Source organism: Streptomyces chiangmaiensis, from assembly GCF_036281785.1.
GTDB lineage: Bacteria > Actinomycetota > Actinomycetes > Streptomycetales > Streptomycetaceae > Streptomyces > Streptomyces chiangmaiensis.
This window is the reverse complement of sequence record NZ_JAYWVC010000012.1, coordinates 1-57671: the sequence shown is the minus strand read 5'-3', so window position 1 is coordinate 57671 and position 57671 is coordinate 1. Positions and strand designations below refer to the sequence as shown.

Annotated in this window: 41 protein-coding genes and 3 pseudogenes (1 of these 44 running past the window's edge); 22 read left to right on the top strand and 22 right to left on the bottom strand. The window is 69.4% G+C overall.

What is annotated here, in order from left to right; all coding sequences use genetic code 11:
• The 3 genes and pseudogenes from VXC91_RS06310 to VXC91_RS06305 form a co-directional block, all read left to right on the top strand.
• Positions 1-250, top strand: partial view of a hypothetical protein gene (locus VXC91_RS06310; RefSeq protein ID WP_329505736.1) — the final stretch only. The gene continues 848 nt to the left of window position 1, outside the view; 250 of the gene's 1098 nt are visible here — the last part of the coding sequence; its start codon lies beyond the left edge, outside the window; it ends in the stop codon at positions 248-250.
• A gap of 101 nt (positions 251-351) precedes the next feature.
• Positions 352-708: pseudogene (locus tag VXC91_RS46930) on the top strand (PAS domain-containing protein); the annotation flags it as partial.
• 414 nt (positions 709-1122) lie between these two features.
• Positions 1123-2370: a PP2C family protein-serine/threonine phosphatase gene (locus VXC91_RS06305; RefSeq protein WP_329505734.1), complete on the top strand. Its 1248-nt coding sequence runs from the start codon at positions 1123-1125 to the stop codon at positions 2368-2370.
• Positions 2371-2873: 503 nt separating this feature from the next.
• Here the strand turns inward: VXC91_RS06305 and VXC91_RS06300 are convergent.
• Complete coding sequence (locus VXC91_RS06300; RefSeq protein ID WP_329505783.1) at positions 2874-4733, bottom strand: SpoIIE family protein phosphatase; 1860 nt, start codon at positions 4731-4733, stop codon at positions 2874-2876.
• Between the two features lie 281 nt (positions 4734-5014).
• Here VXC91_RS06300 and VXC91_RS06295 point away from each other — a divergent pair, with 281 nt between their 5' ends.
• Both VXC91_RS06295 and VXC91_RS06290 read left to right on the top strand, forming a co-directional pair.
• A complete protein-coding gene (locus VXC91_RS06295; RefSeq protein WP_329505732.1) occupies positions 5015-9181 on the top strand; it encodes a HAMP domain-containing protein in 4167 nt (1388 codons plus the stop codon).
• A complete protein-coding gene (locus VXC91_RS06290) occupies positions 9178-9765 on the top strand; it encodes a response regulator (RefSeq protein WP_329505730.1) in 588 nt (195 codons plus the stop codon). The genes VXC91_RS06295 and VXC91_RS06290 overlap by 4 nt, the downstream gene beginning before the upstream one ends.
• A 150-nt stretch (positions 9766-9915) precedes the next feature.
• Here the strand turns inward: VXC91_RS06290 and VXC91_RS06285 are convergent, their stop codons facing one another.
• From VXC91_RS06285 to VXC91_RS06265, 5 genes are all read right to left on the bottom strand, one after another.
• Positions 9916-11178 carry a cation:proton antiporter gene (locus tag VXC91_RS06285; protein ID WP_329505729.1) on the bottom strand — a complete coding sequence of 421 codons (1263 nt, stop codon included), beginning with the start codon at positions 11176-11178 and terminating at the stop codon, positions 9916-9918.
• Positions 11179-11184: 6 nt separating this feature from the next.
• Positions 11185-11655, bottom strand: coding sequence for a cation:proton antiporter regulatory subunit (locus VXC91_RS06280; RefSeq protein ID WP_329505727.1), 471 nt, complete (start codon positions 11653-11655; stop codon positions 11185-11187).
• Positions 11656-11842: 187 nt separating this feature from the next.
• The gene (locus tag VXC91_RS06275; RefSeq protein WP_329505725.1) at positions 11843-12733 is read right to left on the bottom strand and encodes a recombinase family protein; all 891 of its coding nucleotides are present in this window, start codon (positions 12731-12733) and stop codon (positions 11843-11845) included.
• 434 nt (positions 12734-13167) lie between these two features.
• The gene (locus VXC91_RS06270; protein WP_329505722.1) at positions 13168-14040 is read right to left on the bottom strand and encodes a class I SAM-dependent methyltransferase; all 873 of its coding nucleotides are present in this window, start codon (positions 14038-14040) and stop codon (positions 13168-13170) included.
• Positions 14041-14168: 128 nt separating this feature from the next.
• The gene (locus tag VXC91_RS06265) at positions 14169-14762 is read right to left on the bottom strand and encodes a helix-turn-helix domain-containing protein (RefSeq protein WP_329505720.1); all 594 of its coding nucleotides are present in this window, start codon (positions 14760-14762) and stop codon (positions 14169-14171) included.
• A 97-nt stretch (positions 14763-14859) separates the two neighbouring features.
• Here VXC91_RS06265 and VXC91_RS06260 point away from each other — a divergent pair, with 97 nt between their 5' ends.
• From VXC91_RS06260 to VXC91_RS06245, 4 genes and pseudogenes are all read left to right on the top strand, one after another.
• Complete coding sequence (locus VXC91_RS06260) at positions 14860-15873, top strand: NAD(P)/FAD-dependent oxidoreductase (RefSeq protein ID WP_329505718.1); 1014 nt, start codon at positions 14860-14862, stop codon at positions 15871-15873.
• A 134-nt stretch (positions 15874-16007) separates the two neighbouring features.
• Positions 16008-17599 (top strand): annotated as a pseudogene (locus VXC91_RS06255) (MFS transporter).
• 268 nt (positions 17600-17867) lie between these two features.
• Positions 17868-20837, top strand: a pseudogene (locus tag VXC91_RS06250) (Tn3 family transposase); the annotation flags it as partial.
• A gap of 613 nt (positions 20838-21450) precedes the next feature.
• A complete protein-coding gene (locus VXC91_RS06245) occupies positions 21451-22569 on the top strand; it encodes a LacI family DNA-binding transcriptional regulator (protein WP_329505715.1) in 1119 nt (372 codons plus the stop codon).
• 27 nt (positions 22570-22596) lie between these two features.
• Here VXC91_RS06245 and VXC91_RS06240 read toward each other — a convergent pair whose 3' ends face one another.
• From VXC91_RS06240 to VXC91_RS06215, 6 genes are all read right to left on the bottom strand, one after another.
• Positions 22597-24852, bottom strand: coding sequence for a glycosyl hydrolase family 65 protein (locus VXC91_RS06240; RefSeq protein ID WP_329505713.1), 2256 nt, complete (start codon positions 24850-24852; stop codon positions 22597-22599).
• On the bottom strand, positions 24853-25725 hold the full coding sequence (locus VXC91_RS06235; RefSeq protein ID WP_329505711.1) for a carbohydrate ABC transporter permease: 873 nt from the start codon (positions 25723-25725) through the stop codon (positions 24853-24855).
• Entirely contained in the window at positions 25722-26675 is a 954-nt protein-coding gene (locus tag VXC91_RS06230; RefSeq protein ID WP_329505709.1) for a carbohydrate ABC transporter permease, read from the bottom strand. Before VXC91_RS06230 ends, VXC91_RS06235 begins: the two co-directional genes overlap by 4 nt.
• 13 nt (positions 26676-26688) lie before the next feature.
• Positions 26689-28044 (bottom strand): ABC transporter substrate-binding protein, encoded by a 1356-nt coding sequence (locus tag VXC91_RS06225; protein WP_329505707.1) that lies wholly within the window; start codon positions 28042-28044, stop codon positions 26689-26691.
• A gap of 448 nt (positions 28045-28492) precedes the next feature.
• Positions 28493-29668, bottom strand: a complete 1176-nt coding sequence (locus tag VXC91_RS06220; RefSeq protein WP_329505705.1) for a cytochrome P450 — start codon at positions 29666-29668, stop codon at positions 28493-28495.
• 384 nt (positions 29669-30052) lie between these two features.
• Positions 30053-31051: a TIGR01777 family oxidoreductase gene (locus VXC91_RS06215; protein WP_329505703.1), complete on the bottom strand. Its 999-nt coding sequence runs from the start codon at positions 31049-31051 to the stop codon at positions 30053-30055.
• Between the two features lie 570 nt (positions 31052-31621).
• On the opposite strand from VXC91_RS06215, the gene VXC91_RS06210 reads away from it, so the two are divergent.
• A complete protein-coding gene (locus VXC91_RS06210) occupies positions 31622-32323 on the top strand; it encodes a hypothetical protein (RefSeq protein ID WP_329505701.1) in 702 nt (233 codons plus the stop codon).
• Positions 32324-32516: 193 nt separating this feature from the next.
• On the opposite strand, the gene VXC91_RS06205 is transcribed toward VXC91_RS06210, so the two are convergent.
• The gene (locus VXC91_RS06205; RefSeq protein WP_329505699.1) at positions 32517-32843 is read right to left on the bottom strand and encodes a hypothetical protein; all 327 of its coding nucleotides are present in this window, start codon (positions 32841-32843) and stop codon (positions 32517-32519) included.
• A gap of 356 nt (positions 32844-33199) precedes the next feature.
• Complete coding sequence (locus VXC91_RS06200; RefSeq protein ID WP_329505697.1) at positions 33200-33670, bottom strand: hypothetical protein; 471 nt, start codon at positions 33668-33670, stop codon at positions 33200-33202.
• 83 nt (positions 33671-33753) lie between these two features.
• On the opposite strand from VXC91_RS06200, the gene VXC91_RS06195 reads away from it, so the two are divergent.
• The 3 genes from VXC91_RS06195 to gap all read left to right on the top strand — a co-directional run bounded on the left by VXC91_RS06195 (position 33754) and on the right by gap (position 36665).
• Positions 33754-34521 carry a GNAT family N-acetyltransferase gene (locus tag VXC91_RS06195; RefSeq protein WP_329505695.1) on the top strand — a complete coding sequence of 256 codons (768 nt, stop codon included), beginning with the start codon at positions 33754-33756 and terminating at the stop codon, positions 34519-34521.
• A 75-nt stretch (positions 34522-34596) separates the two neighbouring features.
• Entirely contained in the window at positions 34597-35553 is a 957-nt protein-coding gene (locus VXC91_RS06190) for a GlxA family transcriptional regulator (protein ID WP_329505693.1), read from the top strand.
• Between the two features lie 104 nt (positions 35554-35657).
• On the top strand, positions 35658-36665 hold the full coding sequence (gap, locus tag VXC91_RS06185; RefSeq protein WP_329505691.1) for a type I glyceraldehyde-3-phosphate dehydrogenase: 1008 nt from the start codon (positions 35658-35660) through the stop codon (positions 36663-36665).
• Positions 36666-37249: 584 nt separating this feature from the next.
• Here the strand turns inward: gap and VXC91_RS06180 are convergent.
• Both VXC91_RS06180 and VXC91_RS06175 read right to left on the bottom strand, forming a co-directional pair.
• Complete coding sequence (locus VXC91_RS06180) at positions 37250-37507, bottom strand: hypothetical protein (protein WP_329505689.1); 258 nt, start codon at positions 37505-37507, stop codon at positions 37250-37252.
• A gap of 376 nt (positions 37508-37883) precedes the next feature.
• Complete coding sequence (locus tag VXC91_RS06175) at positions 37884-38297, bottom strand: CoA-binding protein (RefSeq protein WP_329505782.1); 414 nt, start codon at positions 38295-38297, stop codon at positions 37884-37886.
• Positions 38298-38843: 546 nt separating this feature from the next.
• On the opposite strand from VXC91_RS06175, the gene VXC91_RS06170 reads away from it, so the two are divergent.
• From VXC91_RS06170 to VXC91_RS06145, 6 genes are all read left to right on the top strand, one after another.
• Complete coding sequence (locus VXC91_RS06170; RefSeq protein ID WP_329505686.1) at positions 38844-39299, top strand: peptidoglycan-binding domain-containing protein; 456 nt, start codon at positions 38844-38846, stop codon at positions 39297-39299.
• 703 nt (positions 39300-40002) lie between these two features.
• Positions 40003-41067 carry an ABC transporter substrate-binding protein gene (locus VXC91_RS06165; RefSeq protein WP_329505684.1) on the top strand — a complete coding sequence of 355 codons (1065 nt, stop codon included), beginning with the start codon at positions 40003-40005 and terminating at the stop codon, positions 41065-41067.
• 23 nt (positions 41068-41090) lie between these two features.
• On the top strand, positions 41091-42095 hold the full coding sequence (locus tag VXC91_RS06160) for a FecCD family ABC transporter permease (RefSeq protein ID WP_329505682.1): 1005 nt from the start codon (positions 41091-41093) through the stop codon (positions 42093-42095).
• Positions 42092-43174: a FecCD family ABC transporter permease gene (locus tag VXC91_RS06155; protein ID WP_329505680.1), complete on the top strand. Its 1083-nt coding sequence runs from the start codon at positions 42092-42094 to the stop codon at positions 43172-43174. Before VXC91_RS06160 ends, VXC91_RS06155 begins: the two co-directional genes overlap by 4 nt.
• The gene (locus tag VXC91_RS06150) at positions 43171-44001 is read left to right on the top strand and encodes an ABC transporter ATP-binding protein (protein WP_329505679.1); all 831 of its coding nucleotides are present in this window, start codon (positions 43171-43173) and stop codon (positions 43999-44001) included. The genes VXC91_RS06155 and VXC91_RS06150 overlap by 4 nt, the downstream gene beginning before the upstream one ends.
• Positions 44002-44126: 125 nt before the next feature.
• Positions 44127-45350 carry a MalY/PatB family protein gene (locus VXC91_RS06145; protein ID WP_329505678.1) on the top strand — a complete coding sequence of 408 codons (1224 nt, stop codon included), beginning with the start codon at positions 44127-44129 and terminating at the stop codon, positions 45348-45350.
• 233 nt (positions 45351-45583) lie between these two features.
• On the opposite strand, the gene VXC91_RS06140 is transcribed toward VXC91_RS06145, so the two are convergent.
• From VXC91_RS06140 to VXC91_RS06125, 4 genes are all read right to left on the bottom strand, one after another.
• Positions 45584-48442, bottom strand: a complete 2859-nt coding sequence (locus VXC91_RS06140) for an FAD-binding and (Fe-S)-binding domain-containing protein (RefSeq protein ID WP_329505677.1) — start codon at positions 48440-48442, stop codon at positions 45584-45586.
• 20 nt (positions 48443-48462) lie between these two features.
• Entirely contained in the window at positions 48463-49650 is a 1188-nt protein-coding gene (locus VXC91_RS06135; protein ID WP_329505675.1) for an anhydro-N-acetylmuramic acid kinase, read from the bottom strand.
• A gap of 140 nt (positions 49651-49790) precedes the next feature.
• Positions 49791-51359 carry a sodium:solute symporter gene (locus VXC91_RS06130; protein WP_329505674.1) on the bottom strand — a complete coding sequence of 523 codons (1569 nt, stop codon included), beginning with the start codon at positions 51357-51359 and terminating at the stop codon, positions 49791-49793.
• Positions 51360-51367: 8 nt separating this feature from the next.
• Complete coding sequence (locus VXC91_RS06125; RefSeq protein WP_329505673.1) at positions 51368-52372, bottom strand: N-acetylglucosamine kinase; 1005 nt, start codon at positions 52370-52372, stop codon at positions 51368-51370.
• 215 nt (positions 52373-52587) lie between these two features.
• On the opposite strand from VXC91_RS06125, the gene VXC91_RS06120 reads away from it, so the two are divergent.
• Both VXC91_RS06120 and murQ read left to right on the top strand, forming a co-directional pair.
• Positions 52588-53535, top strand: coding sequence for a MurR/RpiR family transcriptional regulator (locus VXC91_RS06120; protein WP_329505672.1), 948 nt, complete (start codon positions 52588-52590; stop codon positions 53533-53535).
• 46 nt (positions 53536-53581) lie between these two features.
• Positions 53582-54478, top strand: a complete 897-nt coding sequence (gene murQ, locus VXC91_RS06115) for an N-acetylmuramic acid 6-phosphate etherase (protein ID WP_329505671.1) — start codon at positions 53582-53584, stop codon at positions 54476-54478.
• A 154-nt stretch (positions 54479-54632) separates the two neighbouring features.
• Here murQ and VXC91_RS06110 read toward each other — a convergent pair whose 3' ends face one another.
• Positions 54633-55316, bottom strand: a complete 684-nt coding sequence (locus VXC91_RS06110; RefSeq protein ID WP_329505670.1) for a TetR/AcrR family transcriptional regulator — start codon at positions 55314-55316, stop codon at positions 54633-54635.
• A 101-nt stretch (positions 55317-55417) separates the two neighbouring features.
• On the opposite strand from VXC91_RS06110, the gene VXC91_RS06105 reads away from it, so the two are divergent.
• Entirely contained in the window at positions 55418-57004 is a 1587-nt protein-coding gene (locus VXC91_RS06105) for an acyl-CoA mutase large subunit family protein (RefSeq protein ID WP_329505669.1), read from the top strand.
• A gap of 249 nt (positions 57005-57253) precedes the next feature.
• On the opposite strand, the gene VXC91_RS06100 is transcribed toward VXC91_RS06105, so the two are convergent.
• On the bottom strand, positions 57254-57671 hold a 418-nt coding region (locus VXC91_RS06100), incomplete at its 5' end, for a GDSL-type esterase/lipase family protein (protein ID WP_329505668.1).

The window sequence follows — 57671 nt, the reverse complement described above, 5'->3', positions numbered from 1 at the left end:
GGACCGCCACCACCGCGGCAGGGGATCGCGCCGGCCTCCGAGCGGCACACGGGTGGTCCGCCTCGACGCCGTGCTGGCGGGACGCGCCCGCGCCCGGGACGACGACCGGCAGGTGACGTTCTCGGAACGCGGCAACATCCAGGGAGCTCAGTTCCACGCCCTCGCGGCGATCGTCTACGAGCGGGCCCGAGAGCGTGGCCTGGGCCACGAGATCCCTCGCGAGTGGCTGCTGCAGGACATTCGCGACTGACGGCGGCCGCCCGGAGCCCCTGAGTGTGGCGTCCGGCGGAGCGGCGGCCAGCCGGGTGCCTCGATGGGACAACACGAGAGGCCCTGGGGACCCGGAATACGATGAATAGGGACATAAGCATCGCTCGCCGAATTGTCAGGGAGCGGCAGATGGACACCTCGCACGAACTTCTTCGAAGCGCTGCCCCATCGGCTCTTCTGACCTTGGATGGTGCCATCCACCACCTCAACGCTGCGATGGCCAGAACATTGGGCAGGTCGGCGGAGCAGTGCGTGGGTCGAACCATTGGTGAGCTGTTGCCTGCGAGCCAGCGGATGGCAGCTGAGAGTCTCGCGGCCCATGCCGCCACGACGAGGACGATCACGATGCGGGCACTGAAGTTCCCCGGCCCAGGCCGATCATCCGTGGTGTGCCTGATCGAGGCGCGGACGATCAGGGATCCGGCAGATGGCGAGCTGCTCGTGTGGGTGCACTCGTTGCACGCTGGGAACGACCTGAGCGGTCTGCTGATTCCGTTCCGATTGGCGGCCGAGGCCGCCAATCTCGGTCTGTGCATGTGCTCCCCTCATGACCGCCAGGTGGAGTGGATAGGCGGCGCCCCGGCCCTGGCGATGCTGTTCCCGGAAGCCTCGGTGTCCTTGTCCAGCGTGGTGCGGCGAGCCCACCCTGATGACCGGGAGGCCCTGCGGAGGCTCGTGCGTACGTCTGCCGCCCAGTCCCGCTGGACCAGGTTGCGGTACCACACCGAGCACAACGGCTGGCACCATCTGGTCTGCCAGGTCCATCGGGTCCAACTGGGATATGACGGCCCTGAGCGCACGTTCGCAGTGGTCCGAGACGACACCCAGCGGGAAGCACGCCGACGGAGAGCGTTGGTCGCGCTGAGCGCCGAGCGGCAGCGCGCCGACGAGGTCGCCGACTTCTCCTCCGCCCTGATCACCGCAGGCACGGAGCAGGAACTGCAACAGGTCGTCCTCACGCGGCTCGCCGCGACCTTCGGTGGCACCGGCGCTGCACTGGCGCTCGTCGACGACGGCCGCCTGCGTGTCCTCTCCGATGCCGGCATCCCGCTGCCGGTGGCCAAAGCCCTGCGAGACCTGTCGCTGGACGCCCCGCACCCGCTGGCCCATGCCATCCGCACCGGTAAGCCGCAATCCATTCCCAACCAGGAGGAATACATCAGCTGTTGGCCGCATGGGGTCACATTGCCGTGGATCGACCGGCTCGGGTCCAACTTTGCCGTCTCGGTCAGCCCCCTCAGCCCGCTCGGTGAAAAGCCGCTCGGGGCCTGGTGGGTGACCTACCACAGCGAGCACCACTCGTCCCCGCACGAGCGTGCCCTCACGACGACTCTGACCGACCTGACAGGCCAGGCACTGAGACGCATCAGATTGCAAAAGGCACGAGTCGAGCTGGCCATGGCACTCCAGCAGAGCATGCTTCCGACGTTGCCCGAGCACCTGCCTGGCCTGGAGATCGCCGCCCGCTACCGGCCGAGCCAGGACGGGCTGGACATCGGCGGGGACTGGTACGACGCCTTCGTCATGCCCGACGGCGCGGTCGCCCTGGAGATCGGTGACGCCCAAGGGCACGACGTGGACGCTGCCGCTTTCATGGGGCAAGTGCGCTCGTCCATGCGCGCGATCGCCGCCCGTGAACCGGATCCGGGAACTGTCCTGACGCGCACCAATGAGCTGCTCTTCACGATGGGCACCGCACGCTTCGCCAGCTGCACCATGCTGCATCTCGATACCCTCGACGGACGGGTCACCGGCACAAGCGCCGGCCACGTGCCGCTGCTGTGCGCGCACAAGGACGGCAGCCACGATGTCCACGAGTTGCCGGGCGGGCCCGTCCTGGGAGTCATGCCCGACACCGATTACGCCGAATCGACCTTCACGCTGGACAAGGACAGCGCGCTGGTCATGATGACCGACGGCGTGGTGGAAGGCCCGGGTTTGGCATTGGATGCCGGACTGGAGCTGGCCGGAACACTGGCCGGCGAAGCCCTCCATGCGGGGCTGAACGCGGAGGCGACCGCTGACCGAATCCTCGATGCAGCGGTCACGGTGGGCCATATCGATGATGTGGTTGTACTGGTCGTCCGACGCACGGAATGACGCCCGCTTCAACATCCGGCTTCGCAAGTTCTGGCTCTGCCGCACCTCTTGGAGACCGCCGACGCCGGAGTTGACGCATGGTAGCGAAACGACCTGGCAGAACGCCCCCTTAGAGGGCTATGGCCACGCCCTCAGCGCGGTGGGCGGAGCGTCGACCGGAACGCAACGCGAGCAGTGCTCAAGACCTGATAGCGGGGCACGACGGCGGATGACTCCTACTCAAGATCCCGGAGCTTGACTCCTTTCCACAGGCAGAAGGTTCCGCCGGCGTGCCCCTGCCGGAGTTCGTCGTGCGTCTCCTCGATGGCTTTCCGATGCTCAAGACAGGCCGCCGCACCGACAGGCCGCGTCGCTTGGCACGGCGAGCACGGCCTGGACAGGGCGTCTGCCATCCGCGCGCTTGCGGTCATAGAACTTCCGCGAGTTGGCGTCGCAGGGGATGCCCACCCCGCGACTGCCGACGGCGGGCTCTTCACAATCCGTGCCGCCGGACCCCGGCGTCATCAACCCGTCTGGCCACTGCGCATCACCGCGGTCGCCGCCCCCGCGTCCCCCGTACTCCCCAGCACCGGTATGGCCTCGAGTACCAGAACGGCGAGATCGTCGCCCAGCGGTTCGGTGCTGAAGTCGTGAGCCGCCTTCCGTACCCGTTCAGCCACAGCCTTCGCACCCAGGCCCGCGCATCCCCTCAGGAGCTCGGCCAGACCGTCATCGTCGTCCAACTGCCGTGTGCCTCTGCGGCGTTCGGTCACACCGTCGGTCACACACAGCAGCGTCTCGCCCGGGGCGAACGTGAAGGTGCTGGCATGAAACTCCGCGTCGTCATCGACGCCGAGCAGCATCTGCGGGTGCGTGGCCGCGGTGACCGAGCCGTCCGTCGACAGACGCAGCGGCGGCGGGTGCCCGGCGCTGGCAATCGTGCATCGTGCACCGCCGGCGGCCAAGTCGGGCTCCAACTCCCCGTACAGCAGGCTCAAGAACCGCGAGCCCTCCCGCTCGCCGCGGCATGTCGTGGCTTCGGCCGCCTCCTCCGCCATGGCGTGGTTCAGGCGGTTGAGCAGGGACTCGATACCGTGCCCCTCACGTGCCAACAGCCGTACGAGGTGCCGGGCCAGTCCCGAGACCGACATCGCCTCCAGATCGTGGCCGCACACGTCACCGAGCAGGAAGCACCACCGCTGGTCTCCCAACGGAAACAGGTCGTAGAAGTCCCCGCCGACGGTCTGGCCCTCACCCCAGGGCTCGTAGACGATCGCCGTGTCCACTCCCGGAATTGTGGCCAGGGAGGTGGGAAGCTGCCCGCGCTGGAGCGTCCGGCTGATGCTCGCCTGCCGGGTGTAGTGCCGGGCCGTGACCACTGCCTGAGCGACGCGTCGGGCCACGTCCTCCACGAGCCGCACGACGGCGTCCGTCAACTGGCCCGGCCCAGCCCGGCCGATCAGCAGCGCACCTTGACACCGACCTCCGACCACCAGCGGAAATGCCAACGCCGAACCCGCCGCGTGCTCGGCGCCCAGGCACTCGGGCCAGGGCCATGGGACGCCGTTCGTGCTCGGCCCGGAAGGCGGTCGTTCCTTCTCCAGCCCCAGACGGAGCGTGCGGATCCGGCGCTCGTCCACATGCCAGACATGGGAGATCCGCAGCTCGTCGTTGTCCGTGGTCAGCCACACCCCGCACCAGTCGGCGAGCCGGGGAACCAGGAGCTGTCCGGCGAGCGCTGCGACCATGTCCTCGTCCAACTGGCCGGCGAGGAGCTCTCCGGCCTCGGCAAGGAACGACTGTCCTTCGCGCTCGGCCCACTCGGTGCCGCGGACCCGGTGTTCGCGAGACACGGCGGCCTGGAGGGCCTCGGGGAACGACGGCCCCTGCCGGACGGCCTCGGTGAGGGAGTCGGCACCTCCCTGCTCCGCGGTGGCCAGCGGGGTCGCCACCGCGCACTCCATACGGAACCAGTCGGCTTTCCCGGTGCACCGGTAGGTCACACCCCAGGAATCGGCAAGTGATCGCATGAGCTGCCGGCCGTAACCGCGCACGGGACTTTGTATGCCGTTTCCGTCGCCAGGAGGGCTGGAAGGGCCGCGCTCCAGCACCTCGACCACGAGACCCACGCTCCCGGTCCGGCCCTCTGCGGAATCGTCCAGGGTCCCGCTGCCGGCTTCGAGGCGGCAGGCCACCTCGACCTCGTATCCGGTGTGCGTCACTGCGCTGGTGACCAGCTCACCGGCAAGGAGCACGGCATCGTCCACGAGCCGGTCGTCGACCGCCGGCGCCCCGGGGAACGGCAGAGCGGTCCGCTCGGCGAGTACGGCGCGTACAAACTTGCGCGCTGCCGAGGCCGCGAGCTCATTGGCGGGGATACGCATCCGTGCCACGGCCGGACGTGGATCAGGGGACGACCTCACTGGCGACTCCAGCCCAAGCTCACTGTCGAGTCATATAGGACGAATGTAGTCTAAACGGGAGGTAATCGTCTGCCCGGAAATGGGTTGCCATGGAACCTGCCACCCAGCCTGATCTCGCTCATCTTGGGCCCGAGCTCCGGGAGCAGGACCCGGTAACCAGCCCTGAGGCCGGAGGCCCGCCCTCCCCCGCTCAGGACGGCGCGTGGGTCCGCGTAGCCGAATTGCGACCACTGCTCGCGGCCATGAGTTCCTTTTGTGACGGCGATTTCACCGTACGCACCGGAAATCTCCCCGAGGGGGTCCTCGCCGAAATGGCGGGGGTGTTCAACCAGATCGTCACGCGCAACGCGCACCTGGCCTCGGAGCTCGAGCGAGTGCGTCGGGAGGTGGTCCGACAAGGGCGGCTGGACGAGCGGCTTGCGGCCAGTCCCGGGCACGGGGGATGGACCACGAGCGTGGAAGCGGCCAACACGCTGCTCGAAGCTCTGGCCGTCCCGGTCGTCAATGCCACCCGCGTACTCAATGCCGTGGCGGACGGCGATCTGACGCAGCGCGCCGAGCTGCACGACGGCAAGCGCCAGCTCCGCGGTGATCTACGGCGTCTGGGGCGTGGGGTGAACCGCATGGTGGAGCAGCTGTCGCTGTTCACCGGCGAGCTGACCCGCGTCGCCCGTGAGGGCATCGAGGGCCGTCTCGGCGGGCGTGCCACGGTGCAGGGGCTGGCCGGCGACTGGCGCTATGTGACCGAGGCCGTCAACACCATGGGCTCCCGGCTCACCGCGCAGGTGCGCGATATCGCGATGGTGACCACGGCGGTCGCACGCGGCGATCTGACCCGGCAGGTCACGGTCGAGGCAGGCGGCGAGCTGCTGGAGTTGAAGCTCACCGTGAACACCATGGTCGACCAGCTGCGCGGGTTCGCGGACGAGGTGACGCGGGTGTCCCGCGAGGTCGGCACGGAAGGCCAGCTGGGCGGTCGGGCGCAGGTACCGGGCGTCTCCGGGGTGTGGAAGGACCTCACCGACAACGTCAACTTCATGGCATCGAATCTGACGGCACAGGTCCGCAACATCGCCCAGGTCACCACGGCCGTGGCCAACGGCGATTTGAGCCAGAAGATCACGGTGGACGCCCGGGGCGAGATCCTGCAGCTCAAGAGCACCGTGAACACGATGGTCGACCAGCTCTCGGCCTTCGCCGACGAAGTCACCCGGGTCGCGCGCGAGGTCGGCACCGAGGGGCGGCTCGGCGGCCGGGCGCAGGTCCGCGGGGTCTCCGGGGTGTGGAAGGACCTGACGGAGAACGTCAACTTCATGGCGGACAACCTGACCTCGCAGGTCCGCAACATCGCACAGGTCGCCACGGCAGTCGCCGAGGGCGACCTCGGCAAGACGATCACGGTGGAGGCGAAGGGCGAGATCCTGGAGCTGAAGTCGACGATCAACACCATGGTCGACCAGCTCTCGGCCTTCGCCGACGAGGTCACCCGGGTCGCGCGCGAGGTCGGCACCGAGGGCAACCTGGGTGGGCAGGCGCAGGTCCGCGGGGTCTCGGGCGTATGGAAGGAGCTGACGGACAACGTCAACTTCATGGCGTCGAACCTGACCTCGCAGGTGCGCAACATCGCCCAGGTGACCACGTCGGTCGCCAACGGCGACCTGTCGAAGAAGATCACGGTAGATGCGCGCGGCGAGATCCTGCAGCTGAAGGACACCGTGAACACGATGGTCGAGCAGTTGCGCGCGTTCGCGGACGAGGTCACCCGGGTCGCGCGCGAGGTCGGCACCGAGGGCAACCTGGGCGGTCGGGCACAGGTTCGCGGGGTGTCCGGGGTGTGGAAGGACCTCACGGACAACGTCAACTTCATGGCGGACAACCTGACCTCGCAGGTCCGCAACATCGCCCAGGTCGCGACAGCAGTGGCCCAGGGCGACCTGTCGAAGAAGATCGACGTGGACGCCCGCGGTGAGATCCTGGAGCTGAAAACCACCATCAACACGATGGTCGACACCCTCTCCTCCTTCTCCTCCGAGGTCACCCGCGTCGCCCGGGAAGTCGGCAGCGAAGGCCGGCTGGGCGGTCAAGCACGTGTCGAGGGCGTCTACGGGACGTGGAAGCGGCTGACCACCAACGTCAACGAGCTGGCGCTGAACCTCACCACCCAGGTCCGCGCGATCGCCGAAGTGGCCTCGGCAGTGACCCAGGGCGACATGTCCCGCTCCATCACGGTCGAGGCACAGGGGGAGGTCGCCGAGCTGAAGAACAACATCAACCTCATGGTCTCCAACCTCCGCGAGACGACCCGGGCCAAGGACTGGCTGGAGTCCAACCTCACCCGCATGGCGGCGCTCATGCAGGGCCACCGTGACCTGGTGGAGGTCGCCGACCTGATCCTGCGCGAGCTGACGCCGCTGGTGAACGCGCAGTTCGGTGCGTTCTTCCTCGCCGAGGCGGGGGCGCCGTCCAGCGAGGGCCTCCAGTTCATCGCCGGGTACGGCACCGACCAGGCCGGCGGCGACAGCCCCCTTCCCGGCACCGGCACCCCGGGACGCGGACTGATCGCACAGGCCGCACAGGAGAAGCAGCGCATCCTCATCACGGACGTGCCGCCCGACTACATCACCATCAACTCCGGGCTGGGCACGGCTCGTCCGGCCAGTATCGTCATCCTCCCCATCCTTTTCGAGGACCAGGTGCTCGGAGTGATCGAGCTGGCCTCGCTCAGCAAGTTCAGCGATGTGCACCTGGCCTTCATCGACCAGTTCGCCAACACGATCGGCGTGTCGATCAACACGATCATCGCCAACTCCCGTACGGAGTCGCTGCTGTCGGAGTCCCAGCGGCTCACCTCCGAGTTGCGCGAGCGGTCGGACGAGCTCCAGCGCTCCAACGCGGCGCTGGAGGAAAAGGCCGCCCTGCTTGCAACGGCCTCGCAGTACAAGTCCGAGTTCCTCGCCAACATGTCGCACGAGCTGCGCACGCCGCTCAACTCGCTGCTGATCCTGGCCCGGCTGCTCTCCGACAATCCCGATGGACACCTCAACGACCAGGAGGTGCAGTTCGCCACCACCATCCACCGCTCGGGGTCGGACCTGCTCCAGCTGATCAGCGACATTCTCGACCTGTCGAAGATCGAGGCCGGGCGCATGGACGTGCGCCCGAAGACGCTGCCGTTGATCAAGTTGCTCGACTACGTCCATGCGACCTTCCGGCCGCTCACCATCGACCGCGGCCTTGGCTTCGAGATCGCGGTCGGCGAGGACGTGCCGACCGAGTTGTACTCCGACGAGCAGCGCATCCAGCAGGTGCTGCGCAACCTGCTGTCCAACGCGGTGAAGTTCACCCACTCCGGCAGTGTGGAGCTGTGCGTCACCCGGGTGCCGACCGAGCAATTCGACGAGGAGACGCTCAAGAACACGGAATGTGTCATCGCATTCTCCGTGAAGGACACCGGGATCGGTATCGCCCCCGAGAAGCTCCCGATCATCTTCGAGGCGTTCCAGCAGTCCGAAGGCACAACCAACCGCAAGTACGGCGGCACCGGCCTCGGCCTGTCCATCAGCCGGGAGATCGCCGGGATGCTCGGCGGCAAGATCGTCGCCGAGAGCGAAGCAGGTGTGGGCTCCCGGTTCACCTTGTACGTTCCCTCGCACTACCCCGACACCATTGCCACGCAGGGCCTGACGGAACTGCGTGCCGTCGGTGTCACGCCCGCGCTTCCTGCGGAGGGCCGGGTATCGGCGGCCACCACCGACCATGAGTCATCCGAGCAGGCGCTCGACCATGTGGAGAGCCTCAGTGCCGGCGGACTGGCTCCGGACCACCTCACCGACGAACTGACGGGCAGGGCGGCCATGGGAGCCCCCGACGGCCGTGAGGACACCTGGCCGAAGACGACACGGCTCAAGGAATGGCTCAGCGGACGCCCGGGCCGGGTCCTGGCGGGCCGTCACATCCTCATCATCGACGACGACATACGCAATGTCTTCGCCCTCACACATGTACTGGGCCGTGTCGGCATCACCGTGAAGTACGCGGAGAACGGCCGGGAAGGCCTCGAGGTCCTGGAACGGTCCCCTGACGTGTCCCTGGTCCTCATGGACATCATGATGCCTGAAATGGATGGCTACGCCACGATACGCACCATCCGGAACACACCTCGCCTCGCCCACCTGCCGATCATTGCGCTCACCGCCAAGGCGATGCCCGGAGACCGTGAGAAGGCGATCGACAGCGGCGCCAACGACTACGTGCCCAAGCCCGTGAACGTCGACCGCCTCCTGTCGATCGTCTGCGACCTGTTCGACCCGCAGGGAGACGCCCCACAGTCGGCGCAAAACCCCCGCGCTTCCGGTGATCAGGCAGGCGCGGACAGCAGTGCCGACGACCCACCGAGGGACGCGCCATGAGCACCACTCCGGCCGAACAGTGCAGCATCCTCATCGTCGACGACATGGAGGAGAACCTCGTCGCCTTCGAGGCCGTACTCGGCCCGCTGCACCAGCGCCTCGTCCGCGCGCAATCGGGCGAGCAAGCACTCAAGGCGATGCTGCGCCAGGAGTTCGCGGTCGTCCTCCTGGACGTCCGGATGCCCGGCATGGACGGCTTCGAGACGGCCGCCAACATCAAGCGTCTCGACCAGACGAAGGACGTGCCCATCATCTTGGTGACCGGGACCGAGGCAGGCGCTGACTACGCCTACCGGGGATACGCGATCGGCGCCGCAGACTTCATCACCAAGCCCATCGACCCATGGGTGCTGCGCACCAAGATCAGCGTCTTTCTCGATCTGCACCGCAAGAACCGCCAGTTGGCCCTGCGTGCGGTGGCGGCGGACACCGAGCGACTCACGGAGATCACCGAGCGACTCACCCGGATCGAAGTGCTGCTCCGCGACCGGCGCGAACCCGACGCCGACGGGCTCGCCGACCGCATCGCGGAACTGGAGCGCAGCGTGGGGACCCTCCTCCCGGGTCCCGTCGAAGCCGAGTGATGCCGGGCGCGCCCGCGTTCAGCCCGGTTAGGCAACATTGCACCGGGCGGCTCCTAACCGGCGCAGAGCGGGTCCTGGCGGTGTCTCCGGCCAGGGGAGCGAGCGGCGGGACCGTGTCCCGCTCCGTCGGCGCCGCCCACCCGTTTTCACTCACAACCTGTCGGCCGTACCCTGACCACCCACCGCTTCCCGCGCCTCCACAAGTGCTGCTGCCTCGGCTTCGGCGGGTCTCTTGCCCGTCGGCGCCGACTTGCCCAGCCGGACGGCCAGGCGCAGGGCCACAGGCTCGGTGTAGCGGGCGGCGAGCGGGCCGAGGACCACGAGGATGAGCACGTACGCCGTGGCCAGTGGGCCGAGCGAGGGCTCTATGCCGGCGGTGACCGCAAGTCCCGCGATGACGATGGAGAATTCGCCCCGTGCCACCAGGGTGCCGCCCGCACGCCAGCGACCCTTGGCGGATATACCGGCCCGCTTCGCGGCCCAGTACCCGGTGGCGATCTTCGTCAGCGCGGTGATGACGGCCAGGACGAGCGCCGGCACCAGCACCGGTGGAATGCTGGACGGATCGGTGTGCAGACCGAAGAAGACGAAGAACACTGCGGCGAACAGATCCCTCAGCGGCGCAAGCAGGTTGTGCGCGCCCTCGGCGACCTCGCCGGACAGGGCGATGCCGACGAGAAAGGCGCCGACGGCGGCGGAGACCTGGAGCTGCTGGGCCAGCCCCGCGACCAGGAGGGTCAGACCCAGAACCACCAGCAGCAGCTTCTCGGGGTCCTCACTGGAGACGAACCGGGAGATGTGCCGCCCGTAACGCACCGCCAGCAACAGGACCGATCCGGCAACGCCGAGTGCGATGGCCAGCGTGACGCCGCCCGCCGCGAGTCCGGTCCCGGCCAGCAGCGCGGTGATGATCGGCAGGTAGACCGCCATGGACAGGTCTTCCAGCACCAGGATGCTGAGAATCACCGGGGTCTCTCGATTGCCGAGCCGCCCGAGATCGCCGAGAACCTTGGCGATCACACCGGATGAGGAGATCCAGGTGACGCCCGCCAGGACGACCGCCGCCACCGGGCCCCAGCCCAGGAGGAGTGCCATCGCGGCTCCGGGCACCGCGTTCAACGCGGCGTCGACCAGCCCCGCCGGGTACTGGGTTTTCAGATTGGACACCAGGTCGCTGGCCGTGTACTCCAGGCCCAACATCAACAGCAGCAGGATCACACCGATCTCGGCGCCGGTCGCCACGAAATCCTCACTGGTGTTCAGTGGCAGCAGCCCACCCTCGCCGAAGGCCAGCCCGGCCAGCAGGTACAGCGGGATCGGCGAGAACTGGAAGCGGCCGGCGAAGCGGCCGAGCAGCCCGAGACCGAGCGTGATCGCGCCGAACTCGATCAGGAAGACCGCAGAGGACTGCACTGCGGATCAGTCCCGTCCGAGTATCACGGCGGCCGCATCCACACCCTCGCGCGTACCGATCACGATCAGGGTGTCACCGCCCGCCAGCCGGAAGTCCGGCCCGGGCGAGGGGATCGCCTCGGCCCGGCGCAGTACGGCCACGATCGACACGCCGGTCTCCGTGCGCATCCTCGTGTCGCCCAGTACCCGCCCGTTCCAGTGCGACGTCGCTGCCAGCTCGATCCGCTCGGCCACCAGCCCGAGTTCGGTCGGTGACAGCAGGCTCGGGCTGTGATGCTTGGGCATCATCGCGTCGATGAGCGCCTCCGCCTCCCCCAGGGTCAGCCGCACCGACAACGCGCACGCATCCGGATCGTCCTCCCGGTATGCGCTCAGCGTCCGCGAACCGTCCCGATGGGCCACCACCGACAAGCGATGCTGCTCCCGCGTGGTCAGGTCGTAGCGCACGCCGATCCCCGGCAACGGCGTACTACTCATGCGCGCAGTGCCCACGGCTGCCCTTCTGTCCGGCTGACTGACTTGACTGTCTCTTTGGAAACCGTTGGTGCCACCTTAACGAACGCCCGGAATCGGCCGAGGGGGGGTCCGAGTAGGAACGGAGCAGAAAACCGGCGTAGCCGTCAAATCTTTTGACGGGGCGTGAGGTGAGCTTCGGCTTCTGCACTCACGAGGCCGCCTCCGTCTCCTGCTCGGCCTCGGCGAACGCGCGGTACAGCGAGGCGACCGACGGGTTCGTGCCCGCGTTTTTGCCGGTCTTGATGGTGAGCTTCTTGGCGATCTCGGGGACGGGGACGCCCTTGTCCTTGAGCGCGAGGGCGAAGGTGAGCATGTCGTCGTCGATGACCTTGGGGCGGCCGCCGTGGTTGCCCTTCTTCGCGGCGGTGAGCTGGCCTTCGAGGGTCTTCTCGCGGATGTAGTTGCGCTCGATCTGCCCGGCGACGGCGAGGACGGCGAAGAACATGGCGCCCATGCCGTTGGGGTCGTAGATGCCGGTGAGCGGGCCGGTGAGGAGTTCGAGCTGGATGCCGCCGGCCTGGAGCTCGGCGGACAGCGTCATCAGCTCGGCCGCGTTGCGGGCGAGCCGCTTGAGCTCGTGCACGGTGAAGATGACCGGGGTGTCCGGGGCGGCCTCCTTGAACTGGTGGGCCAGCGCGAGCGCGGCCTCCAGCTCGGGCCGCACCTTGACGCGGGTGCTGATCTGTTCCTTGTAGACCTTGTGGCAGTCGGCCGCGTGGAGGGCTTCGAGCTGGCTCGCCAGCTCCTGCCGGGCTGTTGACGTGCGGGCGTACCCGATTCTGATGGGCTTCTGGGTGCGCTGCGCGGGCACGGCGGCGGGCGCCGACCCCTGCTTCCAGGGGTGGCCGGGGCCGCGGTCGGCGGGGATGAGGACTTCGAGCTCCTCGCGCAGTGCGGCGATGAGGACGAAGCGGGGGGTGTGGTATTTCGTCGCGGTCTTCCCGCCGCGCGTTCGGCAGGCGCTCCCGGCAGGAACCTCGCACTTGGGGCAGTCGTTGCGTTCTACCGTGTTTGCGGCTTGATCGGGCGTCAGATCCACGCGATCAGTGTGTCAAAAGTCTCTCGCAGAACGTGCGATTTCTGAGAGGACTTCTGCGAACGGCGACCTGCGGAAACGGATCGCGTCCGAGGGCTCTCGCAGAACTCGCACAGATGGTCATTTGTGAGAATGACCCTGCGTCACACGGACGCGCCGGGCTGGTTCCTCACTGCCTTGTCCTTGATCCCTCGTTCGGCGCCATGGTGCCGAACGCGAAAGACAAGCAGTGCCTCGCTCTCGCGAAGGTGATTGTGCCGCTGCTGGAGCGTGGTTGCCGGCGGCACGGCATGCCTCCGTCTGCTCTCGGGGCCGGTACGCCCGACCCGGCGTCTACGCAGTCGCCCGACGCGTTGCTGAGCGCGCCCCCGCCGGACGTGACACCCCCTCGTTTGCGACTGATGACAGCGTTCTTAACCGTCGCCCCGTGTTCGGGGTCAGGTGTGGCGGGCGGCCCAGACGGTGCGCTCGGTGCGTACCGTCAGGTCGTCGCGGCGCAGGATGCTGTGCGGGCTGCTGGTGTCGAGGAGCTGGTCGAGCGCGGTGAGGTCCTCGGGGGAGATCCTTTCGGCGATGACGCTGCGGATGCGCTGCAGGATGCCGAGGGCGTAGAGCCCGATCGCTTCGCTGCGGGAGGCTTCGATGTTCACGGCGATGGTGCGTTCGTCCTCGACTGTGAAGCCGGCGGCGGTCAGCATCGGGCCCCAGTCGGCGCCGCGGTGGGGCATGTGTTCGGCTTGGAGGCGGTCGGCCGCGGCGTGGACGCGCTCTTCCAGGCCTGGCCGGTCCTTGGGGGCGTTTTCGGGCAGGAAGCGGGGGTGGCCGGCCAGTTCGACGACGGCGAACAGGCCGCCGGGCGCGAGCGCGTCGTGGACGGTGCGCAGTGCGCGGTCGGGGTGGGCCATATGGTGCATCGAGGCCGACGCCCATACCAGGTCCGGTGAGCCGAGGTCGGGCCAGACGGCTTCATCGAGGTCGGCCTGCACGGTGCACACGCGCTCCTGGACGCCGCGGGCGCACGCCTTTGTGTGCAGGCGCTGAAGGTGTTCGGCGGACGCGTCGACGGCGGTGACGTGCGCGTCGGGGAAGCGGTCGAGGAGGGCGAAGGTGCCCGCGCCCGTGCCACAGCCCAGATCTACGATCTGGCGCGGGCCGGTCTTCAGTGGCAGCCATGCGGTGATGGAGGCTATGTGCTCGGCGAGGACCTCGGCGTCCAGGTCGAGGATCTCCGCCTGGCCGTCGGTTCCGCGCACCTGGTGGCGGCCGTGCGAAGCGCCGTGGCGGGGGGCGTGCGTGTGTGCTTGGTTCATGCTCTTCACACTAAGACGATTATGCGCCTGCGGCACAAAATCTTCCCGTTTACGCAAGGCTATGGTCGGGGGTGCTGCCCGACGCGCAAGAGGTCACCGCTGCGGAGGCCGTCGCGCGACCCGCGCCGTCATTCGGGAGCGCCCTGAGCGTCGCCGCCGTCGCCGTCGCGCTGGTGGCCGCGGCGGGCGTCGCGGTCGAAGATGCCCAGGATCTCGCAGGGCCCGCCCTCGGCGCCGATCGCGTGCGGCATCATCGTGGGGAATTCGGCGGCCTGGTTGGTCTCGAGGCGGAAGCGGCGGTGGCCGAGCATGAGGATCGCGGTGCCGGACAGGACGACGAGCCATTCGCGCCCCGGGTGGGCACGCATGCGCGCCGGGTTCTCGGGTGGTGGTTCGGTCATGCGCTTGCGCATCACGCTCATCCCCGGGTCGGCCTTGACGGTCCAGCGCATCTGGCCGTGGGTGCCGTCGATCGTCGGGCTGGTGACTACGTCGTCGGTGGCGGTCTCCACGAGTTGATCCAGCGTGGTGTCCAAGGCGCGGGCGAGAGTGACCAGCTGATCCAGTGCGAGGCGGCGCTGGCCGTTCTCGATGCGGCTCAGTGAGGACTGGCTGAGGTGGGCGCGGGTGGCCAGTTCCTCCAGCGACCAGCCCTGCGCCACCCGCAGAGCGCGGATGCGTTTGCGTACGAGGCTGTCCAGCTCTCCACCTTCTTGCGTCATGAGCAACATCTTATGCTCTCGATGCAATGCGGGGTTAGCGTCGTGTGCAGATGGTCCGCAACGTCTGGGACCACGCACGAGGAAAGGGTAGGAGGACGTGGCTGTGACGACTTCTCCGTACGCGAACGACGCACTGCCCGGTGGGACCGTCGACGCGGTGGTGATCGGCGGGGGCGCCGCGGGGCTGAACGGTGCGCTGATGCTCGCCCGCTCCCGCCGCTCGGTCGTCGTGATCGACAGCGGCTTCCCGCGCAACGCGCCGGCAGAGGCCATGCACGGCTTAATCGTCCTGGACGGCACCCCGCCCCCCGAGATCCTTCGGCGGGGCCGGGAGCAGGTGCGCCAGTACGGCGGCCGCATCGTCTTCGGCGAGGTGGTCTCGACCGAGCCCGCCGCCCCGTCGGCTGACGGAGATCTGCGTTTCACCATTACCCTGGCCGACGCCCGGAGCGTGACCGCGCGCCGGGTCCTGGTGGCCACCGGCCTGCGGGACGTGCTGCCCGAGGTCCCCGGCCTCGCCGAGCACTGGGGACACGGTGTGGTGCACTGCCCGTACTGCCACGGCTGGGAGGTGCGCGATGAGCCCATCGGCATCCTCGCCACCGGCCCCGCCTCCATCCACCACGCACTCCTCTTCCGCCAGCTGACCGAGGACCTGACCTACTTCACCCACGGCACTCACCTGAACGAGGACACCCGCGCCCGCTTCGCCGCCCGCAGCATCCGCATCGTCGACACCCCGGTGCAGGAAGTCATCACCAACGAGGACGGCACCCTCGCCGGGCTGCGCCTGACCGACGGCAAGGTCGTGGCCCGCCGCGTCCTCGCGGTCGCCACGCAGATGCAGGCCCGCACCGAGGGCCTGGACGGTCTGAAGCTGCCGATGGAGGACCTGCCCGACAACATGGGCCGCCGCTTCGCCTCCGGAATGGCCGGCACCACCGAGGTGCCGGGCGTGTGGGTGGCCGGCAACGCCACCGACCTCACCGCCCAGGTCGGTGCCTCCGCCGCGGCCGGCGCCCTGGCCGGCTCCCACATCAACGGCCTGCTGGCCACCGCGGACACCGACGCGGCCCTCGCCGCAGCCCAGGGCGAGGCACCCGCCCCCTGACGTCCCCACGCGGCACCGGCCCACCGCTCGACCGCACCCGGCGATACGCGCGGTGGCCGAGCCCCGCCCCCCTTTACTCGGCGACCGGTCCCTGCTCCGGCGCTGACTCAGCATGCCCCTTTTGAGAGGAACCCATGAGTACGAACCAGCCCGTACAGGCCGCTGAAGCCAGCGGCGGGGATGTACCTGATGCGCGTCAGCTGCGCACGATCCTGATTGCCGTCTCCATCGCGCTGATGGCGGTCATCGCCTCGGTGACCGGGCTGAACGTCGCGCAGACACACATGGCCGTCGAGTTCGGCGCCTCCCAGAGCACGGTCCTGTGGATCATCAACATCTACACCCTTGCCCTGGCCGCGCTGCTGCTGCCGCTCGGCGCCGTCGGCGACCGCCTGGGCCGCAAGCCCATGCTCATCACGGGGCTGGGTGTCTTCGGCACCGCGAGCGTTGTCGCGGGCCTGGCCCCGACGGCGGAGGTGATGCTCGCCGCGCGCGTGGCCAGCGGTATCGGCGCCGCGACGATCATGCCGATCACGCTTGCCGTCATCACCTCCGCCTTCCCCGAAGAGCGGCGCGGCAAGGCGATCGGCGTGTGGACCGGTGTCGCCGGAGGCGGCGGCATCCTGGGCATGTTCCTCTCCGCGCTCCTCGTTGATGTCGCCGACTGGCGCTGGCTGTTCGTCCTGCCGGTGGTCCTGGTCCTCGTGGCCCTGGCCATGACGGTGAAGTCGGTTCCCAACTCCCGCGAGACCTCGGCCCACCGATTCGACACCGTCGGCGCGCTGGTCTCCACCGTCGCCGTGGTCGGCCTCATCTTCGTCCTGCAGGAAGGCCCCGAACGCGGCTGGACCGCCCTCGCGACGCTGATCAGCCTCGCCGTCGGCCTCATCGCCACTGTCGGTTTCGTGGCCTGGGAGCTGCACCGCCGCGACGCCTCGCTGCTGGACGTCCGCCTGTTCCGTGAGCGCGGTCTGGCCGGCGGCTCGGTCACGCTTCTGGTGGTCTTCGGTGTCCAGGCGGGCATCGGCGTGGTCCTCTTCCCGTTCTTCCAGGCCGTACTTGGCTGGTCGGGCCTGCTGTCCACGGTGGCGATGATGCCCATGGCCGTCATGATGATGATGGCCTCCGGCCTGGCCCCAAGCTTGCCGCGCGTATCGGCGCTCGCTCGACCATGGTGGTGGGCATTGCGATGGCCGGCGTCGGCCTGGCGCTCATGGCCCTCTTCGTCTCCGTCGGCGGCGGCTACCTGTCCATCCTGCCCGGCCTGCTCGCCATAGGCGTCGGCATGGGCCTGTCGATGACCCCGTCCACCGAAGCCATCACCGCCTCCCTGCCGCGCGAGAAGCAGGGCGTCGCCTCCGCCCTCAACGACGTCACCCGCGAGTTCGGCACCGCACTCGGCGTCGCCCTGCTCGGCGCGCTCGTGTCCGCCGGCTACCGCGGCGCCATCGACGACAGGCTGCACGGCATCCCCCAGGGGGCCGCGGACACCGCCCGGGAAGGCGTCGCCAACGCCGTTGAAGCGGCGGGCAGCACCGGCCCGCACGCACAAGACCTGCTCCACGCAGCCCAGCAGTCCTTCGTCGACGGCTGGCAGCAGGCCATGTGGGCAGGCGCCGCCGTCATGGGCGTCCTGTTCGTCTACATCGCCTTCCGCGGCCCCAAGAACACCCCCTCCGCGGTCGCGGACGAGACAGAAGCCGCTGAGGCCGTCGCCGCCTGCTGACCGCACAAGAGCCGGGCGCACAGCAAGCAGACCGCTCCGCGTACACCGCGTTCGCCAGCCGCACGATCAGCCGACCGGGTCACGGCCCGGCTGATCGTGCGCCGGGTTCGTGACCTCGTCTATCACATGGGGTGATGCTCTGGTCTGGAATCAGAGATCGTCTCACGCACCGTCAGGTCACCTGGCACCGTCACGCGCGAATCACGCCGACAGGTCAAGGAGCGGGCGGTGCCCACCAACTTTCTGAGCGACGAACAGGCGCTTCGGTCACTTCACCGAGGACCCGGACGAGGGACAGCTCGCCGGGTCCTTCCTGCTGGATCAGACCGCACGGCGCCGGGCAATGGCCGCCCGCAGCGGGCGCAACCGGATCGGCTGGGCCGTTCAGCTCGGCACCATCCGATACCTGGGCAGCTTCCTGGACAATCCTGAGGAGGTGCCCGCAGTGGTGGTCGGCTATGTCGCCGAGCAACTCGGTCTGGACCCTGGCGAGCTCGCCGGGTACGGCACCGGTGAGGCCCGCTGGGATCACCAGGAGCAGATCCGCAAGGAGTACGGGTACACGTTCGAGTTCGACCAGTGGTTCGCGCTCGCCCGCTGGATGTACCAGCGGGCCTGGATCGGCAACGAACGCCCCACCCGGCTGTTCGACCTCGCCACCAAGCGCCTGGTGGACAAGAAGGTGGTGCTGCCCGGGGTGACCGTGCTGGAACGCCTGGTCTCCGGCACCCGCGAGCGCGCCGAGAAGCGCCTGTGGGCCACCCTCGCCGCCGCCCCGACCACGGAGCAGGCCGAGCGTCTGCTGCAACTGGTCGTCGTCCCCGCGGGCAAGCGCCTCTCCGAGCTGGACCGCCTGCGCCGCTCCCCGCGCGACATCCCGGCGCGCGGCGTGGGCAAGGCCCTGGAACGCTACGAGTCCCTGCGCGCCTTCGGCGGCTCCGCGTGGAACCTGGACGCGATACCGCCGGGACGGCTGCAGGCCCTGGTGCGGTTCGCCAAGGCCGCCCGCGCCCAGGCCGTCTCCGACCTCGCCGGAGACCGGCGCCTGGCCACCCTGGTCGCGTTCGCCGCGGTCATGCCGCAGCTCGCCGCCGACGAGGCGATCGAGGTCTTCGACCTCGTGATGGGCGACATCATCCGCAGCTCCGCCGCCAAGATGACCAAGCAGAGGCTGCGGACGCTGAAGGACCTGGACGCCGCCGCGATCGAGCTGCACAAAGCCTGGCTCGCCATCTGCACCGCCGCCGCCGACCCCGAGGGCGACGTACGCGCGATGCTCGACGCGATGGACGTCGGCCTGGTTCACGCGGCGGCCGACACCGTCAAACTCCTCGCCCAGCAGCCCGACGACGGCGCCGAGCAAATGCTCGCCGCCCGCTACAACACCATCGCCCGCTTCCTGCCCGGCCTGCTCAAGACGTTCACCTTCGAGGCCAGCCCGGCGGGCGAACCGGTCCTGGACGCGATCGGTTTCGTGAAGTCCCTCAAAGGCCGGCGCCGCCCCATCCAGGCTTGGGAGATCCCCGCCAAGGTGCTCACCTCCGCCTGGCGGCGTCTGGGCTTTCCGCCCCCGCCGATGCCCGTGGGCAGCGTCGAGAAGCGCGCCCTGATCGTCGCCTCCGCCGAAGCCCTGCGCGCGGCGCTGCACCGGCACGAGGTGTTCGTGCCGGGCCTGCGCAAGTGGGGCGACCCCAACGCCCGTCTGCTGAAAGATGCGGCGTGGGAGGCGGCCCGCACCCGGGTCTGCGAGGAACTCGACCTCGACCCCAAGCCCCACAAGATCCTCAAGGCCCGGACCGACCGACTCGACAAGGCCCACCCGGAGTTCGCCGACGGCCTGGCCGCCAATCCCAACGTGCGCATCGAGCAGCAGGGCGGCCGCGACCGCATCATCCTCACCGGCCTGGACCGCCTGGACGAACCCGCCTCTCTGATCAACCTGAACAAGGAGATCGAGGCGCGCATGCCCGCCGTCGACCTTCCCGAGATCGTGCTGGAGGTCGACTCCTGGGCGCCCTACCTGGCCGACTTCACCCACGTCTCCGAGGCCAACTCGCGCATGGACGACCTTCAGCTGTCCGTGGCCCCGGTCCTTACCTCGGAGGCCACCAACGTCGGCATCGAGCCGATCGTCCACGACGGGATCGACGCGCTCAGCCGCGACCGGCTGTTCTGGGTCGAGCAGAACTACGTACGCGCGGCGACCCTCTCGATGGCCAACGCCCGCCTGGTCGACTACCACATGCGCCTGCCGCTGCTGCAGGCGTGGGGCGGCGGCGAGCTGGCCTCCGCCGACGGGCTGCGCTTCGTCACCCCGATCCGCACCCTCAACTCCGGGCCGAACCCGAAGTACTTCGGTACCCGACGGCGCGGGGTGACGTTCTACAATTTCCTCTCGGACCAGTTCAGCGGCCTGCACGGCATCCTGATCCCCGGCACCCAGCGCGACTCCTTCTACATCCTGGACGGCCTCCTCGAGCAGGAGACCGCCCTGTGCCCGGTCGAGATCACCTCCGACACGCACGGCGCCAGCGAGATCGTCTTCGGCCTCTTCCGCCTCATGGGCTACCAGTTCTCCCCGCGCCTGGCCGACGTCGGTAGCGCCACCCTCTACCGCGCCGATCCGGACGCCGACTACGGGCCGATCAACCAGGTGACCCGCAACAAGGTCAACCTCAAGCAGATCACCGCCCACTGGGACGAGATGCTCCGCCTCGCAGGCTCGCTGCACTCCGGCACTATCAAAGCCTCGGAGGCTCTGCGCGTCCTCGCGCCCACGGGAAAGCCCACCCCCACCGGTAAGGCCGTCATGGAACTCGGCCGCCTGGACCGCAGTGCGTACCTGTCCTCGTACTTCACCGACGAACTCCTGCGGCGCCGGGTCAACACCCAGCTCAACCGGCAGGAATCCCGCCACGAACTAGCCGGGAAGATCTTCCACGGGCAGAAGGGCGAACTGAGGCAGTCCTACCGGGAGGGCCAGGAAGATCAGCTCGGGGCACTGGGACTGATGCTCAACATCGTTGTCCTGTGGAACACGGTGTACTTCCAGAAGATCATCGGCGAGATGCGGGCCGAGGGCATCCACATCCGTGACGAGGACGTCGCACGGCTCTCACCGCTGAAGTTCGCTCACATCAACTTCCACGGCCGCTACAGCTTCGCCCTGCCCAGCGAGGTCCAGGGCGGACAGCTCCGCTCCACCGTCAAGCCCGAGACTGCCTCCACCGCGATCTAAGAAGTCTCCCCTGCTGACTCGCTCTTGCCCGCGCGCTGGGCGAGCCGGTAGCGGACCTTCTCGTGCGACAAGCCCACCTGGCCGCCGATCTGCCGCAGCCCGCCGGGGCCAGTTCATCCAGACCGGCGCAGAACCGCGCCACGTCCGCCTTCAGGAACCCGATCGTCGGGTCGTCACTCATGGGACGCACCCTGGCAGCCCCTCTTACTGTCCGTCAAAAGATTTGACGGCTACGCCGGTCTTCTGTTCCATTCCTACTCGCTCCCCGAGGGGACCCACCCGGACACCTCGGTGCGACGCATCCGTGCCCAGGGTCCACGCCGCAGTCACCGTGACCCTTGCCCCTCCTTGTGGCGAAGCAGCGGACCGCTCCACCGGCACGGCGGCCACCTGGCGCGAAGGATGTCGTTGGCCTCGACTCACAAGTCGGCAACCGAGGCCTCACGCCCGGCACTTACCGCCCACTCCGCGCGGCGCGGGCGGCCACGCGTGATCAAGCCCACAGTCACATTCGGCCTTCTTCAGGTGCATGGCCGTGGGCACCCCGTGCGGCCTCGACAGCTTCCGTATGAACGATAAAAATGAGGTTTCCAGCGTGGGCTAGGGAGAGAACGTGACAGCCGGTTTCCGCGACGCACGCCCGTCGTTTGCGCGGTCCGTGACGATTTCGGACGTCGCCGAGGCGGCAGGCGTGTCTCGCCAGACGGTCTCCAACGTGCTCAACGCACCGGACCGCGTGCGCGCCGAGACACGGGAGCGGGTCACCCGGGTCATTGCCGACCTCGGCTACCACCCCAACCACATGGCGCGTTCACTGCGGGCGAGTTCACCCCGCTTGATCGGCTGTCGCATTCTGCCCGTGCACGCGGAGACGGTGGCCGCCATCCAGGACCGGTTCCTGCATGCGCTCGCCGAGGCAGGACAGGAGTGCGACCACCATGTGCTGCTCTTCACCGCCGAGGACGTCGCCGCGGAGACCGAGCGGTGCACGGCCCTGTGGCGCGCGGGCGCCGTGAGCGGCGTGGTGCTGTACGACATCACGCCGGACGACCCCCGGGTGGGGAGGCTCACGGCGTCCGGTGTGCCGTTCACGGCTTTCGGGCGTACGGCGGTCAGCACGGAGCAGTACAGCTGGGCCGACGTCGACAACGCGGCGGGAACGGCCTCGGCCATCGACCATCTGGTCGCCGCAGGCCACCGGCGCATCGGCTTCCTGGGCTGGCTCGAGGGGTCCAGCGTCGGCGACGCACGGGCGCGAGGCTGGCTGACGGCCATGGACCGACACGGTCTGCTCGCGGAGAGCCACCGACTCGACGTGCGCGGCGAGGACACGACGTCGAGCGGTACCCGGCTGATGACCGAACTCCTGGACCGGCCCGGCCCGCCGACCGCCGTCGTCGTGGCGACCGACACCCTCGCGGTGGGAGCGCTCCAAGCGGTACGCGATCACGGGCTGATCCCCGGTCGGGACATCGCCGTGGTGGGCTTCGACGACTCTCCGGCGGCCACGGCGCTGGGTCTGTCGAGCGTCCGTCAGCCGATCGAGGAGGTGGGTCGGCTCGTCATGGCGGAGATGCTGCGGCTGACCGACCGGACCTCAGGAGCGGACGGTGAACCGCCCGCGGAGCCTCTGCATCGGCTCCTGACACCCGAGTTGGTTGTACGCACAAGCTCCGCGCCGCTGCTGAGCTCGCCACCGCCAGACGCCACCGCACAGCCTCTGCGAGCCTAGCGGCCCAAAGCCCAGGGCGACATATCCTCAGCGGTACGGCGTGGACGTCCGCGTGGCGATCGTGACCTCTCCCCCGGCCGGTACGTGCCGCAGCGTGCCCGCCGTTTCGACCGGAAGCGCTCCGCCCGTGTGCAGCCGCACCGTCGTGCCGTCGTGCCGGATGTCCACGTCGAAGACACGGCCCCGCCAGCGCAGTCGCTGCAGGGCGACGCCGTCCAACTCGGTGGGCAGGATCGGCGCGAGAACGATCCGGTCGGCACGCCAGCGCAGCCCCGAGTAGCCGTACAGGAACTCCTGCAGGAAGCCACCGTGGCCGGTGAGGAAGGTGAAGGCACCCCCGGAGCGGGCCTCGGCGAACTGCTCGAAGGGCGGTCTGACGAACGGTTCGACACTGCGCCGGGTGTATTCGAAAGCCGCCTTGGCGTCCCCGAGTTCGGCATGGACGATGGAGTGGACCGAATCCGTCATCGACGGCCCGTCCTCGTGCGTACGGGGTGCGTAGTACTCCAGGTCGGCACGCGTGGCCTCGGCCGACTGCGGGTTCTCCCACGGGTACGCGAGCATCACCACGTCCGCCTGCTTGATCAATTGGCCCTTGTACCCGGCGAACTCCGGGTGGATGCCGTGCACTTCGTCGAGCGGCACGACGATGCGGTTCGCGACCTCGGCCCACTGCGGGTCGGCACTCTGGCCGACGGCCTCGGCCGCCCGGGCAGCGAACCGCAGGGACTCCCGGGCGGCCACGTTGGTGTAGACGGAGTCGTCGTGCGGTCCCACCGCGTACTCGTCCGGAGGGATCACAGCGTTGATGTGGCAGCGCCCCTCGGCATCGGTGGTGACACGGCTCGCCCAGAAGTCCGCGACCGCGCCGAGCACGGGCAGCCCTTCGGTACGAAGCCAGTGCTCGTCACCGGTGGCGAGCCAGTACTGCCAGAAGGCCAGGGCCACATCGGCGCTGACGTGCTGTTCCAGGCGCCCGAAGGGCGCCCACTCGGGAGTGTCCTCCTCCCCGGTGAGTCCGCTCTCCCAGGGGAAGCGGGCGCCACGGTGGCCCCCCGTCGCCGCGGCGTCGCGAGCCGCGTCCAACCGCGCGACCCGATAGTCGAGAACGCTGCGCGCGATGTGCGGATGCTGGGGGAGCAGCCCGGGCCAGATCCAGGTCTCGGTGTCCCAGAAGACGTGGCCGTTGTAGCCGTCACTGGACAGCCCGGAAGGCGACGGCGACCAGGGCGAGTCCTCGTGCACGCTGGTGAGGAGGTAGAACTTCGAGGCCCGCACCCGGCGTTGCAGCAGCGCGTCGCCGCGTACGACGATGTCGCCCTCCCATTCGCGTTGCCAGGCGCGCCGGTTGTCCTCGGCCAGCCGCTCGCGTCCCTCGCGGGCGGCCTCCTCGGCCTGGGCCCGGGCTGCACTCAGTGGGTCGTCCGCGGTGTGGGAGGTGACCACGGACACGTACTTGGTGAACGTCAGGGGGCGTCCCGGGGAGGTACGGACGGGGATGGTGTGTGCCGCTGTGCCGTCCGGCGCCGGGACGGGCGTGTCGTGGCCGGGTCCGCGCAGGCTGTCCGGCCCGTGCAGGACGGAGACGAGCGCGGCCGTGACACCGCTGCCTTCGGCTTCCACGAGTGCCCAGATCTGCCCGGGATCCACGCCCCGCTCCACGGTCCGGATGCGCAACGCGGCACGCTCGTCCAGCGCGTCGGTGACGACGAGTTCGCCCTCCCAGTGCGGCGTGACCGTCACGCTCACGACGGCCACGTACGGCCTGGACCGGTCGGTGAACACTTCGTAGCGCACATCGGTGACCCGGCCCGCCGGAGAGGTCCAGCGGGCCTCGGTGGTGATCGCCCCCGTGTGCAGGTCGAGGCACTGCCGGTACCGCTCGACGCCGCGTGCCGTCCCGGCGCGCGGGCTGGTCACGGGGGCCCAGTCGCCGCCGATCAGCAGTTCTCCCTCGTCGGGTGCGCTCTCGGGCGCGCCGGGAGGGCCGGTGAACGCGGCATTGAACGAACCGCTGCCGTCACTCACATCGAGCGTGGACCACGCGGGCAGGGACGCCTTCCGGGACCAGGATCCGTCCCGGCCCGTGTAGAGGCCGGCCACATGGAACTGGGTGCGAACGGGAGTGTCGGCGAAGCCGTTGCCGGCCGCCGGGACACGTGCGGCGAAACGGCCGTTGCCGGTGAAGGCGGGGTGGTAGCCGACGAGCGCAGCAGGATCGTCGGTGGCCAGCACCCATGCGTCGTCGGCCGGGCCGGGCCCGCCGCTGTTCGGGGCAGTCAACTACTTCAGCCCTCCTGCCGTCAGGCCGTCCACGATCCGCCGCTGGAAGAACAGCACCGCCACGACGAGTGGCAGGGTGACCACGACCCCCGCGGCCATCTGTGTGCCGAACGGCTGGTCGTACTTGTACTGTCCGGTGAAAAGGGACACGATCACGTTGGCCGTCATCATGTGACGGTCGTTCACCACGCTGACGGCGATGAGGAATTCGTTCCAGGCGCTGATGAAGACGAGGATGGCCGTGGTGAAGACGCCCGGCGCGGCGAGCGGGAGCACGACCTTGCGAAACGCCTGCGCCGGTGTGCAGCCGTCGACCTGAGCGGCCTTCTCCAGCTCGGCGGGCATCTGGCGGAAGAACGCGGTGAGGTTCCACACGGCCAGCGGCAGGGAGAAGCTCATGCTCGGGACGATCATCGCCTGATAGGTGTTGATCCAACCGGCGTCCGTGAAGAGCCGCAGCAGGGGAACCACCAGGATGATCGGGGGGAACATCGACGCTGCGATGATCAGCGTCAGGATCAGCGTCTTGCCGCGGAACTGCAGCCGGGCGAGGGCGTATCCGGCGAAGATACCGACGACCAGCGTAACCGCGGTGGTGACCCCGGCGACGACGAGGCTGTTGACAAGGGCCCGGCCGAATCCGTTGTGCGGGTCGAAGGCCCCCGCGTAGTTGTCGAAGGAGACCGGCGCGGGCAGCGGCGCGTTGGAGAACTGGTCGGCCGGCCTGCGCAGGCTGGAGACCAGCATCCAGTAGAACGGTGCGACGCAGTATGCGACGACGGCGGCGATGCCTAGTCGCCGCGCCCAGACCGCGCCCCGCCTGCTCCCGGTCGCCCGGCTCCGGGAAAGACGTGTGGGAGACAGCGTGCTCATGGCTCACTCCTGGTGCCCCGGCCGAGCAGATCGGCACCGAACAACTTGACGAAGGCGAGGGCGACGACGGCGATATAGGCGAACAGGACGGCCGCGTAGGCGGCGGCCGAGCCGAAGCGCAGATTGGACATCTCGTTGAAGGCGACCATCGACAACGTCTCGACCGAGTGCTTGTGCGGCCCCACCAGGACGTACGGCAGGTCGAACATGCGCAGCACATCCAGGAGGCGGAACAGAACGGCGACCACGAGGGCCGGCCGGACCAGGGGCAGGGTGATCCGCCAGAAGACACGCCACGACGAGGCGCCGTCGACGCGGGCGGCCTCGTACAGTTCGCCGGGGATGATCTGCAGGCCGGCGAGTACGAGCAGGCCGATGAAGGGCGCGGTCTTCCATGTGTCGGCGATGACCACGGACAGCCAGGCGTGGAACCCCTCGCTGCTCCACAGGATTTGGGTGCCGAGGATGTCGTTGGCCACTCCCTGGCTGTTGAAGATCCACTTCCAGAGCATGCCCGAGATGGCGGTGGGAATGGCCCAGGGCACGAGGACGGCTGCGCGGACGAGTGCGCGGCCGCGGAAGGCACGGTGCATCACCAGGGCCATGGACACACCGATGAGGACTTCGAGCGCGACTGAGGCCAGGGCGAACGACGTCGTGTTCCACCAGGGGCGCAGCAGCCGGTCATCGGTGAAGACGTTGGCGTAGTTGCCGGTTCCGTATTGACTGGTGGTGGTCACGAAACCCGTGCTGGGATCGAGACCCTCGGTGGACACCTGGAACGACAGCCGCACCGCGGCCACCACCGGGTAGCCGATGACCAGGGCGAGGACCAGCAACGTCGGCGAGAGCAGGGCCGCAGCCAGGCGGCCCGTCCCGGCCCTGCGCGAGGTGCGCTGGGGCCGGGACGCCGGGGCGGTGCGCCCCGGCGTCGGGGCTATGACGGACACGAGCGGGACCCGCCTACTTCTCGGCGATCGCCGCGGAGAGGTTCTTCTGCATGTCGGCGAGGGCGTCGTCGACGGACTTCGAGCCGGTCAGCGCGGCCGAGGCGCTCTCCTGGATGGCAGTCGTGGCGTCGCCGTAGTGCACCACAACCGGCCTGGGCGTCGCCGTGGCCAGTGACTGCTTCAGTGTGTCCAGGTACGGGAACTGCTGGCGCAGCGCCGGGTCGTCGTAGAGGTCGGTGTACGGCGGGGCCGACGAGGTGACCTTCAGGTTGGTGCGGGCGTTCTCCTCGTTGGAGAAGAACTTGATGAAGTCCAGCGCGGTCGCCTTGTTCTTGGCGAACTTGCTGATGGCGAGGTCGAGTCCGCCGAGGCTCGAGCTGCCGGGTCCGGCGAGCCCGGGCAGCGGGGCGACACCGAACTTCCCGGCCACCTTGCTGGAGCCGTCCTTGGCGTTGGCCAGCGTCCACTGGTACGGCCACTGGCGGTGGAAGAGCAGTTTGCCTGCCTGGAAGGCGCGCCGGCCGTCCTCTTCCTGGTAGGTGGCGGCCTGCTTGGGGATGGTTCCGTCCTTGAAGCCGTCGACGAGGAACTGCAGGCCCTTCTTGGCGGCGTCGGTGTCGACCGTCGCCTTGCCCTTGGCGTCGACGACGCTGCCGCCCGCGGAGGCCACGGCCTCGGAGAAGTTGACGGTGAGTCCCTCGTACTTGTCGAACTGGCCTGCGTAGCAACCGATGCCCTTGCCCTCGGGCAGCTGGTGGACCTTCGCGCAGGCCTGCTTCATCTCGGCCCAGGTGGTGGGCGGCTTCGCCTCGATCTTGTCGAGCAGGTCCTTGCGGTAGAAGAGCAGTCCGGCGTTGGTGTTGAACGGTATCGCGTACTGCTTGCCGAAGTAGTTACCGGTCTTCACGACGGCGGGGATCATCTTGTCGAGCGGGAACTCCTTGGCGGGCAGCTCGTCGATCCACTGGTTGGCCGCGAACTCGGCGACCCAGATGGGGTCGAGGTTGAGCACGGTGTAGGCGTCCGACTTGGTCTGGGCGTTCTGGATGAACTGCTGACGCTGTTGGTCCGCGCTCTCCGGCAGTTCGACGAGGGTGACCTTCTCGCCGGGGTGCTGCTTGTTCCACCGGTCCAGCTGCCCTTGCAGGGTGCCGGTGGTGTCCTTGCCGGTTGCGAGCGTGATCGGGCCGCGGTCGTTCGACTTCTTCGGGCCGCCCTTGGAATCGGCGGAGCCGGAGTCGCCGCATCCGGCGAGCAGCGACGCGCACACCATCGCCGCAATCGCCGCCGCGACCCGCCGCCGCGGCCTCGCTCCCCCGGAGCCCGGGGGCATCTGCCCTACGCCCAACACCATCCGCAACGAACTCACCGTGGTCTCCTCGCTGTTCACCGGCAGGTCGCTGAGCGCACCAAAAGACGGCTCCCTGGCGGCAGCTCGTCGACGACCGAAACTCCGATTTGATCGTTCAAGATGGCCTGACGAGAGCATCCCGTCAACCCCTTGGAAGGGAATCCGCCCACTCCAACTGACCTGTCAACGCCCGTTCAGGGCCTTCCGGTCCGTTACGCCCGCTTCCGCCGTCAGCTGAAATTTGATCGTTCATATGCAGCTTCTTCACCCGTGAAGCCGCGCACAGAAGCGCGCCCACTTCATCGGGCGGCAGGCACGGGCGGTCGGCCGCCGGCACCGGACGACGCCGAACTCCACAACGTCCTCGTGACCGAGCGGCCGGGGAGACGACGACGCGCACCTCTCCCACTCCGGCTGCCGGCACATGACGTGACGCCGCAGGCCTCGTCACCGGACGGCGATTCGATCAAGCAGCGCCGTCCCACAGCGCGTGCAGGGTGGAGGGCTTGCGGAAGACCAGACCGTGCGCAGTGGTGGGCCGGTCCGGGTCGAGGCGCAGGGCGGGAAGGAGCTCGAGCAGCCGCTGGAGGGCGATGCGGGTCTCCAGCCGGGCCAGGTGCGCAGCAAGGCAGTAGTGCGCGCCGTGTGCGAAGGCCAGTTGCAGTCGCGCGTTCTCCCGGCGGACATCGAAGCGATCGGGGTCGCGGAAGACGGCCGGGTCACGGTTGGCGCCCGTCAGGGAGACGCTCACCAGGTCACCGCGGCGGATCGCGGCCGGGCCGAGGACGGTGTCGCGGGTGGCGTAGCGGTCCACGACCGCGGCGCCGGGTTCGAGGCGCAAGGATTCCTCGATCGCTCCGTCCAGCAGGGCCAAGTCGGCCCGCACCAGGGCGAGTTGGTCGGGGTGCCGCAGCAACTGCAGCAGGGCGTTGGTGATCATCCCCTCGGTGGTCTCGATGCCTCCGAACATCAGGACCGCGGCATTGGACGCGACCTCGGGCAGCGCCAGCCGTCGGGCGGCGGAGACGAGAAGTGAAGAATGGCTCTGGTCGGCGACGGTTGCTTCAACGGCTGCCCGGAGGTGCCGATACGCGGCGATACCGGCGGGGCCCGCCTCGTGTCCTGCGGTGATGTCGGAGACCGACCTCACGATGGAGTCGTACCAGGAAAGCACCGTGGCTGCGGGCGTGTCGACCAGCCCGAGGGCCTGCGTCACGACGGCGACGGCGAGCGGGCCGGCGAAGGCACGTCGTAGTTCGCCGACTCCCACCGGTTCCAGTGCCGTGATGAGCCGGTCGGTCTCCCGCTCGATGAACGAGGCGAAGCCGTTGTGCACTTCTCGGGGACGGAAGGGAGCGGCGAAGGCCTCCCGGTGGCGGGTGTGCTGGTCACCGTCGAGAGACAGCATGCTCGGCCCGACGACCTGTGCGGTGGAGAAGCGGGGATCGTCGACGGTGAAGGTCGCAGCGTCCCGCATCACGCTCAGCGCGAGGTCACGACGTGTCACCAGCCAGCCGTCCAGCTCGGGCAGCCAGGAGACGGGCTCGTGCGTGCGGAGCAACGCCAGTCGTGGGTACGGATCGCCGGCGAGTTCCGCAAGGGTGGTCGCGGCCCCCAGCGGGAACAAGTCGGCCGCGCCCATCACGAATTCGGGCCGGGCGTGGGGAAAGCGATCACAGCCAAGGCTAACAATCGCTGTCAAGGCGAGGCTGCTCGGGCCCTCCGCACCGGCCGCCTGTCCCGGTCCTCAGCCGGCCGCAGGCGGCACCGCCGCGGGAACCGGTCCCGGCATGACACCCGGCGCCGGGAAGGACCATCGGCCGGTCGGTGCCTGGTCGGTTCGCAACTCCATGCGGCCGTCGGCGAAGACCGGGCGCCGGTTGTCGCGCCGTTGCCGAGCCCCGGCTTGCTTTCCGGGTCCCAGCCGGCGGGTGCCAACTGCTCAGCGCATAGGTGGGGAACACCTCGTCGGCCTGCGGCCGCTCGCCCGTCGCCGCAGTGGCCGGCAGGTCGCCGCCGTCAGGAATCACGACCGAGGCCGAGGCGCCGTTCCCACCCGCCTGCGACCCGCCCCCTGATCCGCACGAGGGGACCGGACCCGCCGAACAAGGTCGGCAGCAGCGCCGTCCCATGCGGGATACGCAAAGTCGAACCCGGCCGCGCGCAGCCGACCCGGCACCACCCGGCGGCTCTTGAGCAACAGCTCCGTGTCCGAGCGCAGTGCGAACGCCCCGAGCTCCGCCATCCATCGCGTCGCCGGCAGCCCTACGGGAACGCCCCAGGCCGCGCGCAGCGCCCGCATGAAGGTCCGGTGCGGCAGGGGGCCGGGCGAGGCAAGGTTCACCGGCCCCTCGAGGTCGTCCCGGGCGATCAGGAACTCCACCGCACGCACGAAGTCCTCGTCGTGGATCCAGGAGACGTACTGCGCGCCGCCAGCAACCGGCCCACCCAGCCCCAGCCGCGCCAACCACAGCAGTACGTCGAGAACCCCGCCCCGATCCGGACTCATGACCATCGCCGAGCGCAACGCCACCTTCCGCGTCGCCGGCGTCCGCGCCTCGGCCTGCGCCTGCTCCCAGTTCTTCGCGATCTCGACGCTGTACGCCCAGTAGTCCGGCACCCCGGTCTCCGAGCCGCCGATCACCCCCGTCGCCTCGTCGTGCGCCGCATCGAAGCGATGGGCGTAGATCGTCGCGGTACTCATCTGCAGCCAGACGCGCGGTGGCCGTGCGGCGGCGGCGATCGCCTCGCCGACCACTCGCGCCGAGTCCACCCGGGAGTCCATCATGGCCTGCAGGTTCTCAGCGGTGTAGCGGCAGGAGACGCTGCGCCCGGCCAGGTTGATCACGACATCGCAGCCGTCGATCGTCTCGGCCCAGGGGCCGAGCGTGGCCCCGTCCCAGCGGATCTCACGCTCCCCCTCCGGGCACCTGGTCAGCACCACGACCTCGTGGCCCGCCTCCGTCAGCGCACGGTCCAGGATCGTGCCCACCTGTCCGGTTCCCCCCGGCAGCACTACCTTCATCGAGCCCCCTCAACTTCGGTGGCATCAGCCTATCCCCTGGATTTGAACACGTTCAAACAGGTGCCGGCGGTCGACGCCCGCCAGCCCCGACGGCCCACACCTGCCTCGGACTCGTTCCGCGGCCACCGCCTACGCCGCGGCACGGCGGCGAGCCCGCAGGATGAGGGGATTGGACGCCCGAAGCCGTCCGGGCCAGCTGGGTCCGCCTGCACCGACGCCCGTGCGACACGTACCTGACGGTCGGCGGCCCGATCAGGTTCTCCAGGTTCAAGCCCGAGATCAAGGGTGCTCCGCCGCTCGGCGAGCACACCGACAAGGTGCTGGCAAACCTTGGCCATGACACGGACACCATCATCCACATGCACGCCCACGAGGTCCCGTCCGACCCGTCCGCCCGGGTGTCCGGGCTTCGCGGTGGTGAGCTCACGGCCGCGGAGGCCGTGGTGCCTCTTCTCTCCGATACCCCACTGCCCGGTGGCACGCCTCGAGCCGGAAGGGAACCGCGCCCCTGGACGGGCTCGTGTCCTGATACGGGCGGAAGGGACGCCGGGCGAGGCACACGGGGGACTCATGCAGATCATCGAGGTGACGGGTTATGCCGTGAGATCTGCTGTGATCACCATGAGGCGGAAAGGGACGCCGCTCGAGTTCGTGATCTTCCCGATGCTGCATGTGGCCTCGCCGACGTTCTACTCCCAAGTCCGCCTCAGACTCAGGGAATGCGACCTCATAGTCATCGAGGGAATCCGCGGGAAGTCGGTCGGCGTGAGTGCCCTCACGCTCGCTTATCGGTTCACCCCACGCCGGCGGCGCAACGGCCTGCAGGAGCAGCGCGAGGAGTTGCTGCTCCCTGAGGGTGTGCCGGTCATCAACCCGGATGTGACCGCGGCGGAGGCGATCGCGGACCTCAAGACGCTGCCCCGGTGGATGTATCTCTCGCTCATGGTCGCGGCTCCCCTGATGGGCCTGGTGTTCGCCCTGCGCGGGCCGCGCGCCTTCCTCGATGAGGACCTGGAAGTCGAGGATCTGCCGTCGACGTTACGGGCGGAGATGATGGCCGACGGTCCTGTGGAGCACGCCATGACCGGCCGGCGCGACCAGCGGTTGCTCGACGCGCTCGGCGAGATCCACATGGAGCGGGGCGCGGAACCGATCCGGGTGGCCGTCGTCTACGGAGCCGGCCACGTCCCGGCGATCGTGACGGGGCTGAGGGATCGTCACGGGTACCGACCACGGGAAGCGGAATGGCTTACCGTCCTGATCCCGGCATAGACCGCCGGAACCCGGAGGCCGGGACCCGGTGATTCGGCCGATTTCGTCGGTGTTCGCCGCGACCGCACGCCGCACTCACCCAACAGATCGGCGTGGCCGCGGTCACGAGGGCGGCTTTTGACTCGCTCCGTGATCCAGTCACCGTAGTGTGCGAGGGAGGCACCAGGACGCACGGTCGTGGGAAGCGTCATCCTCAGCGTGTCTTCAGGCCACGGTCTTCGAGTTCGTCCGCGCACTCCTCCGGTACCGCCATTACCTTCACGGTGGCTCTGCCCGGGTGTGCCGGGGCAGCGGACGGGTTGAGCGCTTGCTGCCGCTCACGCTCCGCCTCGGCTCGGGCTTGTTCGATGTCGTCGGCGATCTCCTGGCAGTCGACGACGTACGTGCCCGCCGGTGTCGGCTCCCCGGTGGGAGATTCCAGCGTGCCCGCGAACGACGCGCCGTTGAGGGCGGAGGTGGCGGCCAAGCCGGCCAGGCACAGCCCCGTCCAGGTGGCGATGATCCACCGGCGGGCGCTCAAGAACCGCCCCTTCCGACAGCGAGGCCGACAACGGTGAGCATCGCGCTGCTCGCGGCCGTCATCGTGGATCCTTTCTCCAAGGGACCGGCACCCTGTGCTTCTGCCGACCGGTCAGGTCGCTTGGGCCTGGTCGCGCTCACCAGGGAGCCCTGGTGGACGGGGTCACGCCCATGAGGAGCCTCGCGTGCTTGTCTACCCGTCGGTGATCGATCTGTCCAACACGCGCCTGCGCTACCTCGCTCGCCAACTGAGCGCCTGCCGCCGGGAGATTGCTGGGCAGCACGAGCCGCACCATGCGCCTGATCAAGGCCGTGCTCGCACTCCACCTCGCTCCCGCCTGAGAGCAGGTGGATGAGTCAGTCTCCAGACCAACCCCAGAAGTAGATCTCCCGTGGCGTCCCGTGGTCGTCGTGCAGTACCGCGCAACGGCCGTACCAGCGCTCGCGAGCGAGGTCTTGGATCGCCGGAAGGTGTTCGCGGGTCAGCCGTTCGGTGCCGGTGGCCCTCCGGGCCTCTTCGGCGGTCACCGGCTGTACCGCACAGACCTCGGGCTCCTCGCCTTCGCGCTGAACGTGGAAGACATCGAGGATCGAGTGGGTGCCGGAGTGCTGCGTCCACTCGTCGGCCCACAGCTCGTCCAGCGACAACGGTCGCGGGCGGCGCTCCTCCTCAGGAAGCCAGTCGCCCCCGCGCACCCAGAAATAATCGCCGGCGCGGAACACTCGGTGCCGCAACTCCTCCAGCGCGGCGCCAAGATCCTCCTGGTACGGCACGTAGTAGTCCCAGGCCGAAGCACCCACCCTGTCCCCCTCCACGTCAGCTGCCATGCGGCACCACCTCAGGCAAGATCGGACAGGGCTCAGTCATGGGCCGGTGACGGCGTCCGACGTGGTACCCCTACAGTTGCTCCATGACGCACATGAACGATCCGCTCAGGCCGGTCGCGGATGCGTACGTCGCCGCCTTCGAGGGGCTGTCGACGGCTGCCGGCCACACCAGAAGAGGTCCGCACGGTGCCGTGCTCGCGATCTCCGGGGCCCCGGTCGCCGCGCTCAACGCGATCATCAGCCCCAGTCCGGACCCGAATCCCGATGAAATAGCGGCACTGGCTGCCTCTGAGGCCCCGTGGGAGCTCCCCTGGAGCATTCATGTGCGCGGGACACCGGGGCCGCTCGTCACCGAGGTGGCAGCACGCAACGGGCTGACCCGGTTCAGCACGGAGCCGCTCATGATCAGGCGCCCTGACCAGGGGATGCCGCCGCAGTCGGCCGTCGGTTCTCTGCGTGTACGACCCGTATCCAGTGATGAACTCGATCTCTACGCCAGAACAGTGGCCGAAGGATTCGAGGCACCCCACGAGACGTTCCAGGTGTTCAGCAACCCGTCCTTGGCGAAGGTCGACGGGGTGACGTTCTACCTGGCGGAAGTGGACGGTGTACCGGTGGGGACGGGGATGACGGCCGTCTCCGAGGATTTGCTGGGTCTCTTCAACATCAGCACGCTGCCGCACCACCGGCGGCGCGGCTATGGACGAGCCGTCACGACAGAGCTGCTGCGCGCAGGTCATGCCGCCGGTGCCACCACTTCCTACCTCTACGCCAGCAAGATGGGTGAGCCCGTGTATGAATCGGTGGGGTTCCGTACCGAGGAATACATGACCGTGATCACGGCTCCGTGACAGCGGCATCGGGCGCCGGCGCTGCCGGTAAGGATGAACGGGCCGTGTCCATACCCACCGCGTACCCTGTTCGCCGTGTCAGCCCGTCACCTGCATCGTGTCGCCGTCCTTGTGCTCGAGGGTGCGAAGCCGCTCGATGTCGGTATTCCTGCACAGGTGTTCACGACCCGTGCCAGCATGCCGTACGAAGTTCGGGTGTGCGGCGCGGCTCCCGGACTGGTGACCGGCGGCGACGGCCTGTCGTACCACGTCGACGACGGTCTGGAGGCGCTCGAGTGGGCCGACACCGTCTTCATTCCCGGCTATCGGTTCCCGGACCGCGACGACCCTCCTCAGGCCGCCGTCGACGCGCTGAACGCCGCCCACGATCGGGGTGCGCGGCTCGCGGCCATTTCGACGGGTGCATTCGCGCTGGCAGCGACGGGCCTGCTCGATGACAAGCGCGCCACGACGCACTGGCATTACACACGAGCGCTTGCGGCCAAGCATCCGCGCGTCAAAGTCGACGAGAACGTCCTGTTCGTCGACGCGGGCGATGTGCTGACGTCGGCCGGCGCCGCCTCGGGCCTCGATCTGTGCCTGCACATTCTGCGCCGCGACCTCGGGGTGGCGGCGTCGAACCACGCGGCCCGGCGCCTGGTCGCGGCCCCCTACCGCAGTGGCGGTCAGGCTCAGTACGTGCCGCGCAGCGTGCCCGAGCCGCTCGGCGAGCGGTTCGCCTCAACCCGCGAGTGGGCGCTGCAGCGGCTCGCCCAGCCACTGAGCCTGGAAGTGCTCGCCCGGCATGCGGCGGTGTCGCCGCGCACATTCTCGCGCCGCTTCCACGAGGACACCGGGTACACGCCGATGCAGTGGGTCATGCGCGCCCGTATCGACGTGGCCCGTGAGCTGCTCGAGCGCTCGCAGCGCAGCGTCGAGCAGATCGCCACCGACGTCGGTCTCGGCACCGGCGCGAACATGCGGCTGCACTTCCAGCGCATTCTCGGCACCACGCCGAGCGAGTACCGGCGCACCTTCACCCAGGGCGAGTAGCCCGCCGCCATCTGGCGCGATCCTTGCGAACCCTGGCGCTCACGCCGCTGCCACGGCCGGATGCCGCCCGTGAACCTGGTGTCGGAACCGAAGGGATACCATTCATGACGCGCATCGCCATCAACGGATTCGGCCGCATCGGACGCAATGTGCTGCGCGCATTGCTCGAACGCCACAGCGACCTCGAGGTCGTCGCCGTCAACGACCTGACCGAGCCCGCCACCCTCGCGCGGCTGCTCGCCTACGACACCACCGCCGGCCGGCTCGGTCGCCCGGTGACCGTCGACGGGAACGCTCTCGTCGTCGACGGCCGGCGCATCACGGTGCTCGCCGAGCGCGAACCGGCGCAGCTGCCGTGGGCCGAACTCGGTGTCGACATCGTGCTCGAGGCCACCGGCCGTTTCACTTCGGCCGAGGCCGCCCGCGCCCACCTCGACGCAGGCGCGAAGAAGGTGCTCGTCAGTGCGCCGGCGGACGGCGCCGACGTCACGCTCGCGTTCGGTGTCAACACCGCCGCGTACGACCCGGCTCTCCACACGATCGTCTCAAACGCCTCCTGCACGACCAACGCGCTCGCGCCGCTGGCCGCGGTGCTCGACGAACTCGCCGGTATAGAGCACGGCTTCATGACGACAGTGCATGCCTACACGCAGGAGCAGAACCTGCAGGACGGTCCGCACCGCGACGCACGCCGCGCCCGTGCCGCCGCTGTCAACATCGTCCCGACCACGACGGGCGCCGCCAAGGCGATCGGCCTCGTGCTGCCCAACCTCGACGGCAAGCTGTCCGGCGACTCGATCCGCGTGCCGGTTCCGGTGGGCTCGATCGTCGAACTCAACACGACCGTCGCCCGCGACGTGACGCGCGACGACGTCCTTGCGGCATACCGCGCAGCGGCGCAGGGGTCGCTCGCCGGCATCCTCGAGTACTCGGAGGACCCGCTCGTGTCCTCGGACATCACAGGTAATCCGGCCTCGTCGATCTTCGACTCGGCCCTCACCCGCGTGGACGGCCGCCACGTCAAGGTGGTCGCCTGGTACGACAACGAGTGGGGCTTCTCGAACCGCGTGATCGACACGCTCGAACTCCTCGCCACCCCGGCCGTCGGCTGAAGGCTCATTGCGCCATCCGCCGAAAGACGACCGCGTATCGAGACGCACCCATCTCGCTGATCAGCCCCGCTCGGTGCAGGCCAGCCAAAGCTTTTCGCGTTGCCGCGGAAGACTCCACGGCCTTCCCGGCCGTGTCGCGTCGACGCCTCGGCCGGACCGGTCCTCCGCAGCAGACGCAACAGGGCGGGGCCGCGTGGCCGATGCCGACCGGTACATCAGCACCCGGACGCACAGCGGCAGCTCCGGGACTTGCCGCGATCCCGCCGGCCCGTTTCGCCCCTCCGGCCGGCTGCGGCCACCGAGCGGAGGCTGGGCCGCGAACTCGGCGCATTCTTCCCCCCGTCGGCTCCCCAGGCGCCCCGTGCTGCCGCACCGGACCTCGACGTTCCGATCGGGACGTTTCAAGCAAGCTGCGTCATCGCGAATGACTCCGCGGCTCACGGCTCGGCCCAAGAGCCAAGCCTCCGGCCTGTTCCTCTACCAGGTCCTGGACGTCCTCCAGGACCTGGTAGAGGTGCCTGACCGGCGCCTGCCCCACGTGCACCCTCCCCTGCCGACAGGCGGAGCCAGAACGAACTGCACGGCTAGCGGCGGCAGTCCCTGTGGCCCGGGTGCCAGATGCGCTGGGTGTGACCAGGCTTCCAGTGACGGTGTTGCCAGTGGCCAGGGATCCACACCCGGGTCCAGTGGCCGCGGGAAATCGAGCAGTGCCGGCCGTGATCCGCGGTGGCGTGGTGGCTCGGGGCGGCGGAGGCGCTGCCGACCGTTCCGAACAGCGCTCCTGCGGTCACCGCGACCGTGGCCGCGCTCAGGGCCGCGGCCCGTTTGAACCTGTCAGTCATCTCACGTGTCCTTTCCGTGCGAGGGAGCGTGAAGCTCCGTCAGATCAACCGGCCGGTGCGACCGGGGTCGAATCTGATCCTGCACCTCCGGCACACCTAAAACGGAAAAGACGCCCTTCATAACTGAATGCTCATCAATCTCTCATTCGCCACAAATAATCACATGATCTCGCTCTCCCCCACGGTGGGATCGTGCAGAAAGCCGATCAAGAGGTCCGCGACCGCGGCAGGCCGCTCCAGACTGGGCAGTGGCCGGACCAGGGCAGTTCGAGACGCCGGGTGTCGGCCGCCCGCAGACGACGTCACCGAACACCCGCCCGGTGCCGAGCAGACAGAGGTGGGCTCGTCACCTTGGTCGCGCACCGGCCTGGGAGCGTCAGCCCAGCCCAAGCCGGGGGATCTCCCGCCCCGGGGAGCGGTCCATCACCATCAGCAGGCCGGCCTCGCGAGTCCTGTCGTAGGCGGCCTCGTCTATGACGCCCAGTTGGAACCAGACCGCCTTGGCTCCGATCGCCACAGCCTGGTCTGCGATGCCTCCGGCGAGGGCGGAGTTGACGAACACGTCCACCACATCCACCGGGAAAGGGATCTCCGCAAGGGAAGCATAGCCCTGCTCACCGTGCACCGTCTCGGCCTTTGGGTGCACGGGCACCACCCGCTTGCCGATGCGCTGCAGCTTCTCGGCCACGCGGTAAGCGGCCCGTTCGGGGTTGTCGGACAGACCCACCACAGCCCAGGTGTCTCCGGCAGCGGTGAGAATCTGCCCTATTGTCGCGTCATCGCCATAAATCATCATGCCCGGCACCGCCGTGCGGTGATGAGTTCCGCACCGGTTACCGCCAACCGCATGATCACGGGGAGTGCCAGGTCTGTGGACTTCGTCAGGCGCATGAGCAGACGTTAGCCCATTTTGGATACTGTATGCAATAGCGCCCACCGCCGTTTCGGCAGGAACCCCGAAGTCGGGCTTCGACCACATGCGGAGCAGTCTGATCCGCTTCTCCACGCCGCGCTCCACGCAACATTCAGCAACCGGCCCTTTGTCGGAGACCGGAGCTGAACCTTCCGGTCGTTCCACCAAGCGCTGGACACCACGACTCCGGGCGGCCGCCTGGTCTTCCATGTGTTCGCAGCTCGGCTGGCACGTTGAAACAGTTGCGGCCTCCCGTGCGCAACACACCCGTTCAAAGATCGAGCTGACGGCCAGTCACGCTCAGCAGGTCCGAAATGTTGACCAGGAGTCATCAAACTTTCGCAACCGGCACCACTGGTTCACAATCGGCCGCCGGTAGCGTTGCCCCCGACCGAGTCACCACCACATAGGGGGAAAACTCGCATGATATCGAGCAGGCTCACGAAAGCGCTGTTAGGAACCGTCACAGCTGCCGCCCTCAGCATCGGCACGCTCGCGGGCGCAACCGCAGCCACCGCCGCACCCGCCCAGCAGGCCCCCACCCGGACCGTCGCCCTCCAGGCCGCCTTCAACAACCTCGGCCTCACCACCAGTGAAGCCAAGAGCGTGCAGTGCTACGTCCGCGACGCCGGATTCAGCCCCGGCACGATCGACGGCCAGCTCGGCACCAACAGCTGGAAAGCCTGGCAGCGTTTCCTGAACGCCCTCGGATACAACGCCGGAACCGTCGACGGCGTCGTCGGCCCCAACACCATCCGCGCCCTGCAGCGCTTCCTCATCTACGTCGGCTACGACACCGGCGGCGTCGACGGCGTCGCCGGAACCAAGACCAGGGAGGCGTGGAAGGCGTTCTCCCACCTCGGCGGAGGCTGGTGCTGACGACCCGGCGCGGCGTACGACAGCGATCTGCACCAGCGTGGACCATGCCGGGGAACCAGGCGCTGTCCTAAGAAGCCGCATCTGAGCCCTGCACGACAAGTCCAGACAGTCCACGCAATACACCCGATGAGGGGTGTCGCAGCCGGCTCCAACAGCTGCGACACCCCTCGTTGTTGTTCTTGCGTGTCAGGCGCGGGTGGGTGCGATGCAGCGCCGGACGGCGATTGTGAGGCTGAAGACAAGGGCGAGACCGGCGAGGTGGGATCCGCCGAGGACGGTTGGGCGACCACCTCGCGGCTGGGCCGATCTTCTGCCCGGCGGCCCCCTGTTGGACTCGCCCCATCGCACCAGTCGCGTCCCCGGACATGATTGCCACCGGTGAGCGCAGAGAAACCGGCAGCTGCTCCGGGCCATCGACCCACAATCGGCTGAAACAGTGACATAAGCACACGACTCCCTCACCGCGGACGCCCTGTCCGGTCGCGTCTCCCGACACACCTCCGACACGCTCCGTCGCAGGTCAGATGGCTGTGAGGGGGGATCCACGCATCCACCCGCCACTTTCGCACCTCATCTCGGTGCCACCGCTTCTCCGACAACCGTTCCAGCCGTCGGGACCCCCACTTGCATCCCGTATACGGGTTCCGCATAAGGTTAGGCTCGCCTAAATCTTCAAGGGTGAACCACAGCTAGGAGCTGTCACATGTCTCTTCGGCGCCGCGGCACGGCCGCAGTCGCGCTCGCAGTCGCCGCCGCACTGTCACTCGCGGCGTGCGGCAGCGGGTCCTCCGGTGACGAGCAGGGAAGCAGCACCAGCGCCTCCGCCAAAGCCGGTTCGGGCGCGAAGGACTCGAAGTCGGTTGCGCAGGGCGGCAAGGACTTCGCGGACGCCGCCGAGAAGACCGCCGCGCTCGGCACGGACGCCAAGCCGGGCCAGTGGCCGCGCACGATCAAGCACGCTATGGGCAGCACCGAGATCAAGTCGCAGCCCAAGCGCGTGGTCGTCCTGGACGTGGGCGAGCTCGACAACGTGGTTTCTTTGGGTGTGAAGCCGGTCGGTATGGCCCCGACCGAGGGCTCGCCGGCGCTGCCGTCGTACCTGAAGAAGGACGCGGGCACGCCGAAGAACATCGGCACCATCAACAGCCTCAACCTGGAGGCCATCGCAGCCCTCAAGCCGGATCTGATCCTGGGCAGCCAGCTGCGCGCCGCCGCCTCGTACGACGAGCTGTCGAAGATCGCGCCGACCGTCTTCTCGATCCGCCCCGGCTTCACGTGGAAGGAGAACTACCTCCTCAACGCGGCCGCGCTGGACAAGACCGCACAGGCCAAGGCCAACCTAGCCGCGTACAAGAAGCGGGCCAAGGCACTGGGCGACAAGCTCGGTGCCCACAAGCCGACCGTGTCGATGGTCCGTTACATGCCCGACGGCGTCATCCGCCTCTATGCCAACGACTCGTTCATCGGCACGATCCTCAAGGACATCGGCATCCCGCGCCCGAAGAACCAGGACATCGAGGACCTGGCCACCGAGATCAGCGCCGAGAACATCGACAAGGCCGACGCCGACTGGATCTTCACCGGCGTCTACGGCGACCCGAAGGCCACGGACAAGAGCAAGGCCCAGGGCAACCCGCTGTGGAAGAACCTCAAGGCGGTCAAGGACGGACACGCCTACGACGTGCCGGACGAGACCTGGTACCTGGGGCTCGGCGTCACCGCCGCCAACTCGGTGCTCGACGACCTCGAGAAGTACCTGACCGCCTGACAAGAGGAGAGTGAGCGCGGCGTATGTCGCCACCCACCCGTCGCCGGGCCGGCTGGCTGCTGGCCGCAATGGCGATGCTGCTGATCGCCGTCCTGCTGAGCCTCGCCGTGGGCAGCCGCCAGATCGCGCCGAGTGAGGTGATCCAGGCACTGGTGCACGGCGGCACCGGTGACGACGCCCAGGTGGTGCGGTCGTTGCGGGTGCCCCGCACCGTCATCGGCGTGCTGGCGGGCGCCGCGCTCGCGCTCGCCGGGACGGTGATGCAGGGCATCACCCGCAACCCCATCGCCGAGCCCGGCATCCTGGGCGTCAGCCAGGGCGCTTCGGTGGGCGTGGTGTGTGCGATCGCGTTCTTCGGGGTGCACACGCTGAACGGCTACGTGTGGTTCGCGTTCATGGGCGCGGCGCTGGCGGCGGTGGGCGTATACGCCGTCGCCAGCCGCGGGCGCGGCGGGGCCTCCCCCGTCAAGCTGGCCCTCGCGGGCGCCGCGATGAACGCCTTCCTCGCCTCACTCGTCTCCGGGATCGCCACCACCAACGCCCGCGCCCTGGACGAGTTCCGCTTCTGGCAGGTCGGCTCGATCAGCGGGCGCGGCACCGAGATCATCGGTCAGATCTGGCCCTTCCTGCTGGCCGGGCTGGTGCTGGTCGCCGCGATGGCCAGGGGCCTGGACGCGCTCGCGCTCGGCGACGACGCCGCCAAGGGCCTCGGGCACAACGTCGGCCTGGTGCGGCTGCTCGGCGCGCTGGGCGCGACCGTGCTCACGGGCGCGGCCGTGGCCGCGGTCGGCCCGATCGCGTTCACCGGCCTCGCCGTGCCGCACATCGCCCGCGCCCTGGTGGGCACCGCGCACCGCTGGGTGCTGCCGCTGGCCGCGCTGCTCGGCCCCGTGATGATCCTCGGCTCCGATGTGATCGGCCGCATCGTCTTCCCGCCCTCGGAGGTGCCGGTGGCCGTCATGACCGCCCTGATCGGCGTGCCGTTCCTGATCGCTCTCGTCCGGCGGCGGGCGGTGGTCGCCGCATGAACCGCGCAACGGCCACAGCCGCGCTGCCTGCCGTCCGCCCGGCCGGGCACGCCGTCCTGCGCAGGGGACGCGCCAGTTTCCTCTTCCACCGGCGGGCGGTCGTCGTCGCGGCGGCGCTGGCGGTACTGCTTGCGTGCGCGGTGGTGGCGTACCTGTGCGTCGGTGAGTCCTTCGTCTCGCCGGTGGAGGTCGTCCGGGTACTCCTCGGGCGGCCGAGCCCCGACGAACTGGTCGTGGGCACACTGCGGTTGCCCCGGCTGGTCGTCGGACTCCTCGCGGGGGCCGCGCTCGGCGTGGCGGGCGCGCTGGTGCAGACCGTCGCGCGCAATCCGCTGGCCAGCCCCGACGTCATCGGCGTCACGCATGGCGCGGGCGCGGCCACGGTCGCGGCGATCAGCTTCAACGCCGTCGGCTACGACGCGCTGCCGTACGTGTCCGTCGCAGGCGGCCTCACGGCCGCCCTGCTGGTGTACGTCTTCGCGTGGCGGCGGGGGCTGCACTCCTCGCGTTTCGTGCTGGTCGGCATCGGCGTGTCGGTCGCGCTCGGCTCGCTGACGCAACTGTTCCTGACCAAGGGCGACTACTTGGTGGCCCAGCAGGCCAAGGTCTGGCTGACCGGTTCCCTCAACGGCCGCGGCTACGAAGAGGCGCGGCCCCTCGTGATCGTCCTGCTGCTCGGCGTCCCGGCGGCCCTGTGGGCGGCGTGGGCGCAGCGCGGCGTGCACTTCGACGACGACACCGCGACCGCCCTCGGCGTGCGCCTCGACCGGGTCCGGCTCGGTCTGACCGTGCTCGGCGTCGTGCTGGCGTCGGTGGCGACGGGCGCCTCCGGCCCGGTCGACTTCGTGGCGCTGCTCGCCCCGCAGATCGCGCGCCGGCTCACCCGCACCGCCCAGATCCCGCTGCTGTCCTCGGCGTTGACCGGCGCGCTGGTCGTGGTGGTCGCGGACCTGCTGGCCCGCCGTCTGTTCTCCCCGATCGAGCTGCCGGTCGGCGTCCTCACCGCCATAGTGGGCGCGCCGTACCTGATGTGGCTCATCGTCCGCACCCGCAGCCGTTCCGGAGGCACCACCTCATGAGCCGTCCGACCACCAGCCGCCTCTCGGCGCAGGACCTGACCCTGGCGTACGAGGACCGCATCGTCGTCGAGGGCCTGGACCTGGAGATCCCCGACGGCAGGGTCACGGTCGTCGTCGGCCCCAACGCCTGCGGCAAGTCCACGCTCCTGCGGGCGCTGGGCCGCCTCCTCAAGCCGCGCCGAGGTGCTGTGCTGCTGGACGGCGCGGAACTCGCACGCGTACCCGGCAAGCAGATCGCACGGACCATCGGCGTTCTGCCGCAGTCCCCCACCCCGCCGGACGGCATCACCGTCGCCGACCTCGTCGCCCGCGGCCGCCAGCCGCACCAGAAGTGGTGGCAGCAGTGGTCGGAGGCCGACGAACGGGCCGTCGCCGAGGCACTGGACCGCACCGACACCGCCGACCTCGCCGACCGCCCGGTCGACGAGCTCTCCGGCGGCCAGCGCCAGCGGGTCTGGATCGCCATGGCGCTGGCCCAGGACACGGATCTGCTGCTGCTGGACGAACCCACGACGTACCTGGACATCGCGCATCAGGTGGAGGTCCTGGACCTGGTCCGCCGACTCAACCACGAACGCGGCCGCACCATCGTGGCCGTGCTCCACGACCTCAACCAGGCCGCCCGGTATGCCGACCACCTCGTCGCCATGAAAGCAGGCCGCATCGTCGCCCAGGGCCCGCCGGACGAGGTCGTCACCGCAGAGCTGGTCGAGGACGTCTTCGGTCTGTCCTCCGTGGTCGTGCCCGACCCCGTCACCGGCGGCCCCCTCGTCGTCCCCGCCCGTACATGGCACCCCGCGCCCCTGCGGGAGAGCCGGAGACGCTGATCGCCCCGGCGCCGACCGCTTGCCGGACTATGGACAGCGCCGCGCGGGAACCTTCGTTCCGTTGAGCCGCCGCAGGCAGCGGCGTTCCCTGTTCGTCGCGGCTCCGTGCCCGTAACCTGCGCCCCATGGCGCAGGAAGACGAGACGGTCAAGAGAACGGATCCGTTCGTGCAACTGTCCCTCGAGCAGCTACGGGAGCGCACGAGCATGAAGTGGCGCGCGTTCCCCGAGGACGTGCTCCCGCTGTGGGTGGCGGAGATGGACGTGCCCTTGGCTCCTGCGATCGTGGAGGCGCTGTACACGTCGATCGACCTCGGCGACACCGGATACCCGTACGGAAGCGCCTACGCCGAGGCCTTCGCGGGATTCGCCTTCGAGCGATGGCGATGGGACGGCCTGCGCATCGAGCAGACGGCGATCGTTGCCGACGTCATGATGGGCATCGTCGAAGTGCTGCGGCTGATCACCGACCCCGGTGACGCCGTCGTCGTGTGCTCACCGGTGTACCCGCCCTTCTCCGCATTCGTCACCCACGCCGCCAGGGACATCATCGAGGCTCCGCTCGGTCCTGACCTGCGGGTCGACCTCGGTGCTCTGGAAGAGGCATTCGTCCGGGCGCGAAGCCACGGCCGCCGAGCCGCGTTCCTCATGAGCAACCCGCACAATCCGACCGGTGTCGCCCATACCCTCGAGGAGTTGGAGACGATCGCGGAGCTCGCCCGAAGGCACGGCGTGAGGGTGGTGTCCGACGAGATCCACGCCCCGCTGGTATTGCCCGGGGCCACCTTCACACCGTTCCTCAGCGTCCCGGGCTCGGAGAACGCCTTCGCACTGACCTCCGCGTCCAAGGCGTGGAACCTCGCCGGCCTCAAGGCCGCTCTTGCCCTGGCCGGCACCGAAGCCGCCGAGGACCTGCGGCGCATGCCCGAAGAGGTCAGTCACGGACCCAGTCATCTGGGCGTCATCGCCCACACCGCGGCCTTTCTCGAGGGCGGAGGCTGGCTCGACCAGCTGCTGCTCGGACTCGACGCCAACCGGCGTCTGCTGGGGCGACTCGTCCACGAACACCTCCCCCGAGTGCGCTACCGCCCGCCGCAAAGCACCTATCTCGCATGGCTCGACTGCACCTGGCTGGGGCTGCACGGCGACCAGGAGACCGGAAGTCCCGGCGTGGTGAGCGACATGGCCGGACCGGCGAAGATGTTCCTCGACGAAGCAAGAGTCGCGCTCAGCTCCGGGCATGTCTTCGGCTCGGGCGGCGCGGGGTGCGTGCGGCTCAACTTCGCGACATCACCGGACATCCTGCGCGAAGCGCTGTCCAGAATGGGACGCGCCGTTCAAGACCTGTGAGCCGGGCCCGTCACCACGGGGAAGGTGACGGGCCCGGCCCTACGGTGCCACACCCCCGCTCGCGCGCGGCCCTTTCGCAAAGCCGCCGCGCACCCCGAGACGGAATCTCCACCCGCTTGCCCCGGTCGTGCCGACGTCAGCCCGGGCCGGGAACGCTCACGGCCGTGGTCGCGTCACTGACGACAGCATGCTGAGCGCAGCCACCGGCCGCTGCGGTCCTTGACGAGGCCTCCTCAGGCGGTGGCCTCGTCCAGCAATTCCAGCACGTGCCGGTAGGGACGGCCGGTCGCGCGGGTCATGCCCATCTCGCAGGTGCGATTGCAGGAGGCGTACGCGTCGAAGGTGCCCGCGGCGATCTCGGCGGCCTGCGCGGCGGTGGCGCTCGCGGTGACCTCCGGGTGAAGCAGGCCGCGGTCGCCGGCGAAGGCGCAACAGCCCCAGTTGTCGGGCACGGTGACCTCGCCGCCGACGGCCGCGGCGACGGTGCGCAGGGCGCCGTCGATGCCCAGGTGCACGGTGGAGCAGGTGGGGTGCAGGGCGAGGCTGCCCAGCCGGCGGGGCTCGGGCAGGGCGGGGAGCAGGTGCTCGGCGGTGAACACGACGCTGTCCACGAAGCGCAGGGCGGCGAACCGGGCTCGGTCGGACTCCGGCAGGACGTCCGGCAGTTGCTCCAGGCCGTGGGTGCAGGAGGACGCGTCGCAGACCACGGGCAGCCGCCCGTGGTCGCTGGCCTCCCACAGCGCCTCCAGCGTCCGGGCGGCCATGGTGCGGTGCCCTGCGGTGTAGCCCTTGGATTGCCAGGGCGTGCCGCAGCACAGGCCGGCCAGCTCGCCGGGCACGGTCACCAGGACGCCCGCCCGTTCGCACAGCCGCAGGAAGGCCGCCGCGGAGCCCCCGGCGCCGTCCGCGGCCCCCTCGGGGGCGAAGACACTGCCGATGCAGGCGGCGAAGAACACCGCCTGCGGCTCGGCGGGGCGCCGGGGCGCAGGACGCGACGGACCGCCGCGCGGGATGTCGTCGGCCCAGGCGGGCACCAGCTCCCCCGCTCCGAGCCGGCGGACCGCACCCGTGGTGGCGCGCAGGGCCGGGGCGGGCAGGGCATGAGCGGTGTTGAGTGCGATGCGCACGCCCTTGACCGCGGTCCCCCAGTGTCGGGCCGTCGCGTTTCCGGCGCGCTGGGCTGTGGCGCTGTGCCGTTCGGCCCGCAGACGCTTCATGACGGCGCCGGTGTCGATGGTGACCGGACAGGCGGTGACACAGAGGCTGTCGGCCGCGCAGCTGTCGACGGCGGCGTAGGTGTAGTCGGTCTCCAGGGTGCGACGCCGTTCGTCGTCGCCCGCGGCGGTGGCGAGTGCGATCTCGCGCTGGAGGGCGATGCGCTGACGGGGCGTCGTGGTGACGTCCGCGGTGGGGCAGACGGGCTCGCAGTAGCCGCACTCGACGCACGCATCGACAGCGGGGTCGACTTCCGGGACGCTCTTGAGGCTGCGCAGGTGCGCGGCCGGGTCGTCCTCCAGAAGCACGCCCGGGTTGAGCACACCGTGCGGGTCGCAGAGCCGCTTCAGCTCGCGCATCACGTCGTACAGTTCATCGCCGTACTGGCGGCGGACGAAGGGGGCCATGGCCCGGCCGGTGCCGTGCTCGGCCTTCAGCGTGCCGCCGGCGTCCAGGACGAGATCCACCATGGCATCGGTGAACCGGGCGTAGCGCTCGATCTCCGGGGCGGAGTCGAAGTCCTGGGTGAGCATGAAGTGCAGGTTGCCGTCGCGGGCATGGCCGAAGATCACCGCGTCCTGGTAGCCGTGCCGGTCGAAGAGGCCGATCAGCCCCTCGCAGGTGCGGGTGAGCCGTTCCATCGGCACCGCGATGTCCTCCAGCAGCGCGGTGGTGCCCGGACGGCGTGCCCCCGCGACGGCCGTGTACAGCCCCTTGCGCAGGTGCCAGAGCCGGGCCCTGACGCGCGGGTCGCGTACGAGCGAGGTCCCGCTCACCGCGGGCAGGCGGTCCAGGACCGGCTGCGCGGCAGCCACCCTCGCCTCCAGCGTCTCGGCGGTGTCCTCGGCGAACTCGACCAGGAGGGCGGCATGCCGCTCCACGCGCAGCCCACGCACCTCGTCCACCGGGTCCGGGGACTGCTGCGCCACACGCAACGAGGCGGCATCGAGGAGTTCGGCGGTCCGGGCACCCGCGGCGAGCAGCGCGGGCAGCGCGTCGGTGGCCTCGGCGAGACCGGGCAGCACCAGCAGCCCGGTGGCGGTGTGCGGCAGGAGCGGGACAGTGCGGAAGACGGCCTCGCCGACGAAGCCGAGGGTGCCCTCGCTGCCGATCATGAGATGCGCGAGGATGTCGGCCGGATCGCCGTGGTCCAGGAACGAGTTGAGGCCGTAGCCCATGGTGTTCTTCATCGAGAACAGCCGCTCGATGGTGGCCCGTGAGGCGGCCGACGCGCGGACGCGCTCGCGCAGCCGCAGCAGTCCCGCGTGCAGTTCGGGCTCACGGGCGCGCAACGCCTCGTCCGCGTCGGGGGCCGCGGTGTCGACGACGGTGCCGGAAGGAAGCACGAACTGCAGGGACTCCATGGTGCGGTAGGCGTTGTCCTGGGTGCCGCAGTTCATGCCGCTGGAGTTGTTGGCGACCAGGCCCCCGATGGTGCAGGCCGACTCGCTCGCCGGGTCGGGGCCGAGCCGTCGGCCGTACCGGGCCAGCCGCGCGTTGGCCTGACGCACCGTCAGTCCCGGTTGCAGCCGGATACGCAGGCCGTCGTCGAGGACCTCGGCGGTGCGCCAGTGGCTGCGGACGTCCACGAGGATGCCGTCGCCGCCCGCCTGCCCCGCCAGGCTGGTGCCGCCCGAGCGCAGCGTCAGCGGCAGCCCTGCCGTGCGGGCCCCGGCCATCAGCGCGCCGACCTCGGCGGCGGACGCGGCGCGCACGACGGCCTGCGGGGTGAACAGGTACGGCGATGCGTCATGGGCGGCGGCGACCAGGCGCGGCACATCGGTGGTCACGCGGGCCGGGTCACTGACGCACGCGGCCAGCAGCTCGGCCAGTCCGGCGGACCGGTCCGCGGCGGAAGGTGTGGCGGTGGGGCTCATGGGTCCTCGCTACTGCGGTGTCAGTGGGCGGAGGGGGCGGGTCCGGTGATCCGCATCAGCAGCGGCGGCGGCGCCGCGGGCTCCGGCAGACGCAACGGTGCCAGGCCCGGGGTGATACTGCCGAGCAGCGTGGCCCGGCGCGCGCCGGTGCCCGAGGGCAGGGTGCCGGGCAGGCCGTGCACCGTGAGGAAGCCCAGCACCGCGAAGGCCAGCGCCTCCTTGGCGTCGGAGGGCAGGCCCAGTCCGTCGCTGGGGCGCAGTGCCACACCGGGAAGTTCCTCGGCAATCATGCGCATCAGCACCGGGTTGCGGGCGCCGCCGCCGGAGACGACGAGCTCGGTGACCCCGTGTGCGCGGCAGGCGTCGGCCACGGTGACGGCGGTGAGCCGGGTCAGGGTGGCCAGGACGTCATCGGGATCGGGCGTGGGCACCGCTTCCAGCGCCCGCTGCAGGTAGGGCAGGTGGAAGTGCTCCTTGCCGGTGCTCTTCGGTGCGGGCCTGCGGTAGTAGGGATCGTCCAGGAGGACCCGGAGCAGCTCGGGGTTGGCCCGGCCGGCGGCGGCCCTGCGGCCGTCCTCGTCGTAGCTGGCCGCGCCGTCGGTGAAGTGCCGTACGGCCGCGTCCAGCAGGGCGTTGGCGGGGCCGGTGTCGAAGGCCAGCGGATCGGCCCCGGGCGCGACGACGGTGACGTTGGCGATGCCGCCCAGGTTCAGCGCGGCGGGCGTGCCCGGCAGACCGCGCAGCAGCAGCGTGTCGGTCATACCGACCAGCGGGGCTCCCTGCCCGCCCGCGGCGACATCCCTGCTGCGCAGGTCGGAGACGACCGGAAGGCCGGTGGCCTCGGCGATCCAGGCGGGCTGGCCCAGCTGGAGCGTGCCGCGGACGGTGCCGTCCTCGACCCAGTGGTACATGGTCTGGCCGTGCGAGACGACGAGGTCGGCGGTGCCGTCGCACAACTCGCGCAGGGCACGGTCGGCGGCGGCGGCGAAGGCCTGGCCGACGCCGGTGTCCAGGGCGCAGACCGCCTCTATGGTCGTCGCGGCCGGTGGCAAGGTGGCGGCGATCAGGCCCCGCAGCTCGTCCGGGTAGGGGACGGAGAGGTGTCCGAGGGGCCGCAGGAGCAGGGTGTCGCCGTCGAGCGTCAGGTCCGCGGCTGCGGCCTCGATGGCATCGTACGAGGTGCCCGACATCAGGCCGATCACGCGCACAGCGCCTCCCGGCACACGTTCCGCCGTGCGGGCGGGGTCGGCTGCGACTGCGGCATGACTTCTCCCTGGGAATGTCGGGGACGGGGCGGGTGCGGGGCCGCCGTGGCGGCCCCGCACCGGGTGGGGTGGACGAGCCGTGACTACTGACCGGCGACGGCCGCGACGCGGTCGGAGCCGGGGCCGGGCTCCCCGTCGCCCACGGGGAGCGGAGCGACCTCGGGGGCGCGGTGGAACAGGCTCATCAGGCCGCCGACGACCAACGTGATCACCACGCCGATCGGCACGAGCCACTGGGCGGCGATCGCCGTCGGCACGGTGGCCCCGGCCACCGTCACGTCGATCTTCACTTCGCGCACGATGTACGTCATGACGCCGACCGTCACCAGGAAGGCGACGATGGAGTCGACCTCGTTGGCGCGCCGGACGAGCCGGCCGAGCAGGAACGCGCCGAGCAGCGCGCCGTACGTGTAGCCCGCGATGGTCAGACCGGTGAGGTAGACGTTGCCCGTGCTGGTGCTGAAGGCGCAGGCGAAGACGGCCATCAGCACCGCCCACACCAGCGTCATCACCCGGGCGAGCTTCAGCAGCGCCGCCTCGGACGGCGTGCTGCGGAAGAAGCTGTGGATGATGTCGGAGACCGTCGAGTTCGACATGGAGTTGAGCGCCGAGGACAGCGAACCCATCGCGGCACCCAGGATGCCGGCCACGAGCAGGCCGGAGATCACCACGGGCAGGCCGTGCAGGATGAAGTTCGGGTAGAGGTTGTCCGAGCTGGACAGGCCCATCTCCTTGAAGTCCTTGCCCTTGTTGTACGACCACAGCAGGGCGCCGACGAGGGAGAAGGCGGCGAACTGGAGGGTGACGAAGACACCGGAGGCGATCATGGCCTTCTGGCCGTCCCGCAGCGAGCGGGTGGCCAGGACGCGCTGGACGATCAGCTGGTCGGAGCCGTGGCTGGCCATCGCGAAGATGGCGCCGCCGATGATCGCGGTCGGCAGGGCGAACGGGCTGGTGAGGATGTGCGCCAGGTCGAAGTTGGTGTCGAAGAGCTTGAAGTGGCCCGTGTGCAGGGCGCTGGAGAAGCCGTCACCGCCGACGTGACCGGAGAGCACGGCGATGGCGAGGATCGCACCGCCCAGGTACAGACCCATCTGGATGGCGTCGGTCCAGATGACCGCCTTGATGCCGCCGAGGTAGGTGTAGACGACGGTGATCACCGTGAGCACGATGATGATGACCTGGTAGCTGGCATGCACGCCGAACTCGTCGAGCAGCAGCTTGATCGGGATCGCGGAGGCGAACAGCCGGACGCCCTCGGCGAGGAGCCGGGTGAAGACGAACGTCACCGAGGCGAGGCCCTGGAGTTTGAGCCCGAATCTGCTGCCCAGGTATTGGTAGGCGCTGACGAAGCCGCCCCGCTTGTAGAGGGGGATCAGCACGGTGGCCACGATGACGCGGCCGATCACGTAGCCGAGGGCGAGTTCTACGTTGCCGAAGCCCTGCCCGCTGTAGGCACCGCCGGGCACGCTGATGACGGTGAGCACGCTGGTCTCGGTGGCCACCACGGAGAACGAGACGGTCCACCACGGCATGTGACCTTCGCCGACGAAGTAGTCCTTCGCGGTCTTCTGCCGTCCGGCCAGGCGCAGTCCGATCACGGCGATCGCCACCAAATAGACGACGACCACCACAAGGTCGAGTTGGCGCACGCTCACTCCTAAGCAACGGCCGGCGGGGTCACCGGCGGGGTGGGGACAGTGGGGAAGGAAGTCGACCGCCGTACGCGGGCGACGTGGGGTTCGTGCGGTGCCGACGCGTCCAGCGCCAGCAGGCGCGCGCCGTCCAGCGGTTCCCCGAGCGGGGGCTGCAGGTGCAGGGGGCGCGAGGAGTCGGCGAGCGCCGACCGGAGCGGACCGAGGAGCGGCTCGCCGAGGCCGGTGAGCCCGCCGGTGATCGTGACAGGGAGGGTGTCCTCGCCGCCGACGCGGCGGGCGGCGGCGAGCACGGTCTCGCCGAGTGCGGTGGCCGCGTCCCGGACGATCGCCGAGGCCGCGGCGTCACCCTCGGCAGCGGCACGGGCCACGTCCGGGGCGAAGGAAGCAGCGGTACGCGCGGGGTTCCCGTCCCCGCCGACGGCCGAGGGCAGCCGGTCGGGGTCGCCGAAGCGTGCCGCGGCAGCGGACAGCAGAGCGGTGTCCGGCCCGCGTCCGTCGTGGGCGCGCAGTGCGGCTCGCAGTCCGGCGGCGCCGATCCACGCGCCGCTGCCCTCGTCACCGAGCCAGGGACCCCAGCCGTCCACGCGGACGTACGAGCCGTCGTCACCGATGCCGATGGCGACGGAGCCGGTACCGATCGCGAGCACCACACCGGTACGGCCGCCGAGGGCACCGGCGTGCGCGGTGACGGCGTCACTGGTGACGGCCACTTCGTCCGCGGGCAGGTCCTCGAGAAGCAGGCCGGCCAGTTCGCGGGCCGCCTCCGGTGCGGCGGCCGCTCCGGCGGCGCCCACGCAGACCGCCGCGAGCCGGAGCGACGGCCGCCGTTCCAGGAGCGGAAGGACGGCGGCCCGCACGGCCGCACGGGCCAGGGCCACTCCGTTGCCGGCGGCGAGCCCGGGAGCACCGGGCACCTCGTGGACGTCGTGGGCGGGAGCGGCGCCGCCTTCCCACAGCACGGCACGGCAGCCGGTCTTGCCCAGGTCCACCGCCACTGCTGCTGTCATAACGGCACGCCTTCGTGTCTTCACGGATCCGTCGCATCGAACGGTCATGGGACGGCCGTAGAGCCGATGACCGGCGCGGATCGCGGTCCAGCGAGTATCGGAAGGTCGACGTCCGTATGTCAATAAGTAACCTCACGCAATTGAGTACGTAAATTTTTGACGCACCACCGACGCCCTGGTTAATGTGTCGGCACCCACTCAGGAGGGAACGGCCCATGGCCCGCCAGGAACCACCAAGGACACCGACTCAGCACGCGGAGGACACCTCCCCCGCCGCGACGCTGGCCCGGATCCGCGCGGCCCTGCCGTCCCTGGCCCCGTCGGAGCGGCGAGTGGCGGAAGCCGTCCTGGCCGACCCGGCGCAGGCGGCGGAGCTGTCCATCAGCGCCCTCGGCAAGCAGGCTCACACCTCGGTGGCTACGGTGATGCGCTTCTGCCGGGCCATAGGGCTCACCAACTACCCACAGTTGCGCCTGGCCCTGGCCGCGGCAGCCGCCCACGAGCACGCTCTCGGCGGCGAGCGCCCGGCGCCCAGCACCGACATCAGCGCCACCGACACCCTCGGCGACATCGTCAGCAAGATCGTCTACAACGAGGTGCGCGCCCTGGAGGACTCCGGGGCCGAACTGGACATCGAGGTGCTGGGCCGCGCGGTGGACGCCATGGCCGGGGCCCGGCGGATCGACATATTCGGCGTGGGCGCCAGCGCATTCGTCGGCCAGGACCTCCACCAGAAGCTCCACCGCATCGGCCACTTCGCGTTCATCTGGACCGACCGGCACGCGGCCCTCACCGCGGCCGCGCTCCTCGGGCCCGGCGACGTCGCCCTGGCCATCTCCCACTCAGGTGAGACCGAAGACACCGTCGAGCCCCTCCAGGCCGCCGCCGAACGCGGCGCCACCACCATCGCCCTCACCAACGTCCCGCGCTCCACCCTCGCGGCGAGCGCGGACCTCGTGCTGACCACCTGCGCCAGGGAGACCCCCTTCCGCTCCGGCGCGACCGTCAGCCGCATCGCGCAACTCGCTGTCATCGACTGTTTGTTCGTCGGCGTCGCCCAGCGCTCCTACGACGCCACCACCGTGGCGCTCGAAAAGACCTATGGGGCCGTCCAGCGCCGCAAGCGCCGGCAGCCGCAGCGCCACGCACAGGCCGGCGACTGACCGTCGGCCCCCTTCCCCCCACCACCCCTGAAAGGACGACCGCGCCGTGGACCTCAGCACACTCGGCACCGAGACCCGCAACGAGCGGACCGACGATCTGGACCGCATGCCGGTCACCGAACTGCTCTCAGTCATGAACGCCGAGGACCAGACCGTCGCCCTCGCGGTACGTGAGGCACTCCCGCAGATCGGGGCCGCCGTCGAGGCGATCACCGAGTCACTGCGGCGGGGCGGACGGCTGATCTACATCGGCGCCGGTACCAGCGGCCGAATCGGCCTGCTCGACGCCGTGGAGTGCCCGCCCACCTTCGGCACCTCCCCCGAGCAGGTCGTGGGCCTGCTCTCCGGCGGCCCGGGCGCCTTCGTCGTGGCGGTCGAGGGGGCCGAGGACGAACCCGCGAGGGCCGTCGTCGACCTCGACGAGATCAGCGTGAACGAACGGGACACGGTCGTCGGGCTTGCCGCCAGCGGCCGTACGCCTTACGTCGTCGGCGGCCTGAAGCACGCCGCCGCCAAGGGCGCCATGACGGTGTCGATCGCCTGCAACCGCGACGCGGTGATCAGCCGCTACGCCGATATGCCGATCGAGGTGCCCACGGGGCCCGAGATTCTCACGGGGTCGACCCGCCTCAAGGCCGGCACCGCCGAGAAGATGGTCTGCAACATGCTCTCGACCGCCTCGATGGTGCGCCTGGGCAAGGTCTACGGGAACCTCATGGTCGACGTGAAGGCCAGCAACGACAAGCTCGTCGACCGCGCCCGCCGCATGGTCGTGCAGGCCACCGGCGCCGACCCCGACACCGCCGCCGAGGCCCTGCGGGCGGCCGGCGGCCACGCCAAGACCGCCATCGTCATGCTCCTCGCCCACTGCACGGCCGAGGAGGCCACCCGGCGCCTCGAGGAGGCCCACGGCGACACGCGGACGGCCATAGGCCACTCCTGACGCGGCGCCCCGCGGGGGCGCGTCGTCAGGGAACGGAACGTGGCGACAAGGCCCCGTCATTGCGGGGTTTTCCCTCGAGGCCGTGATCCTGAGCCTGTGCACCACCCCCGGAAAAGGTCCCCAGTACGGCACACCCTGACCTGCCGACCGGGTTTCACCGCTCGGGTCCGCCCTCGATGAGGCGCCGTAGCGAAGGAAGCAGCGCATCGAGGTCTTGTTCGGTGCGGAAGGCCACGACGGTGGTCCCTGCGCCGGTTTCCCGGGGGGACAGAGAGGCCGGAAAGAGGGCGAGCACCTCGCGCATCGCCTCGTCGACCTCCGCGAGCGGGTCGGATGCCTCGCCCCTGAGCCAGCGGCGCAGCACGTGGTTGTGGGCGGCGACCACGGCCGCTGCCATCAGTTCGGCCCTGAGCGACGCCGACTCCGTCGGGTCCCCCATCCATTCCGAGATGAACTCACGGAACAGCCGCTGATAGCGGGCCACGCCGGCGATCTCGCGGTCGCGCAGCGCCGCCACCTTGCTGGTGAGCGCATACCGCCGTCGAGCCAGATCTCCTTCATCCACGTAGTGCAGCAGTACCAGCCGAACCGCGTCGGACACCGCGACCAGGGCGGTGCTGTGACTCGAGGTCGCCAGCCGGTCACTGATCAGCACGAGCAGCCGGTCGTGGTCCGGGAAGATGACGTCTTCCTTCGATCGGTAGTGCCGGAAGAACGTCGTGCGTCCCACACCGGCCCGCTCCGCGATGTCCTCGACCGTGGTCTGCTCGTATCCGCGCTCGTCGAAGAGCGCGAAGGCGGCGTCTGCGAGTCGGGTCCGCGCGGCTGACTTGCTCATGAGTGATCATCCTTCCCCGTCTCGGTCCACGGAGACCACTTGCCTGGGAAGATGGTACTGAGTACCGTCGATTCGAGATTGAGTACCGAGGGAGGTCCGGCGTGGGTTCGGTGACACATGGCGAGTCCGGGCTGCCGATCAAGCCGCTCTACGACGGCTCCGCACTGGAGGGTTTCGACGCCGAGGCCAAGCTGGGGACCCCGGGGCGATACCCCTTCACCCGCGGTGTCTACCCGTCGATGTACACCGGCCGGCCGTGGACGATGCGGCAGTACGCCGGGTTCGGCACGGCGAAGGAGTCCAACGAGCGGTACCACGAACTGGTCAACGCAGGCACCGGCGGCCTGAGCGTGGCCTTCGACCTGCCGACACAGATGGGCTACGACTCCGACGAGGCCATCGCCCGGGGCGAGGTGGGCAAGGTCGGCGTGGCGATCGACTCGATCGAGGACATGCGCACCCTGTTCCACGGACTGCCGATGGACAAGGTGTCGACGTCGATGACGATCAACGCACCCGCGTCGACGCTGCTCCTGCTGTATCAGCTGGTCGCAGCCGAGCAGGGCATCGCCGGAGACCGACTGGCCGGCACGATCCAGAACGACGTACTCAAGGAGTACATCGCCCGCGGCACCTACATCTATCCGCCGAAGCAGTCCCTCCGGCTGATCAGCGACATCTTCGCCTACTGCCGCAGGGAGATCCCGCGCTGGAACACGATCTCCATCTCCGGCTACCACATGGCCGAGGCCGGGGCGAGCCCCGTGCAGGAGATCGCCTTCACCCTCGCCAACGCCAAGGAATACGTGCGCACCGCGATCGCCGCGGGCCTGGACGTCGACGACTTCGCACCCCGCCTGTCATTCTTCTTCGTCGCCCGGACCACGCTACTGGAGGAGATCGCGAAGTTCCGCGCCGCCCGCCGGATCTGGGCCCGCATCATGCGCGACGAGTTCAAGGCGAAGAACCCCAAGTCGCAGATGCTGCGCTTCCACACCCAGACCGCCGGCGTGCAGTTGACGGCACAGCAGCCAGAGGTCAACCTCGTGCGGGTTGCCCTCCAGGGCCTCGGAGCGGTTCTCGGCGGGACGCAGTCCCTCCACACCAACTCGTATGACGAGGCCATCGCCCTGCCCACCCAGAAAGCGGCGCGGCTCGCTCTGCGCACCCAGCAGGTCATCGCCTACGAGACCGATGTGACCAGCACCGTAGACCCCTTCGCCGGGTCCTATGTGATGGAGTCCATGACCGACGACATCGAGGCGGCGGCTCTTGAGCTGATCCAGGCCGTCGAGGACCGGGGCGGCGCCGTCGCCGCGATCGAGCAGGGCTTTCAGAAGTCGGAGATCGAGAAGTCCGCGTACCGGATCGCGCTGGAGATCGACAAGCAGGAGCGCACCGTGGTGGGCGTCAACACGTTCGTCCTCGACGAGGAGGAACCCTACGCGCCGCTGCGGGTCGACCCGCAGATCGAGATCGACCAGTGTGAACGCCTCGTGGCCCTGCGCCAGGAACGCGACAACGACGCCGTCGCACGATCTCTCGACGCCTTGCGCGCGGCGGCCCAGGGCACCGACAACGTCCTGGACCCGATGCGCGAGGCCCTGCGCCTTCGTGCCACGGTCGGCGAGGTCTCCCACGCCCTGCGCGACGTCTGGGGTGTGTACGTCCCCGTCGACACATTCTGACCTGCGACGACGGCTTCCCGGTCAAAAGGCGGTATCCAGCGGACCAGAGGACTTCCACGGTTCTCCCTCAGGATCCAGGAGGGAACGGTTCAGGCCGCCGGGTGGGCACGCGGCAATGCAGAGGTCAAGAGTCAAGCTGAGTGTCGAAGTGGCGCCGCGCCAAGAGCGAAGGCTCGCTGTCTCGCGGATCTGCGGTACCGCCTCTGTCCGCCACCTTCGGCGGACAGAGGCACCGTCCTGTGAGACGGATCAGCTCTTGGCGTTGAAGACGGGGTAGTAGCCGCTGGAGTGACCGGTGGCGGTGGGATGGTACGACTCCCAGCTCGGCGACACAACGAGGGCGTGCAGCCAGCCGTCGCCGGAGCAGAGCTCGTGACCGCTGAATGTGCCGCGGACGTCGCCGAAGACGAAACCGTGGGCGGCCGCCCTGCCTGCGATGACGTTGTCCAGAACGTCCGCGGCCTCGTCGATCTTGCGGTGCTTGGTGTCGCTGAGGCCGACACAGAAGACATTCAGGGTGTACATGCGCGGGTAGCCGAGGACGACCACTTTGGCGTTGGGTGCCTTGGCGCGGATCGCGTTGTAGGTGGCGTCCAGGCGGGCGGGGAGCGTGTTCTGAATGTAGCTCTCGGCCTGGTTGACCCGGTTGACACAGGTGGTGTCCGAA

Excerpts from the sequence above, each read along its gene's own strand:
- VXC91_RS06300 (WP_329505783.1), bottom strand. The coding sequence starts at position 4,733 with ATGCGTATCCCCGCCAATGAGCTCGCGGCCTCGGCAGCGCGCAAGTTT.
- VXC91_RS06295 (WP_329505732.1), top strand. The coding sequence starts at position 5,015 with ATGAGTTCCTTTTGTGACGGCGATTTCACCGTACGCACCGGAAATCTC.
- VXC91_RS06290 (WP_329505730.1), top strand. The coding sequence starts at position 9,178 with ATGAGCACCACTCCGGCCGAACAGTGCAGCATCCTCATCGTCGACGAC.
- VXC91_RS06280 (WP_329505727.1), bottom strand. The coding sequence starts at position 11,655 with ATGAGTAGTACGCCGTTGCCGGGGATCGGCGTGCGCTACGACCTGACC.
- VXC91_RS06270 (WP_329505722.1), bottom strand. The coding sequence starts at position 14,040 with ATGAACCAAGCACACACGCACGCCCCCCGCCACGGCGCTTCGCACGGC.
- VXC91_RS06265 (WP_329505720.1), bottom strand. The coding sequence starts at position 14,762 with ATGACGCAAGAAGGTGGAGAGCTGGACAGCCTCGTACGCAAACGCATC.
- VXC91_RS06235 (WP_329505711.1), bottom strand. The coding sequence starts at position 25,725 with ATGAGCACGCTGTCTCCCACACGTCTTTCCCGGAGCCGGGCGACCGGG.
- VXC91_RS06220 (WP_329505705.1), bottom strand. The coding sequence starts at position 29,668 with ATGGGCGCGGCCGACTTGTTCCCGCTGGGGGCCGCGACCACCCTTGCG.
- VXC91_RS06215 (WP_329505703.1), bottom strand. The coding sequence starts at position 31,051 with ATGAAGGTAGTGCTGCCGGGGGGAACCGGACAGGTGGGCACGATCCTG.
- VXC91_RS06210 (WP_329505701.1), top strand. The coding sequence starts at position 31,622 with ATGCAGATCATCGAGGTGACGGGTTATGCCGTGAGATCTGCTGTGATC.
- VXC91_RS06200 (WP_329505697.1), bottom strand. The coding sequence starts at position 33,670 with ATGGCAGCTGACGTGGAGGGGGACAGGGTGGGTGCTTCGGCCTGGGAC.
- VXC91_RS06195 (WP_329505695.1), top strand. The coding sequence starts at position 33,754 with ATGACGCACATGAACGATCCGCTCAGGCCGGTCGCGGATGCGTACGTC.
- gap (WP_329505691.1), top strand. The coding sequence starts at position 35,658 with ATGACGCGCATCGCCATCAACGGATTCGGCCGCATCGGACGCAATGTG.
- VXC91_RS06180 (WP_329505689.1), bottom strand. The coding sequence starts at position 37,507 with ATGACTGACAGGTTCAAACGGGCCGCGGCCCTGAGCGCGGCCACGGTC.
- VXC91_RS06170 (WP_329505686.1), top strand. The coding sequence starts at position 38,844 with ATGATATCGAGCAGGCTCACGAAAGCGCTGTTAGGAACCGTCACAGCT.
- VXC91_RS06165 (WP_329505684.1), top strand. The coding sequence starts at position 40,003 with ATGTCTCTTCGGCGCCGCGGCACGGCCGCAGTCGCGCTCGCAGTCGCC.
- VXC91_RS06160 (WP_329505682.1), top strand. The coding sequence starts at position 41,091 with ATGTCGCCACCCACCCGTCGCCGGGCCGGCTGGCTGCTGGCCGCAATG.
- VXC91_RS06155 (WP_329505680.1), top strand. The coding sequence starts at position 42,092 with ATGAACCGCGCAACGGCCACAGCCGCGCTGCCTGCCGTCCGCCCGGCC.
- VXC91_RS06150 (WP_329505679.1), top strand. The coding sequence starts at position 43,171 with ATGAGCCGTCCGACCACCAGCCGCCTCTCGGCGCAGGACCTGACCCTG.
- VXC91_RS06145 (WP_329505678.1), top strand. The coding sequence starts at position 44,127 with ATGGCGCAGGAAGACGAGACGGTCAAGAGAACGGATCCGTTCGTGCAA.
- VXC91_RS06140 (WP_329505677.1), bottom strand. The coding sequence starts at position 48,442 with ATGAGCCCCACCGCCACACCTTCCGCCGCGGACCGGTCCGCCGGACTG.
- VXC91_RS06125 (WP_329505673.1), bottom strand. The coding sequence starts at position 52,372 with ATGACAGCAGCAGTGGCGGTGGACCTGGGCAAGACCGGCTGCCGTGCC.
- VXC91_RS06120 (WP_329505672.1), top strand. The coding sequence starts at position 52,588 with ATGGCCCGCCAGGAACCACCAAGGACACCGACTCAGCACGCGGAGGAC.
- VXC91_RS06110 (WP_329505670.1), bottom strand. The coding sequence starts at position 55,316 with ATGAGCAAGTCAGCCGCGCGGACCCGACTCGCAGACGCCGCCTTCGCG.